This is a genomic window from Amycolatopsis sp. CA-126428 (assembly GCF_002904335.1).
In the GTDB taxonomy this organism is placed as follows: domain Bacteria; phylum Actinomycetota; class Actinomycetes; order Mycobacteriales; family Pseudonocardiaceae; genus Amycolatopsis.
The window spans coordinates 1-56,527 of record NZ_PPHF01000023.1; the positions used below are offsets into that span (position 1 = coordinate 1).

Sequence of the window (56,527 nt, forward strand, 5' to 3'; positions counted from 1 at the left end):
GTCGACCGTGCCGGCGACGTCGATGCCGGGCGTGTGCGGCAGCACCACCGGGATCGGCCCCTGCATGAACCCGCCGCGGATGTTGCCGTCGACGGAGTTGAACGACGTCGCGGCGACCCGGACCCGGACCTGCCCGGCTCCGGGGACGGGCAGCTCGACGTCCTCGTAACGCAGGACGCCGGGGGCACCGTACTCGTGGAAACGCACTGCCTTCATCAGACTTCTCGCTTTCAGGTCGTGTGCTTCGAAGTTGAAGCAACTGAGGACGACCGTACTCGTGCTTCAAATTCGAAGCAAGTGACACCGCTCACCCTGGCCCGCCGCTGCCCGATCGATCTCTTCGAATTCGAAGCAGTACACTCGGGGCATGTCTGACGCACCGCCGTCGCTCGACCCCGTGCAGCTCGGCGCCTACTTCGACCTCATCGAGGTGACCAGCCTGCTGCGGCACGCGGTCGAGCAGCAGCTGCGCGAGGCCGGCGACCTCAGCTACGTGCAGTTCCAGCTGCTGGCCCGCCTCGGCGACGCCCCGACAGGCAGCCACCGCATGACCGACCTGGCCGACGGCGTCGTCTACAGCCGCAGCGGCTTGACCTACCAGGCGGGCCTGCTCGAGAAGGCGGGCTTGGTCGTGCGCGTCCCTTCCGCGGACGACGAGCGGAGCACCACGGTGACCATCACCGACGCCGGACGCGAGCGGCTCGCGCAAGTGCTGCCCGGGCACGTCGAGGTGGTCGGCGGCCTGCTCTTCGAGCCGCTCTCCCACGACGACGTCAAGACCCTGGCCGGCCTGCTGGCACCGGTGCGCGACCACATGCGCTCGGCGCCGCCGCGCTCGGCAGCGCCGCGCCGCCGCAAGGGCGAAGCCACCCGCGATCGGCGCCACTGACATCCGAGCGCTCCGGCCAGGCTCGAGCGCGACGGCCCGAAGCAGTGGATGAGCCGGCACATCCGGAGAACGCGGCGAAACTCGTGGCCGTCGATCGTTCTGCCTACCGTCTGCGCGGCACGAGTCCGGCCTCGAAGGCGATGATCGCCAGGTGGACCCGGTCCCGAGCCTCGAGCTTGGCGAACAGGCGCGCCACATGAGTCTTCGCCGTCGCGGTGCTGATCACCAGCCGCTCGGCTATCTCGGTGTTCGACAGACCCTGGCCGACCAGTGCCAGCACCTCGCGCTCGCGGTCGGTGATCTCCGCGAGGAGACCTGAGTCCGCGGCGGGCTCGGTATCCGATCGGGGGGCCGCGGGGACTCCGGCGAAGTCCGCGATCAGCCGCCGGGTCACGCTGGGCGCGATCAACGCGTCGCCGGCCGCCACCACGCGGATCGCGTCCAGGATCGCGTTCAGGGCCATGCTTTTGAGCAGGAATCCGCTGGCTCCGGCGCGCAGTGCGCCGTAGACGTACTCGTCGTCGTCGAAGGTGGTCAGTACCAGGACCTTGGGCGGGTCCGGCTCGGCGGTCGCCTGCCGGGTGGCCTCGATCCCGTCCATGCCCGGCATCCGGATGTCCATCACCACCACGTCCGGCCGCAGCTCACGCACCAGACGCATCGCCTCGCGGCCGTCGCCGGCCTCGCCGACCACCTCCAGGTCGTCGGTGTCGCCGAGCAGGATCGCGAGCCCGACCAGCATCAGCGGCTGGTCGTCGGCCAGCAGCACCCGCACGCTCACGCCGGAAGCCTCGCCGCCACCCGGAAGCCGCCCTTCGGACGCCGGCCGGCGCTGAACTGGCCGGACAGCAACGTCACCCGCTCGCGCATGCCCAGCAGGCCGAAGCCGCGCTCGCCGGGCTGGGGACGGCCCGGCGCGCCGAGGCCGTCGTCCCCGTCGTCCACCACCTCGATCGTCACGCCCTCCGGCTCGTACCCGACCGCGACCCGGCACGTCCGCGCCCCGGAATGCCGCACCACGTTCGTCAGCGACTCCTGGATGATCCGGAACGCCGACAGTTCGATCTCCGGCGGCAGGGGACGCTGCTCGCCCCGCCAGGTCACGTCGACCCGCACCCCGGCGCCGGCCGTGTGTTCGGCGAGCTGCGGGACGTCGGCCAGGCTGCCGGCCGGCGCCAGCGGAGCGGCCGGCGGCATCGCGTCGTCCGGCTCGGCGTGGCGGAGTGCTCCGAGCATGCGCTGCAGCTCGAGCAGCGTCTGGCGGCTGGTGGTCTCGATGCCGGTCAGCGCCTGGCGCGTCTGCTGGGGCTTGGTGTCCACGACCCGCGCCGCCGCGCCCGACAGCACCGTGATGACCCCGATGCTGTGGGCGACGCTGTCGTGCAGTTCGCGGGCGATCCGCAGCCGCTCGGTGATGACGGCGCGGGCCGCGGTCTGCTCGTGCAGGGCGTCGAGGTATTCACGGCGTTTGCGATACACCCCGCCGAAGACCCACGCGACCGCGAACCACAACGCGTACTGCCCGGCCCACTGGAACGTGTCGCCGAGGTTCTCCCCGGGGTAGACGTCGATGTTGTTGACGAAGACGGCCGCGACGGCCGCCACGGAGCCGACGGCGGCAGCCCTCGGCCGCCGGACGGCGAGGTGCCCGCCCAAGACGACGAGCACGACGAAGACGGCCTCGGACCGCACGCCGAAGAGGTAGCCGAGGACCGATTCGCCCAGGAGCGCCGCGAAGACCGCCGCCGGCAGCCGGCGCATCAGCAGAACCGGAAGGGCGAGCACGACGCACAGACCCATCATCGGGACGGGGCCGAGGCCGGGAAACCGGAACAGGCTGCGGTGACCCGGAACCTGCGCGATCGACCAGCAAAGCGTCACAGCGTAGAAGCAGGCGGTGGCCAGCACCACGGCCTGTGACATCAGCCAGGTCATGCGCTTCGATGTCGAGAGACGCTGGAGAAGCTCTTCCATGCGGAGATCGTATTCAGGGGCGTCGGCTCCGCGCGTCGTCCCGGGGATGTACCCGCCGTACACCCCCGGGCCGACGGCCTGGGAACGGTGCCATCCGCCGGCCGACGCGGCGGACAGCATTCTGTTCGTAGGTTCGTGACCATGACGAACGCACCCGGTGTCCGAAGCCCGCGACGTCTCGGCAGGGCCTTCGCCACCGCGGGCCTGATCATGATCCCGTGGCTGTTCTACCTGTCGATGTCCTTGCCGCAGAAGGCGATGAACAGTCACTGGGCCCTGGGCTGGGTCGGTCTGGACAGTGGCGAGGCACTGGCCTTGTGCGCCACCGGCCGATTCCTGATGCGGGCGGACAACCGCTGCACGCTGACCGCCACCGCGGCCGCCGCGCTTCTCCTGGCCGACGGCTGGTTCGACGTCACCGCGGCGGCACCCGGGGGCGAGCTGGCTCTCGCGATCGTGCTGGCCGCATGCGTGGAAATTCCCCTCGCCATCGTGTGCGCCGTCTTGGCCTTGCGACTGATCCGCCACCCGTTCCCGAAGTCCGAAACCTCCTTGATCGACCCGTTGACAGCCCAGTCGACCTGACGCTTCGCTCTCAAGAGCCGGCTTGGCCGGTGACGAGTCCTGGGAGCGAACCGCGGTGCTTCCGCAGCCGTCTTTACCATGTGGCGGTGCACCGGGGGCAGAGGGCGTTGGCCGAGATGCTGGCAGGGCTGCGGAGCGGCCGCGGTCTCTCGCAGGAGCGGCTGGCGGAGCTGAGCGGGATCAGCGTCCGCGCGATCGGGGAGATCGAGCGGGGCGCCACCCGGCGTCCGCAGCGCGAAACACTGCGTGCGCTCATCGGGGCGCTGGGCCTGACGCCGGAGGAGCAGGAGGCGTTCGCCCGGTCCGCGCGGACTGCGCCGCCGCCGGACACCCGCCGCAGGCGGACGGCGGCCCGCCCGGCCTTGCCCGCACCGGTCACCTCGATCGTCGGCCGGTCCGACGATCTCGCCGCGGTGCTCCGGCTGGTCCAGGATCCGCCGGTGCGGCTGGTCACGATCACCGGCACCGGCGGGGTCGGCAAGACCCGCCTCGCCCTCGAGGCCGGCTGGCGGGCGGCGAGCCGGTTCGAATCCGTGCACGGCCTCGACCTGAGCGCCCTGCGGGACGCCGACGACGTCCCGCAGGCGCTCGCCGAGTCCCTGCGGACGCCCGACCCGGCCACGCTGATCGGCGACGGGCGATGGTTGCTGGTGCTCGACAGCTTCGAGCACGTGGCCGCGGCGGCCACCACCGTGGCCACGCTGCTGGCCGGGTGCCCGGAGCTGACCGTCCTGGTGACCAGTCGCTCGCCGTTGCGACTGCGGGGAGAACACCTCTGGCCACTGGCCCCGCTGTCCACTCCGGACAGTGATGACCCGGCGGCCCTGGCCGGCAACGCGGCCGTCCGGCTGCTGGTCGAACGCACCACCGCGGTCCGGCCCGGGTTCGCGCTCACCGGGGACAACGCGGTCGCGGTCGCGGCGCTGTGCCGCCGGCTCGACGGCCTGCCGCTCGCCCTGGAGCTGGCCGCCGCGCGGCTGCGCACCCAGGCACCGGCCCAGGTGCTCGCCCAGGTCCGCGACCTGCACGGCGACACGGTGGACCTGGCCGACCGGCACGTGAGCCTGCGCCGCACGGTCGAATGGAGCACCCGCGGGCTCACCGATCCCGACCGGCGGTTGTTCGGCCTGCTGGGCGCGTTCTCCGGCGGCGCCGACCCGGTCGACGTCGAGGCCGTGCTGGGCGCACCGCCGCTTTCGCTGGCGACGCTGGCCGCGCACAGCCTGGTCACCGTCACCGAACGGGCCGGCTACCCCCGGATCGGCATGCTGGACACCATCCGCGAGGTCGTCGAGGACCAGCTCACCGGAGCAGGCGATCGCGCCGCGCACGCCGCGCACTTCCTGCGCCTGGTCCGCGAGGGCGATCCCCGGCTGGGCGATGAGCAGGACAACGTCCGGGCCGCGATCCAGCAAGCCGTCGACGCCGCGCCGGCCCTGTTGTGCGGGGAAACCGTGCGCGCACTGACCAAGCACTACGTGGCCCGGGGGCGGTTCGCCGAGGGACGGCGGATGCTCACGGGGGCGGCCGGCGCCGCGCCCACCGAGCAGGCCCGGGCGTGGGCGTGGCACGGCGCCGCGGTCACCGCCAACGAGAGCGGCGACCCGGAGGCGGCGCTGGCTCTGGCCGCGTCCGCCGCCGGGGCGTTCGGCGCCGACCCGGACGGCCGGGCCGCGACGCTGACCCTGATCGGCAACGCCCACAAGTTCGCCGGCCGGTACGACGACGCCGCGGCCGCGTACACCGGCGTGCTGGACCAGGCGAGGACCACGGGCGACGCGCGTCGCGAGACGATCGCGCTGAACAACCTGGGCGCGCTGGCGCACGACCGCGGCGCGTTCGCCGAAGCGATCGAGTATCACGCCGCCGCGCTGCGCCGTAAGCGCGAGCTGGGCGACCGGCGCGGCGTCGCGGTGGCTCAGCTCAACCTCGGCGCCGTGCGGAACGACACCGGCGACCACGCCGGCGCGGCCACCCTGCTGACCGAGTCCGCCGCCACGTTCGCCGCTCTCGGCGAACCGGGGTCGGAGGCCTTCGCGCTGGCCCTGCTGGCCCAATCCCAGGCCGGCCTGGCCCGCTGGGCCGACGCCACCACCACCGGCCGGCGGGCGCTGGAGCTGGCCCGGCGGGCCGAACACGCCCAGGCGACCGGGCTCGCGCTGCTCGCCCTCGGCGAGACGGCCGCCGCCGGCGGCGACCCGGACACCGCCGCCCGGCTGTTCCGCGAGGCCCTGACGTTCCCCATCGGCCTGCCGGACCAGGCCCGCGTCCGCGCGCACCCGGCGATGGCCGCGAACCGCTGATCGGCAGGAAACAGTTCTGCCGGCTTTTCCGCCGGTTCTTCCTGGAACCGGACGTGGGGTGATCCCTAGGGTTCGCGCATGCTTCAGCTACCTCGCGTGATCCGCGCCGCCGTACTCGTTCCGCTCGCGACCGCCGCACTCGTGCTGACCGGTGCCGGGCCCGCCCACGCCGACCGGACCATCTACCCGCCGGTGAGCGGCGACGTAGTGGCCTGGCAGACCAACGAAGGCAGCTGGACCGGCGGCAGCCCCAAGTGCGTGCAGGTCGACAAGGGGCGGCTCGACGACTTCGCGCCGGTCGACCAGCTTTCGTGCGCGTACGGCAACAACCAGCGCTGGCGGATGGGGCAGGCCACGGACGATCCCGCCGTGTTCTGGCTGCAGAACGTGCGCACCGGCAAGTGCCTGGACGACTACGCCTACGGAACGAACCAGGGAAATCCCATCATCCAGTACACGTGCCTCGTCGGCACGAACCAGCAGTGGCGGATGCTCTGGGACTACTACAACGGCGTCGCGGAATTCCAGAACGTCAACAGCGGCCTGTGCCTTTCGGTGGACGCCATCAACACCGACAACTACCGCCGGTTGGTGCAGAACCCCTGCTACGGCTTCATCAACGAACGGTTCCAGCCGGTCTGGTGAACCACGGGTTTCTTTTCGAACAGAGAAAGGCAATGATGAGAACTCACCGAACCGGCCGCGGCACGGCCGGACTCGCCCTGTGCGCGGCGGCCATCGCGGCGCTGGTACCGGGGGGCACTGCGGACGCCGCGACCGAGGCCGCCACCACGTTGATCAGCGTCGCCGTGGACGGCAAGCCGGGCCACGGGGTGAGCGGGGAGCCGTCGGTGTCCGCCGACGGACGGTACGTGGCCTTCCGGTCCTCGGCCCGGAACCTCGTCGGCGGCGACACGAACGGAGTCGACGACGTGTTCGTGCGGGACCGGGTGGCCGGGGTGACCACCCGCGTCAGCGTCGACCGCAACGGTGCCGAGGGGAACGGCGCCAGCTGGGCACCGTCCATTTCGGCCGACGGCCGGTACGTCGCGTTCGTGTCGGACGCGACGAACCTGGTTCCGGGCGACACCAACGTGTTCCGGGACGTGTTCGTCCACGACCGGCTGATCGGGTGGACGAGCCGGGTCAGCGGCGGGTTGCTGGGCGCCCCGGGCAACGACGACAGCCTCCACCCGGCGATCTCGGCCGACGGGCGGTTCATCGCGTACGACTCGTTCGCCGGCAACCTCGTCGCCGGCGACACGAACCGCGTCCGGGACGTCTTCGAGTACGACCAGCAGCTGGACCGGACCGTCCGCGTCAGCGTCGATTCGAGCGGCACGGAGGTCAGGGGCGCGAGCCGGCTGCCGTCGATCTCGGCCGACGGCCGCTCCGTCACGTTCGAATCCGACGCCACGACCCTGACCGGCTCCGACACGAACCAGGCGACCGACGTGTTCGTGCACGACAAGCTGACCGGGCTGACCGATCGGGTGAGCGTCAACGCCCACGGTGACCAAGGGCAAGGCGCCAGCAATTTCGCCACGATGTCGGCCGACGGGCGTTACATCGCCTACCAGTCGGCCGCGGGGAACCTGCTGCCGATTCCGGGGGACACCAACGGCAAGGTCGACAACTTCCTCCTCGACCGGCAGACGTCCGCGGTCACCCGGCTGAACGTCCTTTCCACGGGCGGCCAGGACATCGACGGCACCACCCAGGGCGTCCGCCCGTCGATCTCGGCCGACGGCCGCTACACCGCGTTCGACTCCTTCGCGTGGAGACTCGTGCCGTTCGACCGCAACAGCTCCGGCGACGTGTTCGTCCGCGACCGCGACACGGCGACCACGACCCGGGCCAGCGTCGCCGCGAACGGCTTGGAGGGCAACGGAAACTCCGCGACACCGTCGATCTCGGCCGACGGCAAGCACGTCGCGTTCCAGTCCGTCGCCACCAACTTCGCGACCGGTACCGACATGTGGACCCCCAACGTGTACCTGCGCGACCTCGGCTGACCGGGGCAGGACCGGGGTCGGCGCCTCTTCCCGTCAAGGGTCGAGGCGCCGCCCCCGGTTGAAGTCATCAGCGCTGGAGGGTCAGCACGCCCGGTCGCCAGGGCAGGTGGTTGTAGTCGGTGCCGTCGGAACTGGGGTTCCTCCCCTGGTGGAGGAGCTGCAAGTTGCACGGATCGATCGTCTTGGTCTGGTCGGGGTTGGTGCGGACCAGGTCGCCGTGGCTGATGTCGTTGGTCCAGGTCGCGCCGCTGTTGGCCTTGCCGGCGAAGGGATTGCTCTCGGTGGCGGCCTGCGGCGTCCACGAGCCGCCCAGGCTGGTGGCGGTGAACGAGCGGAAGTAACGGCCGTTCGCCCCCATGGCCTCGACGAGCATCAGGTACTGGTTCTGGTCCTTGACCTTGTACACCTCGACCGCCTCGAAGAGGTTGGCCGTCGTGTCGCTCATGATCGTCGTGTAGTCCGAGCCGAAACTGCCCGGGAAGTTCCCGATCGGCATGCTCGCCCGGTAGATCTTGCCGTTGTCCCCGGCGAAGAACAGGTACATGTTCGTGCCGTCGCCGATGAGGGTCTGGTCCAGGGGAGCGCCGCCGGGGATGGTGCCGGTGAACAGCGTTTGCGGTGCGGACCAGCCGTTGGCGTTGGCCGGGTCGCTCGAGGTGCGGTAGGAGAAGGTGGTCGGTCCCCACTGGTAGGCGAGCACCCAGATGTTCTTCGGGGCGAAGTAGATCAGCGTCGGCGCGACGGTGCCGGTGTTCATCCCGTTCTGACTCGCCGAGGCCATGTCGGACCAGTTCGTGAAGGTCCCGAAGTTCATCGAGCCGTACGACCCCGACGTGTCGGTCGTCGACCCGTAGACGAGGTGCTTGCCGTTGTAGACGACGTTGGTGAAGTCCTTGAGCGCCAGCCAGCCCGCTTTCGGGTTCGCCAGCGGGCCCGTCGAGGACCACCGGTAGGTCGACGGGAGGGGACACGAAGTGGTGTCGCCCAGCCGGACGAGCTGCCACTGCTGGTTGGCCCCCTGCCAGTCGCCGTACTGGACGACGGCCGCGCCGTCCGCGGTCGACGCGCCCGTCACCTCGACCGCTTTGCCGCTGTTGCGGTTGAGCAGCCGGACGTAGCCGCCGTCGGAGCCGGCGAGGCTGAATTGCTGGTTCGTGCCGTTGAGGTCCGTCCACTGCTGGACTTTCCCGCCGTCGGCGGTCGACCAGCCGTCGATGTCGAGGACTTTGCCGGAGTTCTTCGACTTCAGCCGGTAGTAACCGCTGCCGGAGTCGACGAACTGCCACTGCTGGTTGGCGCCGTCGTGGCGCGACCACTGGTGGACCACCGCACCGTCGGCGGTGGAGGCACCGGACACGTCCATCGCCTTGCCGCTGTTGCGGTTGATCAGCACGTAGGACGCGTTCGTGTCGACGGTCGCCGCCGACGCCGCGCCGGGACTGAGCGCGACCGCCGTGGCCGTGGCGAGGACGGTCGCGAGCAGGGTGATCAGTGCGCGCCTCCGTTGGCTCATGCTGGTTCTCCTTCATCTTCGTACCGGCGCAGGAGGTCCCGCCGTCAGCGGAACTGCCACTTCTGGTCGGCCGCGCCCGTGCAGGTCCAGAGGACGAGCTTCGTGCCGTTGGTGGTGGCGGCGCCGTTGGCGTCCAGGCACAGGCCGGACTGACCGCCGACGATGGTTCCGTCGGTGTTGACGGTCCACTGCTGGTTGGTGCCGCCGTTACAGTCCCACAGCTGCACCGCGGCGCCGTTGGTGGTGCTCTGGCCGTTGACGTCGACGCACCGGCCGGACGCGGTCGAGGTGATGCTGCCCTGCTGACCACTGCCGCCGGGCCGCTTGAACAAGCCGAATTCGGCGATCGCCGGTGCGGTTCTCGAGCCGGTGATGCGCAGCCGGACCTGGCTGGTGGTGACCGGTGAGGACAGGCGGGTCAGTTTCTTCTGGCCGATCGTGGTGTCGGCGGCGATCTGGTTCCACGCGCTGCCGTTCCAGGCGTCCACGGCGTAGGACTGGACGTGCTGGCCGGAGTTGAGGTCCTCTTGCAGGGACAGGACGTCGAACGTGCGGGCCGCGGGCAGGGTGAACACGAGCCCACCGGTCGTGGTCGTCGGCTGCCAGGAGCTGTCGAGGTTGCCGTCCAGGGCCAGGGCGGGGGTGCGCCCGGCGGCGTTGCTCGTTCCGGTGTCGTTGGTGACGGTCGCGCCGGTGGCGAGGTTGGTGCCGAACGTCCCGGTGAGCCGGGTGTTGAAGTCCGCCAGTGCGGTGATCGCGGACTGGTCGAGCTGGCCTTGCCGGTTCGGCGAGACGTTGAGGAGCATGGTGCAGTTGCGGCCGACCGAGGCGTAGTACATGTCCTCCAGCTCCGGCACACCCCGCCACACCTCGTTGGCGTGCCAGAACCAGTCGTGGCGCGCGGACAGCGTGCCGTTGCACTCGCCCGGTGACCACTTCAGGTAGTTCCACGCGCTCGTCCCGTCGGATTTGCGCTGGGAGAGCAGGCTGTCGCTGCCGAGGTCGGCGGCGCCGTTCCCGCCCGGCGGGTTGACGATGTTGTCGGCGGCGATCGCGGCATTGCCGGTGTAGGGCACGACCGACGTCTCGGACTGGCGGGCGTAGCCGTTCTCGTTGCCGATCCAGCGGATGTCCGGGCCGCCGTCGTTCTCCATCGCCGCGCCGGGCTGCAACGTGCGGACGATCTTGATCCAGTCGAGGAAGTTGTAGGGCTGGGTGCGGCCGGTGGGGTTGGCCATGTCCCACCAGACCTCGTCGATCGAGCCGTAGCGGGACATCAGCTCGTAGATGGTGTTCTCGAAGTAGGCGTTGTAGTCGTCCGAGGTGAACTGGAACGTGACGCCGTTGACGACCTCGGCGGGATCGCTGGGGATGGTCACCGGTTTCTGTGCGCTGCCGTTGGCGAACCGGCCGCCGCTCAGGTTCTCGTGCAGGTCGGCCGGGGACAGGTAGATGCCGGCTTTCAGGCCGTACTTGTGCATGGAGTCGGTGAAGTTCCGCACCACATCGCCGCCGCCGTTCTGCCAGGCGCGGTCGGAGGCGACGCCGAAGGCGGAGGCCTTCGAGGGGAACAAAAGGAAGCCGTCGTGGTGCTTGGCGGTGAGGATACCGCCCTTGAACCCGGCGTCCTTCAGCGAAGACGCCCATTGGTCGGTGTTCAAGCCGGCGGGCTGGAAGACGTCCGGGTCTTCGGTTCCGGTGCCCCACTCGCGGTCGGTGAAGGTGTTGACGCCGAAGTGGATGAACGCCATCCGCTCGAGCCGCTGCCAGGCCAGCTGCCGCGGCGACGGGACGACGTTCGCGGCGTTGGCGATGATCGTGGCGGGCGAGTCGTTCGGCGCCACGGGAACGACCTGCGCGGGGTTCGCGGCCGCGGACGCCGGGGCCGTCGCGGCCGAGAAGACGACGGCGACCAGTGCGCAGATCATCCACAAAGGACGAAGCTGGTACGCGGGGGCGTCGAAGTGAGGAGAATTGTGAGACATCGGAACCCCCATCGGTGTCGACGGTGTACCGGTCCGGGTATATGTGAACGCTAACACGACGGGTTGGCCCGTCGCCAATGTTTCGAAATCTTCAATTGTCGTGAAACTTTCATTTCTCACGCGATCAGAAGCGGCACCAGGGCGTCGGGGCGGTCCAGCGGGATGATGTGCCCGCAGTCCTCGATGAGGTGGGCGGTGAGGTCGTCGGTCACCGGGCGCAGCTGGCGGGCGAGGGTGCCGCCCACCGGGTGGGCGCCGATCGCCACGGTGGGCACGGTGAGCCGGCCCGCCGCGGTGGCGTCCGCGATCCGGGTCGCGCTTTCGGGCATGGCCCGGTAGTGGCCGAAGGCGCCGCGCAGGGCGTCGCGCCCGGTGTACGCGGCGACGAAGTGGTCCCGGATCGCCGGTGGCACGCCGCGGCCTCGGGTGCCGGCGTCGAGGAACCAGTCGATGTACTCCGCTTCGTGCCCGGCGAGCACCGTCTCGGCGAGGCCGGGGACGGCGTGGAACCCGAACCACCACGGCGGGCCGCCGGCGAGGAAGTCCTCGGCACCGGGCAGACGCCCGAGCAGGGACTCCATCAGGACGAGCCGGTTGACCCGCTCGGGCCGCCGCATCGCGAGCAGGAACGCGGGCGGCGTGCCCGCGTCGATGCCGGCGACCGTCGCCGCCGGTTCGTCCAGCGCGTCGAGGAGTGCTTCGGCGTCGGCCGCGAGGGTGCCGGCGTCGTAGCCGTCGGCGGTGCGCGTGGTCGCCCCGAGACCGCGCAGGTCCGGGGCGATGACCCGGTGGTGCCGGGCCAGCTGCGGGATGACGGCCGTCCACAGCCGCCAGGTGTGCGGGAAGCCGTGCAGCAGCAGGAAAGCCGGTCCCTGCCCGGTGACGACCACGTTGATGTCGATGCCGTTCGCCGTTACCCGCTGCTCGCGCACGCTGTCTCCCGAAGGGGGTTACCATTGGTTACCAGATGAGGCTAGGTAACCGGCACGGCCGCGCCAAGACGGCACTTTCCCGACAGGTGGTGAGCTCCAGGTGACCCCCTCGCCGAAGGGCGCGCGCGGCGATCTCTTCGACCCCGCCTGCCCGACCCGCAAGCTGCTGGACCGGATCGGCACGAAGTGGACGTCGATGGTGGTCAAGGTGCTGGCCGAGGCCGGCGCGGACGAGGTGCGGTTCGCCGAACTGCAACGCCGGATGCCCGGCGTCTCGCAGAAGATGCTGTCGGTGACCCTGCAGAGCCTCACCCGCGACGGCTTGGTCGAGCGCCGGGTGGAGCCGGCGGTTCCGCCGAAGGTCCACTACCGCCTCACCGGGCTGGGCCACTCCCTCGAAGTGCCGCTCGCCGCCCTGCGCACCTGGGCGGAGGAGAACATGCCGGCGATCGACCGGGCCAACGCCGCAGGACGGGACTGACGCCGGCGGCCCGGGCCCACCGCCGGTCACTTCACTTCGTTCAGCTTTCCGGTGGCGACGTCGAACACGAAGCCCCGCACGGAATCCTTCTTCGGGATGAACGGGCTGTTCCTGATCCGGGCGATCGACTGGCGGACGTCCTCGTCGAGATCGGTGAACGCCTCGGCGGCCCAGGCGGGTTTGACCCCGACGTCCTGCTGGATGGACTTCTTGAAGTCGTCGTCGGTGAAGGTGAGCATGCCGCAGTCGGTGTGGTGGATGAGGATGATCTCCTCGGTGCCGAGCAGCCGCTGGCTGATGGCGAGGGAGCGGATCTCGTCCTCGGTGACGACGCCGCCGGCGTTGCGGATGACGTGGGCCTCGCCCTCCTGCAGGCCGAGGACGCCGTAGACGTTGATGCGGGCGTCCATGCAGGCGAGCACGGCGACGTGCTTGGCCGGCGGCAGCGGCAGCGGCCCGGTGAAGTTCGCGGCGTATTCGGCGTTGTTGGCCAGGAGTTCGTCGGTGACCGACATGGTGGTCCCTTTCGCGTAGCGGAGTGGACCGAGTGGACCCTCCGCACGCCGGAGGCGCAACCGCGCCCACCAACTGGAAGGGCGTTCCACGAAACGGACGCCGCCGGGAACTATCGTTCCACCTGATGAGACGGTGGATCGATCACCGGCCGGACTGCTTAAGGTCCTGGGCGTCACTCGATCGGCTGAATCTTGAAGGTGCTGTGATCAACCCTCCGCCGCCACCCGCCGGTGTCCCGGCCCTCGCGGCACGTTCCCTGCCGGCCGCGGTGTGGCGTGCCGTCCGTTCCGGGTGGTGGACGTCCGTCTGCGCGCTCCTGATCGTCGTCATCGTGCTGCTCGCCGCCGGGGCCGACCTCTTCGTTCTCCTCGAAGGGCAGAGCCTGACCCCGGACATCGCCACGCTCGGCCCGACCGGGCTGCCCGCCGGGTCGCTGGGCGGGGTGAGCGGGTCCCACTGGTTCGGCGTCGAGCCGCTGACCGGTGTCGACCTCTTCGCGCTCGTCGCCCAGGGCGCGCGGACGTCCCTGCTGGTCGGCCTCGGTGCGACGGTGCTGGGCACCGCGCTCGGGGTCGTGATCGGGGTCAGCGCCGGCTACCTCGGCGGCTGGTGGGACCGCCTGGTGATCTGGACGGCCGACGTCATCCTCGGCTTCCCGTACCTGATCTTCATGATCGCGCTCGGCGCGGTCCTGCCGGTGGACTTCCCGCGGCAGGTCACGCTGATCGTCGTCCTCGGGCTCTTCGGGTGGCCGCGGGTGGCCCGGATCGTCCGCGCGCAGACGCTGACCCTGTCCCAACGCGACTTCGTCGCCGCGGCCAAGGTCGTCGGCGGCGGGCCGTGGCACGTCTTCACCAAGGAGCTGCTGCCCAACCTGTGGGCGCCGATCATCGTCGTCGCCAGCCTGGCCGTCCCGTCGATGATCGGCAGCGAAGCCGCGCTGTCGTTCCTCGGCGTCGGCGTCCTGCCCCCGACACCCAGCTGGGGCCGCACGATCAGCACCGCCATCGACTTCTTCGAGACCGACCCGATGTACCTGGTCTTCCCGGGGCTCCTGCTGTTCCTGATCACCCTCGCGTTCAACGTCGTCGGCGACGCGATCCGCGACACCCTCGACCCGCGGTCCGGCGGTGCGGCCTGATGCGCACCCTCCGCTTCGCTGCCACCCGGTTCGCCGGGATGCTGCTGGTCCTGTTCGTCGTCGCCTTCGTGACGTTCGTGGTGTTCTACGTCCTGCCCGCCGACCCGGCCCGGCTGGCCTGCGGCCGCCCGTGCTCGCCGGAAGGTCTGCGGCTCGCGCGGGAGTTCATGGGCTACGACGTCCCGTGGTACCGGCAGTTCTTCGACTTCCTCGGCGGGATCGTCGGCGGCCGCACGTTCGGCACCGGCGCCGCGGCGATCCACTGCACGGCGCCGTGTTTCGGCTGGGACTTCCAGAACAACGTCGACGTGCTCCGCGAGATCGGCGGCCGGATCGAGGTCAGCTTCTCGGTGGCGCTGGGCGCGGCCGTGCTCTGGATCGTCCTCGGCGTCGGCCTCGGCGTGCTTTCCGCGCTGCGGCGCGGAACCGCCGTCGACCGGATCACGATGGCCGCCGCGATGGCCGGCGTGTCCATGCCCGCGTACCTGGCCGGGATGGTCGGCATCACGATCTTCGCGTTCGCGCTCGACGTCGTCCCGAAGTCCGGGTACGTGCCGCTGACCGAAGATCCGGCGCAGTGGGCGTGGCACCTCGTGCTGCCGTGGTTCGTGCTGGCGTTCCTGCACGCCGCGATCTACGCGCGGCTCACCCGCGGCCAGATGCTCGAAACCCTCGGCGAGGACTACATCCGCACCGCGCGGGCCAAGGGCCTCACCGAGCGGAAGGTCGTCGGCCGGCACGCGCTGCGCAACGTCCTGCTGCCGATCATCACGGTCTTCGGCGTCGATCTCGGCGGGCTGCTGGCCGGGACGGTGATCACCGAGCGGATCTTCGGCATGGCCGGCGTCGGGCGGCTGCTCGTCGACGCGATCGCCTCGCTCAACTTGCCGGTGCTGCTGGGCGTGACGCTGTTTTCCGCCCTGCTGGTCACGGTGCTGAACTTCCTGGTCGATCTCTGCTACGGCGCGCTCGATCCGCGAGCTCGCCTCGTCTGAAGGGGTAACGATGAAACGGGGACACAAACTCGCCGCGGGGGTGCTGGCCGCCGTCACGCTGCTGACGGCGTGCGGGGCCAACGACACGCCGGCCGGCCAGGGCGGCACCGTCAAGCCGGGCGGGAACCTCGTCCTGCTCAACGACGCGCCGTCGATCACCTGGGACCCGGCGAAGAGCTCGAACCTCGTCGTCACGACGCTCGGGCTGATCCACCGGCGGCTGACGTCGTGGGACGTCGCGCCGGGCAGGGACACCACGATCGTGCCCGATCTCGCCACCGACACCGGACGGCCGGGCGACGGCGGCAAGACGTGGACGTTCACCCTGAAGGACGGCCTGAAGTACGCCGACGGGACGCCGATCAAGAGCGAGGACGTCAAGTGGGGCCTGGAACGCTCGTTCGCGCCCGCCTTCTCCGGCGGCCTGGCCTACCACAAGGACCTGCTGTCGCCGGGCCTGGCGTACAAGGGGCCGTTCGAGGGCCAGGAGCTCGACTCCATCCAGACGCCGGACGCGAAGACGATCGTCTTCCACCTCGCCCGCGCCTACGGGGACTTCAACTGGGTCGCGAGCACGCCGGCGTTCTCGCCGGTGCCGAAGGGCAAGGGCGCCGAAGCGAACTACGGTGACCACCCGGTCGCGTCGGGTCCCTACCAGCTGGCGAGCTACGAACGCGGCAAGTCGGCGAAGCTCACGCGCAACCCGAACTGGAGCCGCGACGAGGACAAGACGCGGCTGGCCAACCCGGACACCATCGAGTTCCAGCTCGGGCAGGACACCAGCGTGATCTCCAAGCGCCTGGTCGACGACACCGGTACCGACCGCAACGCCTTCGGCATGACGTTCGCCTCGCCCGCCCAGCTGGCCCAGATCCAGGGCAACGCGTCGGCGAAGTCGCGGCTCGTGACGTCGGAGTCCGGGGCGCTGGCCTACCTTTCGCTGAACACCCAGCGCGGCGATCTCACCAATCCGAAGGTGCGCCAGGCGTTCCAGTACGCCGTCGACAAGGCCGCTTACCAGGTCGCGAGCGCGGGCAGCGCCCGGCTGGCCGGTGACGTCGCCACCACCCTGATCACGCCCGGCCTGCAGGGCCGCGAGCAGTACGACCTGTACCCGGCGCCGCCGTCCGGCGACCCGGCGAAGGCCAAGCAGCTGCTGGCCGAGGCGGGCTTCCCGAACGGCCTCGACGGGCTGGTCATGGCCACCCACAACGAACGGGGCTTCCCGGAGAAGGCCGCGGCGATCCAGGCTTCGCTGGCCCGGGCGAACATCAAGGTCACCATCAAGCCGCTCGACGAGGACACCTACACGTCCGAAGTGGACACCAAGGGCCTGTCGGACTACGACCTGACGCTCACCTCGTGGCAGCCCGACATCCCGTCGGCCAACGCGAACATCCAGCCGCTGTTCCAGTCGACCGAGATCGGCAACGGCGGGTACAACGAGTCCCGCTACAGCAACCCCGAGGTCGACAAGCTCATCGGCGAGGCACAGGCCACTGTGGACCCGGCCGAGGCCGGCAGGAAGTGGGCGGCGCTGGACAAGAAGATCCTCGCCGACTCGCCCGTGGTGCCGCTGATCTACACCCGCAACTCGTTCCTGCACGGGTCGCAGGTCGGTGCCGTGCAGATCGGGCGCTTCCCGGCCTACGTCGACTACCGCAAGTTCGGGATCGTCCAGTGAGCGGAGCCGGGCTCCTGCGGCTGCACGACGTCGCGGTCTCGTTCGGGGACGTCGAAGCCGTCCGCGGAGTCGGCTACGAGGTCGGCGTCGGCGAGGTCGTCGCGGTGGTCGGGGAGTCCGGCTCCGGCAAGACGGTCACCGCGATGTCCCTGCTCGGCCTGCTCCCGCCCACGGCCCGCGTGACGGGCCGCGCGGAGCTGGCCGGGCGGGACCTCTACGCGATGACCCCGGCCGAGCTGCGGGCGGTCCGCGGCGGCGAGGTCGGCATGGTGTTCCAGGAGCCGATGAGCGCGCTGAACCCGGTGTTCACCATCGGGGACCAGCTCGTCGAGGCCATCCGGACGCACCAGCCGCTCCCGGCCGCTGAAGCCCGCGAACGGGCGATCGAGCTGCTCACCCTGGTCGGGCTGCCGGACCCGCGTGAGCGGTTCCGGTCCTACCCGCACGAGCTGTCCGGCGGGCAGCTGCAGCGGGTCGTCATCGCGATGGCGGTCGCGAACGAGCCGAAGCTGCTGATCGCCGACGAGCCGACCACGGCGCTGGACGTCACCGTGCAGGCGGAGATCCTCGAGCTGCTGCGGGACCTCCGCGCACGCCTGGGGACGGCGATCCTGCTGATCACGCACGACATCGGCGTGGTCGCCGACCTCGCCGACCGGGTCGTGGTGATGCACGACGGCCGGGTCGTCGAGCAGGGTGCCGCCGGGCGGATCTTCACCGCCCCGGCCGAGGAGTACACGCGGCAGCTGCTCGGCTCGGTGGTCTCGCTCAGCAGCGCGGCGACGTCCGGCCTCGAACGCGTGGTCGCTTCCGGCGTTTCGGTGGGGCCGGGCCACGTGGCCGCGGCGGAGCACCCTGCGGCGGCGTCGGTTCCGGACGTTCCCGCCCAGGCGCCGTTGCTGCGCGTGGAGAACCTGGCGGTGACCTACCGCGGCCGGTTCCGCGCGGTGAGCGTGCGGGCTGCGGACGGGGTGAACCTGCACGTGGAGCCGGGCGAGGTGCTCGGCCTGGTGGGGGAGTCGGGATCGGGGAAGAGCACGGTCGCGCGTGCGGTCACCGGGCTGCTCGCGCCGACCGCGGGCGCGGTCCGCATCGGGGACGCGGACATCACCCGGGTGCGCGGCCGGGCGGCGAAGGCGCTGCGGCGCCGGATCGGCGTGGTGTTCCAGGACCCGCTGTCCTCCTTGAACCCGCGCACCACGGCCGGGGAGAGCGTCGCGACACCGCTGCGGCTGCACCGCGCGGCTCACGGGTCCGAAGTGGACGGCCGGGTCGCGGAACTGCTCGACGCCGTCCAGCTGTCGCCGTCGCTGGCTTCGCGGTACCCGCACGAGCTGTCGGGTGGCCAGCGCCAGCGCGTGTGCATCGCGCGGGCGCTGGCGCTGCGGCCGGACCTGCTGGTGGCCGACGAGCCGACCAGCGCGCTCGACGTCACCATCCAGGCCCGGATCCTGGACCTGCTGCGCGAGCTGCGGCACGAGTTCGGGTTCGCGTGCCTGTTCATCAGCCACGACCTCGCGGTGATCGAGCAGCTGGCCGACCGGGTGGCGGTGATGCACCGCGGCCACGTCGTCGAGCAGGGACCGGCGAAGGAGGTGCTCACCGCACCCGCACACCCCTACACGCGGCGGCTGCTGTCGGCGGCGCCGGTCGCCGACCCGGAGGCCCAGCGCCGGCGCCGCGAAGCCTGGCGGCAGCTGCGCTGAGCCGGGTTCTCCTGTCGTGGATGCCGTGCCGCCGCGACGGATTCCGTGGCCCACCCTGCCGATCGTGACCTGTCAGCACGAATCCACCGGGTCCTGAGCTGAGTTCCGGGCCGGGGTACACCGGCGGGCGCCGCGCCGCTTGATGAGCACGGGCCGTCAGGTCGAGGCAGAATTGCTGCATGTTCGAGACATCTGATTCGGGCACCGAGGAACCGCTGGGAGATGACGGAGGCGCAACGGACGGGGTGAGACTCGAAACGCTGGGCGACGCGCTCGTCCTGCGGATAACCGGAGCTCTCGACCTCTCCCTGGCGCCGAAGGTCCGCCAAGGGGTCGACCGCGCGCGGCGGCTGGCCGCCCCGGTGCTGGTCATCGACTTGACCGAGGTCGACTTCCTGGCGTCGGCGGGGATGGCGGAACTGGTGCGGGCCCATCGCCTCACCGCGTCGATGGCCGTACGGGTCGTGGCCGCCGGGCGGGTCACCTTGCGCCCGCTCGAGCTCACGCGACTGGCCGACGAGCTGGTGATCGTTCCCACGCTCGCGGCCGCGCTGGACCGCGTGTGACCGCCCAGAGCGGATTCGATGACCTGATCGACGCGCTACGCGGCGTCTTCGTCAGCAGCGAAGGCGACCCGGTCGAGGTCAAGACCCACCAGTTGGACGACGCTCAGCTGCGCCGCTTGACGGACGGTGATCCGGACCACGGTCTGGCCGTGGTCGTTCCCGGTGATGCCCTGCTGGACGAGTTGCTGCCGGGGTTGCCGGTGTCCGCGGCCGTCGGCGTGGTCAGCCGTGGACGCGGTGTGCTGATGTTCGCCACCGACCCGGTCGGTGATCGCCATCGGGCCCTGGTGGAGGGCGCCCGACTGGTGACCGGCCCGGTCGCCGGGCTGGTGCGGGAGCTGCAGGCCGAAGCGTCGGTCTTGGACGTGCTGCACTCGGTGGGCCGGGATCTGACCGCTCAGCTCGACCTCGACCTGGGCCGGATGGTGCAGGACGCGACCGACGCGGTCAGGAAGGCGACGGGTGCCGAGTTCGGCGCGTTCGCTCCCACGTTCGACGGCGTCGGTACTTTTCGCAGCGCCGATCTCACCCAGGACGCCCGGTCCGGCCGGAACCCGCCCTCCTCCGGGATGCCGGAAGGCCACCTTCCGGTGTGCAGCTACCTCGCCGTCCCGGTGATCAGCCCGGCGACCGAAGCGGTGCTGGGCGGCTTCTTCTTCGGCCACTCGCAGCCGGATCGGTTCACCGCGCGGCACGAGTTCCTCGCCGAGGGCATCGCCCGCTACGCGGCCATCGCCCTGGACAACGCGCGGCTGTACGAGCGCGAACGCACCCTGGTCACCGAGCTGTCACGCAGCATGCTGCCGGTCGTCCCCGACGTCGCCGGGGCGCACGTGGTGACGCGGTACCTGCCGGCGGCGATGGGGAGCAAGATCGGGGGTGACTGGTTCGACGTCATCCCGCTCGCCTCCGGCGCCACCGCGTTCGTCATCGGTGACGTCGTCGGCCACGGTGTCACCGCCGCGACCATCATGGGGCAGGTCCGCACCGCCATCCGGTCCTACGCGCTGCTCGAGCTGCCGCCGTCCGAGGTCCTGCGCAACGTCTCCCAGCTGACCGCCGGACTGGCCGAAGCCAGCTTCGTCACGTGCTTCTACGCCGTGCACGATCCCGGGCGGCGCACCCTCACCTACGCCAACGCCGGCCACCTTCCCGCCGTCCTCATCAAGCGGCCGGGCGAAACGCACCAGATCGGGGAAGCACTGGCCCAGCCGCTGGGCGTCGGCGCCGAGTTCCCCGAACGGACGACGCCGTTCCCGCCCGGGGTCGACTTGGTGCTCTACACCGACGGCCTGGTCGAAAGCCGCACCCGGGACCTCACCCTCGGCATCGAATGGCTGCTGGACGGCATCCCCCGGGTACTCGACGCGGCCGACCTGGAGACGGCGTGGGACGAGCTCATCGCCGAGCTCACCCTCGGCCGCCACGACGACGACATCGCGCTCATCCACGTCCACCGGCACCTCGATGCCCCGGCGGCCGAATTCCACCAGCGTGCCGCCGCCACCGTCGACCAGCTCGCGGGCCTGCGCAGCGGCTTGACCCGGTGGTCGGCGGGGCTGGGACTGAGCGCCGAGCGCCACGACGACCTGGTCCTGGCCAGCTACGAGGCCATGTCGAATTCGGTCGAACACGCCTACCGCGACCACCCGCGACCCGGCGTCGTCGAGGTGCACGGCGAACACCACCGCGGCGAGGTGACGGTGACCGTCACCGACTACGGCACCTGGAAGGCGCCGGACGCCACCAACACCCTGCGTGGGCGCGGTCATCTGCTGATCGGCGCCTTGGCCGACCACGTCTCGACCATCCAGCGGGACAACGGGACCACCGTCACCCTGACCTGGTCCCTTCCCGGCACCCCCGGAAAACCCGCAGCCGAATAGCCCAGGTGGCCCCGGTGCCGCCGTGGACGCCGATGCGGTGCCCGGGGCGGTCACACCGGGTCGTCGGAGGTGCCCGCGGGGGAGGCGATGCCGGTGTCGGCGCCGTTGTCGGCTTGGCGTTCGGTGCGACCGGTCCCGTGCCAGTCCAGGCACAGCACGGTGGCGTCGTCCTGCAGGTGACCGTGGCCGGCGTCCGTCACGGCCCTGGTCGCGGCCCGCACGAGCTCTCTGGTGTGCAGTCCGGCGGTCTGGCGGATCAGGGCGGGCAGGTCGGCGCCGGCGGCGTCGCGTTCGAACATGCCGTCGGTGAGCAGCACCAGCCGGTCACCGGGGCGCAGGTCCAGCCGGTGCACCCGGTACCGGTACGGCCGCACGCCGAAGAGCAGGTCGCTCTCCAGCTCGAGCGGCTCCACCGCACCGTCGCGCAGCAGCAGGGGAGCGGGATGGCCGGCGTTGACCAGCTCGACCGTGCCCGTCTGCAGTTTCACGCGCAGCAGCAGCCCGGTCGCCAGCGCCACCTCGCCGCCGTGGTCGAGCAGGGCCTGGTTGGCGTGCTGCGCCTGCCCGGCCAGGTCGCGACCGGCTCGGCGGGCGCCGCGCAGCGCACCCACCAGCAGGGTTGCGGTCAGTGCCGAGGCCACGTCGTGACCGGCGGCATCGGTGATCGACAGGTGCAGCGTGTCGCGATCCAGGCTGTAGTCGTAGGTGTCGCCGCCGATGTCGTCGGCGGGCACCAGCGCGCCGGCGATGGTGAACTGGGCCGCCTCGCAGCAGGAGGCCGAGGGCAGCAGCTGGTGCTGGATCTCCGCGGCCAGGCTCATCGGCGTGGTGCGCCGGCCGGTGTGGTAGCGGTCGGTGAAGCGGCGGTCGGTGACGATGACGTAGGCCAGCGCGTGGGCGGCCTGCCCCAGCTCGGCCAGCACTTCGTCGTCGCAGAAGGGCACGGTCGCTTCCAGGACACCGACGCAGTCGCCCCGGTTGGTCACCGGCAGCACCGCCCGCACCCCGGCGTCGTTCTCCTCCCGCCACGGCTGCTGGGTGCGCAGCACCCGCTCGTAGACGCTGTCCCGCAGATCGACCGGCTCCGGGGCACGCCCGTCCGGGTCCTGCGCGGTCGAAGCGAGGCGCACCAGGTGTTCCTCGATGAGGTCGACCAGCAGGAAAGACACGTCGAAGGCGCCCAGCCGCTTCGCGAGATCGCGGGCGACGACTTCGATCGAAGCCACGGGCGGCGCGGTCTCGGCGGCCGCCAGCACGTCACCCGGTCCCAACCCCACACCGTCCACGGCAACTCCGATCACCCGGAACCCGACCAATCAACCACATCATCACATCCGGCCGGGCACAAGACCGCCGGCGACTCACGATCGGGACCGCCGCGCCGCATCCGGCGCGGCCTGCCGACGACTTGCCCGCCGACTCCGAAGCCTGTTGCTGCTACGAATTCTCCAGCCGGCTGCCGCGTCGCCAGACAGCTCGGGTGTTGAGCGTGTCGCCGATGTTCTTCGTGGGGTCGCCGTCCACGAGCAGCAGGTCGGCGCGGAGTCCTTCGGCGATGCGGCCTCGGTCGCCGAGGCCGAAGCGGCGGGCTGTGGTCGCCGTCGCGGCGCGCAGTGCCTGGGCGGGCGTCAGGCCGGCGCTCACGAGGTACTGCAGTTCGTGGTGCAGGCTGGCTCCGTGGGCCAGGCCGCCGAAGAAGGTTTCGGCCATCGAGGCGTCGGTGCCGGCCAGCAGGTCCACGCCCGCCGCGGCCAAGGCCGCTACGGTCTCCAGGACGTCCTCGAGCTTGCCCTGGGGGTAGCGGTTGTAGCTCGACCGCAGGGTCGCTTCCCACTTGTCGTCGAGGCGGCGGGCGACCCGGGGATCATCGGCCAGGGTGCTGCCGGTGATGCCCATCATCGACGCGTCGAGGCTGACGCACGGGACGACGAACATCCCCGACCCGGCGATCAGGTCCACGATTTCCGTGGTGTGCGGGCGGTCCATGAACACGTGCACGACGCCGTCGATCCCGGCTTCGGCGGCCATGCGGGTGGCGTCGAGGGTCAGGGTGTGCGCGACGGTGAGGGCGCCGTACTTCTTGGCCTCGGCGACGCCCGCGGTGAGCGTGGCCTGGTCGAGCATCGGCAGCCCGGGGTGGCCTTCGACGCTGCCGTCGTCGACCATGAACTTGATGTAGTCGGAGCCGCGCGCCAGGAGCTGCGGGATGTACGCGGCCGCCTGGTCCGGGGTGGTGGAGAACGGCATCAGCGGCATCACCGGCGGCAGGTCGCCGCCCGGCCGGAACCCTTCGGGCATGAGCTCGCTGGGGTGACCGCCGGGTGGGGTGATGCCGAAGCCGGCCGACCGGACGTCGGCGACGGTGTCGTCTTCGGTGATGTGCGCGCGGTTCTCGCGGGTGTTCATGCCCTGCATCTCCAGTTCGGTGGTGACGCCGAACCGCAGGGCCAGTGCGAGGGAGCCGGGGCTCGAGTGGACGTGCGCGTCGATCAGCCCGGGCAGCAGGGTCGCGCCCCGGCCGTCGACGACTTCGGCGCCGTCGGGTACTTCGCCGCCGACCTGGCGGATCTTCCGGCCGTCGAGGACGACGGTCTGCACTCCCAGCGTCTTCTCCCCGTCGAACACCCGGGCGCCGGTGATGGCAGTGGTGGCCATGGCGGCCTCGCTTTCTCGCTCACAGTTACATACCTGATGCTATGCAGTTTGGCCCTGGTATGCAAATGCGGGGGGTACTACGATCCGGAAGATGACCGACGAGGACGCCCTGCTGGACCAGATCGGTCCGGCGCTGTCGCGGCTGCGCCGGCGTGTCCCGGCGTCGAGCCGTGACGTGTCCCGCAACCTGGTGCTGAACGTGGTCGCCGACGTTCCGGGTGAGCTGACGGTCGGCGGGCTCGCCGCGGAGATGGGCGTCGTGCAGCCGGTGGCCAGCCGCTCGGTGGCGGCCTGCATCGCCGACGGCCTGCTGCGGCGGGCGGCCTCCCAGGCCGACGGCCGCCGGACGGTGCTCGAGCTCACCGAACGCGGCGAGGCCGAGCGAACCCGGTTCGCCGCCGAGCAGCGCGCGGCCTTCGAGGGCATCACTGCCGGGTGGTCGCCGGAGGAACGCACCCAGTTCGCGCGGCTGCTCGTCCGCTACACCACCGACGCCGGCGCTTGGTCCCGCCGCCGGGCGGAAAAAGAGCAGTGAGAGGGTCGGCGGTAGCGCGAAAGACGGCGGCGGGAATCGCGAGCACTGGGTTGGCGAGCACCGCGATGGCCACGGTCATCGCCAGGGTTTTCGGGTACCCCGATTTCCATGAAGATCGCGATGTCAGGCGCGCAGGCCGTCGACGATCACGGCCACGATCCTGGGCGCCCGCTCGGCCCACTCGGCTTCGGGGATCCGAGACAGCGCCCCGAGCAGCAGGATGACGTCGGCGGCATCGACGCCACCGCGGATCTCCCCGGCCGCCTTTCCCCGGTCCAGCAGCGTTTCGAGTGCTTCGTCGAGCCGGTGGTGGTGGCCGGAGTAGAGGTCTTGCCACGCCGGGACCTCGATCGCCGCCATGACGCCGCGTTTGACGCGTGCGTACTCGACCAGCCGGTCCAGCCAGCGGGCCAGCGCGCCGAGCGGGGAGTGCTCCGCCAGCAGGGGTGCCACGGTGTCGACGAGCTGGGTCAGCTCGGCCCGGTACACCTCCGCCAGCAGGTGCTCGCGCGTCGGGAAGTGCCGGTACAGGGTGCCCTGCCCGACGCCCGCGGCCTTGGCGACCCGGTGCAGCTTCAGGTCGTCGGTCGCGCCGTTGGACTCGCTCAGTTCCGCGCGCGCGACCTCGACGATCCGGTCGCGGTTGGCGACGGCGTCCGAACGGCGCTCACGTCCGGCCACGGCACTCTCCTCGCATAAGTGGACAAGTGTCCGGTACAGTCGAGGCCAACCGGACACTTGTCAGCTTAGTGGAGGCAGCACGATGAACGGACTGGACAAGGTCGTCGCGATCACCGGCGCGAGCAGCGGGATCGGCGAAGCGACCGCGTGGGAACTCGCCGGCCGGGGCGCGGCGGTCGTGCTCGGCGCCCGGCGCACCGACCGGCTGGAAGCGCTTGCGCAAAAGATCCGGGGCGACGGCGGCCGCGCGGAAGTGCTGGACGTGGACGTGACGCGGCGCGCCGACCTCGAGCGGCTCGTGGCGCTCGCCGTCGACCGCTTCGGCCGCCTTGACGTCCTGGTCGGCAACGCCGGCGTCGCCCGGATCGCGCCGGTGGCCGACCTGGACGTCGACGCCTGGGACGCGATGATCGACGTCAACCTCCGCGGCGTCCTGCACGGCATCGCCGCCGCGCTCCCGGTGTTCCGCGCGCAGGGCCGCGGTCACTTCGTCACGACCGTCTCGACGTCGGGGCTGAAGATCGTCCCGACGCAAGCCGTCTACGCGGGGACGAAGAACGCCGTGCGCACGCTGCTGGAGGCGCTGCGCCAGGAGTCCACCGACGGTGCGCTGCGCACGACGTCGATCTCGCCGGGGTTCGTGCGCACCGAGCTGGTCGACCACGTCGAGGACCCCGCGCAGCGCGAGCAGGTCCAGCGGGCGATGGCGACGCTCGGCATCAGCCCGGACGCCGTCGCGCGGGCGATCGCGTTCGCCATCGAGCAGCCGGACGACGTCGAGATCGGCGACCTGACCATCCGGCCCACCCGGCAAGGCTGAGACCGGTCTTCCGGAGCTCGCCGAGGGCGATCACGCGAACATCTGCATGCCTCCGAACAGCAGCACCAGGAGCGCACCGATGCCGAAGCCGACCAGGAGAGCACCGCCGACGCCGGCTCGCAGCCGGACTCCCGCGTAGGCCAAGCCCAGGCACAGCATCATCCACGCGCCCACCGAGGCGATGCTCAGCATCATGGTGGAGCCCAGTTCGAAGGCGACTTTCGCGCCGCCCGCCACGAAAAGGGCGGAAACGATGACGATTCCCGCCGGCACCAATCGTTTCCGGGCAGGATGACCGATCGGCGCCTGTGCTGGATGAGTACTGGTCATGGCGACCTCCTCGTCGGGTCGCCTCATCGTCGCATCGTTTGCGCCCGGAGATCCTTACCGCGCGGTTACCGGCATCCGGGTCGGGCTCAGGCCTTGTGCTGCATGCTCGACCGGGCCGGGTTGCCCTGGTCGGCGGCCTTCGGGTCCTTCTCGTCCTGCTTGGCCCGGACGCCGGACTCGATCCGGTCGCCGAGGTCCTTGTCGACGTTGCGCCAGTATTCGAACGCGCGCGCCAGCACCGGCTCGGACACGCCGTTGAGCAGGTGCCCGACGATGTTGTCGACCAGCCGGCCGCGCTGGTCGTCGTCGAGGACCTCGCGGACCATCGTCCCGGCCTGGCCCCAGTCGTCGTCGTCCTTGCGCAGGGTGTACGCCGTGCGGACCATGTCGCCGTCGGTGTGCCAGCCCGTCGGCTGCCCGTAGCGGGCGGGGTCGGCGTGCGGGCCGCCCTTCGAGTTCGGGGCGTACACCGGGTCGGAGACCTTGGTGTAGCGCATCGCCCCGTCCTTGCTGTAGCTGTGCACGGGCGCGACGGGGGCGTTCACCGGCAGCTGCTTGTAGTTCGCGCCGATCCGGTAGCGGTGGGCGTCCGGGTAGGAGAACAGCCGGCCGAGCAGCATCTTGTCCGGGCTCGCGCCGATCCCCGGCACGAGGTTGCTCGGCTCGAACGCGGCCTGCTCGATCTCGGTGTGGTGGTCGGTCGGGTTGCGGTCGAGCGTCATCCGGCCGACGTCGAGCAGCGGGTAGTCGCCGTGCGGCCACACCTTCGTCAGGTCGAACGGGTTGAAGCGGTAGGTCTTGGCGTCGTCGAACGGCATGACCTGCACCTTCAGCGTCCAGCTCGGGTGGTCGCCGCGCTCGATCGACTCGTACAGGTCGCGCGTGTGGTAGTCGGTGTCGGCCGAGGCCATCTGGTCGGCTTCGTCCTGGGTGAAGCACTCGACGCCCTGGTCGGTCTTGAAGTGGTACTTGACCCAGAAGCGTTCACCCGCGTTGTTGACCCACATGTAGGTGTGCGAGCTGTAGCCGTTCATGTGCCGCCAGGTGCGCGGGATCCCGCGGTCGCCCATCAGCCACGTCACCTGGTGCGCCGACTCCGGCGACAGCGTCCAGAAGTCCCACTGCATGTCGTGGTCGCGCAGGTTGTTGTCGGCCCGGCGCTTCTGCGAGCGGATGAAGTGCTGGAACTTCATCGGATCCCGGATGAAGAAGACCGGCGTGTTGTTGCCGACCATGTCGTAATTGCCTTCGCTGGTGTAGAACTTCACCGCGAAGCCGCGCGGATCGCGCCAGGTGTCGGGGCTGCCGCGCTCGCCGGCGACGGTCGAGAACCGGATCAGCAGGTCGGTCTTCGTGCCCGGCTGGAACACGGCTGCCTTGGTGTACGCGCTGACGTCACCGGTCGTCTCGAACCGCCCGAACGCGCCGCTGCCCTTCGCGTGCGGCTGCCGCTCGGGGACGCGTTCGCGGTTGAACTGCGCCATCTGTTCGATCAGGTAGTTGTCGTGCAGGAGGATCGGCCCGTCGGGACCGACGGTGAGGGAGTGCTCGTCGCTTTCGACCGGGATGCCCGCATCGGTGGTGGTCGGTTCGGGACGGATCTGCGTCACTGTTCTCCTCCATCACGGCGGCCGTGGCACACCCGGCCGCGCTCACCTGCCCAATCTCGGTCGCTTACCCGATCTCGCCCGGTTCTAATCTTCGCGAGAAGCCGTGACCTCGGCGACGAAGTTCGCGGCGACGTCGCGCAGCTTCATGTTCTGCTCCTGCGACGCCTTGACGAGCAGGTCGAACGCGTCGTGGGACTGGATGCTGTGCAGGGCCATGAGGATGCCCTTGGCCTGGTCGATCACCGCACGAGAAGTCAACGCGGTGCGCAGCTGCCCCATGGTTTCGCGGGCGGCCTGGTGCCGGCGGGTGCTGCGCAGCGCGGATTCGGCGGCGGCGGTGTAGAGGTCCAGCAGGGCTGCGTCGAGCGCGCCGAAGCTGTTGCCGCCGGTGTCGTACAGGTTGAGCGAACCGTGGTACTGGTGGTCGACGAACAGCGGGGCGGACAGGTAGGCGACGACCGAGCGTTCGTCCGCGGCGGCGGCGAACTCGGGCCACTGTTGTGCGGCCTCGGTCACCCTTACGCGCTGGAGTTCGCCGGTCCGGGCGGCTTCCAGGCACGGCCCCCGGCCGGCGTCGTACTGGGCCTGATCGATGTGGTGCGCGCTGTCACCGGTCGCTGTCGCTGTGTAGGGGGCTCCGTCGCGCAGCAGCGTGATGCTGGCGATCTCCGCGTCCGGTACCGCGTGCATGACCTGCCGGCACACTCGCTGCAGCACCACCAGCAGTTCCTCTTCTTCCGCGAAGGTGCCGGCCAGGCGATCGAGTGCGTCGGTGACATCGTCCACTCTCCGTGCGGCGTCCCGCTCGTACAGCAGGTTGTCTTCCATGTGGTGCTCCATCGGGGTGGGGACGGGAATCCGGGACAACAGTAGATGTTGCCGGGCGGCTCGGCATGAGCAGAGAGCCAGGTCGGCGATCCGGGCGGTGGGCGTGATCGGCCATCACAACATCCCGCCGGACCCGGGAATCTATGAATACTCCGTGGGATCCACTTGTCTGTCCGGATGGACCTCATGGGGATGAATTTCGTGCGAGGATACTTCGCCGGCTCCGATTCGAGCGGCTCCGAACTGACCGGTGCCGACTTCACCGGTGCCTCCTTCTTGAGTACCAAGCTCGGTCGCGTGAGTGCCATTCAAGCGAACTTCACCTGCGCGGTCCTGGCCAACGCCGACTTCGGCGAGGCGTTGCCGGCCGCGACCAGGTTCGTCGGGCGCGATCTGAAGTACGCGAACTTCGCCGGGGCCGCGCTCGCCGGAACCCTTTTGCTTGACCGAGGGGCAGTATCCGGGGATAACGAGGGGATAATGACGATGGATCGGGGTAAATCCACCTGAATCTTTCGTCGGCGAATAGACACCCGATCCTTTCCGGGCTGTTCTTCGGGATCTGAACCGGTCGGAGCCGCGGGGTCGGGGGCGAGGGTGTGGGCCGACCTCCTGGCCTCTCCCGGCACTGGTGCGCAGGCGCTGATCGATCGCGAGCTGAGCCGTGGATCGCCGATCCCGATCACCGGGGCTGCTGCAGACGGCGGTCAAGGACCTGCTGCGGTGGCCGGAGGCGCACGACGCTGCACTACTCCTTTTCGGTGAACAACCCGAACTCGTTCCGTGATATCCCGGCGATCCTCGCCGAAATCCCCGTCTGCGCAACAAATTCGCACGTCCGAGCGGCGTCGGCGGCCTTCCGGTCAAGAATTCACAAAGCCGGTTTCGCGGGTTACCATCGGCCCCTTGGGGTGGTTGTCCGATCACGCGGTGATCTCACTCGAGATTTTCGGCAGGACACCGGAATGGGGGGATTCGTCATGGGTTTTCACGTCTTGGGCCCGCTCGAAGTCACCGGATCGCGCTCGCCGGTGGACCTGAGCGCGGGCCGTCAGCAGGTCGTGCTCGCCGTCCTCCTGCTGGAGGCCAACCGCCTGGTGCCGGTGCACCGGCTGGTCGACGCCGTGTGGTCGGACGCGCCGCCGACCACCGCCCGCGGGCAGATCCACACCTGCGTTTCCGCGCTGCGCCGCCGCTTCGAGGCGGCGGGGCTCGGCGGCCGCATCGGCACCCGGCGGCCGGGTTACGTGCTGCGCGTTGCGGACGGCGAACTCGACCTGCACCGGTTCGACAGCCTCGTCGCCGACGGACGCGCGGCGGCCGCCGCCGGCCGGCCCGCCGAGGCGGTGAACCGGTTCCGGACCGCGCTCGGGCTCTGGCGGGGCGAGGTCCCGTTGAGCGGTATTGAAAGCGATTTCTTGCGCGCGGCGGTGGCGGGCCTGACCGAGCGACGGCTGAGCGTCCTGGAGGACTGCCACGCCGTCGAACTCGCGCAGGGCCGCCACCACGAGCTGGTCGATCAGCTGCTGCCCCTGGTCGAGCGCCACCCCCTGCGCGAACAACTGCACCACCAGCTGATGCTGACGCTCCACCGCTGCAGACGGCCGGGTGACGCGCTCGCCGCCTACCGGGCCGCCCGCCGGACGTTCGTCACCGAACTGGGCATCGAGCCGAGCGGAGCGGAGCGCTGCGCGAACTGCACGACTCGATCCTGCGCAACGACACCACATTGGACGCGCCCGCGCCCCGGATCGCGGCCGTGCCCGCGCCGGCGCCGGCGGTGACCCCGCGCATGCTGCCGGCCGCGAACCCGTACCTGGCCGGCCGCGACGACGTCGTCACCACGGTCAGCGGCCAGCTGCGCGGCGGCGGGACGGACGGGGTGACCACGGCGGTCCTCGCCGGGCGCGCCGGGGTCGGGAAGACCGCGCTGGCCGTCTCCATCGCGCACCGGATCGCCCCCCGGTTCCCCGACGGTCAGCTCTACGCCCGCTTGGACGACGAGCACGGCGATCCGGTGCGGGCCGAGGCGGTGCTCGAACGGCTGCTGCGGGCGCTCGGCGTGCCCGCGGCGGCCGGGAGCCGGGACGAACTGGCCGCGCGGTTGCGCAGCACATTGGCGGGACGACGGGTCCTCATGGTGCTCGACGGCGCGGTCGACGAGGCACAGGTGCTGTCCCTGCTGCCCGGCTCGGCCACCTGCGGGGTGCTCGTCACCAGCCGGCACCGGCTCACCGGCCTGTCCGGCGCCAAGGTCGTCGAGCTGGCGGAGCTCACCATCCAGCACGCCACCGAACTGCTCATCCGCCTGCTGGGGATCGCGCGCGTCTCCGCGGAGCCCGCCGCCACCTACGACCTGATCGACCTGTGCGGCGGCCTGCCGCTCGCGCTGCGCATCGCCGGGGAGCGGCTGGCCGCCCGGCCGCACTGGAGCATCGCGGAGCTGACCGAGCGCCTCGGCGACGAGCAGCGCCACCTCGACGAGCTGAGCCACGGCCCGCTCGACGTCCGCCCGGGCATCGCCACCGCCTGCGACCGGGTGGGCCCGTCCGCGCAGCGGCTGTTCCGGCTGCTCACCCTGCTCGACGGGCCGGACTTCCCGACGTGGGTCGCCGGGCCGCTGCTCGGCGACCCCGGCCACGGCGCCGTCGACGAGCTGGAGACCCTGGTCGACGCCCAGCTCGTCGACGTCGGGCGCCGGTCCGGCCCCGGTGCCCACTACCGGATTCCGAAGCTGCTGCGCAGTTACGCCCAGGAACTGCTCGCCCGCGAGGAAACGCCGGCCACCCGGGCGGCCGCGGTGAACCGGCTGCTCGGGGCGTGGCTGCACCTGGCCGAACAAGCGCACAGCCGCGCCGTGGGTCAGTCGGTGCCCGTCGTGCACGGCGACGCCGAGCGGTGGCCGCTGCCCGCACCGCTCACCGACCAGCTGCTCCGCCGCCCGCTGGAATGGTTCGAGGCGGAGCGCGCCGGTGTGGTCCGCGCGGTCGGGCAGGCCGCCGAACTGGGTTCCGCCGAGCTGTGCTGGGACCTCGCCGGCACGCTGGCCGGGCTGATGCAGGCCCGTGACCACCTGGAAGACTGGCGCGAAACGCACACCACCGCGCTCGCCGCCTGCCGGCGGACCGGCGACCGCCGCGGCGAGGCCGTCATCCTGCACTCCCTGGGCACCCTCGACATGGTCGAGCAGCGCTACAACGAGGCGTCCGGCCGGCTCGCCCTCGCGCTGCCCGCCTTCGAAGAAATCGGCGAGGACAAGGGCCGCACCCTGTGCCTGCGCAGCATCGCGTTCCTCAGCCGGGTCGGGGCGGGCTCGCCCCTCGGCGGCCGTGCCATGCGCTGACCAGCAGCCCGCCCGCACACAGCAGTTCCGCGACGACCAGGCAGGCCCGGCTCCCGATCGCCGCGACGGTCGCCGCGGGCACCGGCAGCACCGGTCCCAGTGCGGCGATGATCACCAGCTCCCGGACGCCCGCACCGTCGGGAAGGACCAGCACCAGCGCCCCGGCCGCCGACGCGAAGGCGTACCCCCCGACCCCGGCCGCCAGCGCCGGCCCGGGAGGCGCGCCCAGCGCGTACGCCAGGAGCCACAGGTGCAGGCCGCCCGCGAGCCACGCCGCGGTCTGCACCAGCAGCGCCTGCCGCAGGCCTCGCGGGTCCGGCCGGTCGGCCGGCGGGGCGCGCCGGAGCAGCCGGGCCGCCCGATCGGTCAGCCGCAGCACGGTTTCCGGCCGCCACACGACGTACGCGCCGAGCAGCAGCGGCACGGCCAGCCACGGCCAGGACGCGCCCAGCACCAGCGGCGCGGCCAGCAGGCCGACGGCCGTCGCCGAGAGCAGGTTGACCACGGCGACCAGCAGGTAGGCGGCGACGACCCGGCCGGCCGGGACGCCGGTCCGCCTGCCGGTGTGCGCCGCGGCCAGCGCCTGCCACCACGGCCCGGGCAGGTACGTGCCCGCGATCGCCGCGAAACAGATCCGCGCCCCGGCGGCGAACCCCAGCCGGCTCCCGAGCGAAGCCAGCACGCCCCGCCAGGTCTGCACGCCCAGCAGCAGCCACGCCGCGAGCGCGACCAGCGCCGGCACCAGGTACCACCGGGCCGCGGGCCGGGCGAGCAGCTCCGCGATCTCCGCGCGGTGCCCGCCGACGACGACGGCGGCACCCACCGCGACGGCCACGAGAAAAGCGCCCACGAGGACCTTCCGCAGCACCGCGCGAACCGGGCCGGTCATCGCGCGGACCCGCAGGGCAGGGACACGGTCAGGTCCTGGGCCTGGTGGTCGGACAGCCGCGGGCTCGACCGGAACGCGTACCGCGCCAGGTCCACCTCGCCCCGGGTGAACACCCAGTCGAGCCGCCACAGCCGGGGCATCCCCCATCCCGTGCCCGCCACCGGGAACGACGCCGGCAGCGGCGCTCCCTCGGTGAGGTCCCGGGCTTCGACGCCGTCGCCGAGCGGGATCAGGCTGCCCATCCACGGGGAGTTGAAGTCGCCCGCGACGAGCAGGGGATTGCGGTTGCCCGCCAGATCCGCGCGCAGCGCGGCCAGCTCGGTCTCGACCCGGTCGTACTGCCCGTGGGCGAACGAGTAGAACCGCCCGCTGAACGCGCTGAGCCGCGTGTCCACCGGCTGCGGCAGATGGACGTTGTACAGCGAGAACACGCATCCGCCGGCCCGGACGTCGGTGCGCTGCGCCTTGTTGCCGTGCCAGTACCAGTCGTCGGGCGCCGGCCCTTCCCGCCGCGGATGGGTCCCCACGACCGGCAGGCGCGACAACGTGACCAGCTCGCCTTCGACGTTCACCTGGTAGCCCGGGAACCGGGCGCGCAGCGTGGGTTCGTCGTCGAGCCGGACCGGCCCGTCGTGCCAGTGCAGGTGCTCACCGAGCAGGTAGACGTCGGCGTTCTGCTGTTTCAGGTACGCGTAGAGCGCTTCGGTGCTGTCGTCCCCGCGGAAGTCCTGGTACCCGGTCCCGGAGTCCCAATAGCCGGTGTTCCAGCTGAAGATCCGGAGCACCGGCGCGCCCGGCTTCGGCGCGGCGGCCGAGCCGAAGCCGCCGAACCCCGCGAGCAGCGTGCCGGCCACCAGTACCGCGGCGAGCACCAGCGCCGTCCACCGCGGCCGCGGCCGCACGAAGGCGGCGAGCACCAGGAGCAGCAGCGGCACGGCGACCAGCAGCAGTGGCGGGAGCGGCTCGACGAACATCCACAGCCACCAGCGCCCGGTGAGCAGCACGTGTGCGGCGAAGAACACCACCCACAGCGCGGTGACGACGCGGAGCGTCCGGCTCCACCGCCGCCGCGACGGTGCGGGTGCTTCCGCGTCCACAGAGGACTGAACCTCGGTCATGTCGGTACCTCACGGGAGTCGTTACGGGGAAAGGAGACCGGCGGTGGCCAGCGCGACCACGACCACCGCGCCGGTGCCGAGCAGGACCCGGTCGCGCAGCAGCCCGCGAGCCGGATCCGCGCCACCGGCCTGCACGAGCACGACGTGCAGGTAGCGCAGCAGCCCGAACAGCACCGGCGGCAGGGCCGCCGCCAGGACCAGATCGGCACGCGGACCCCAGCGTTCGAGGGCGAAGAACAGGAACGGCACGACGGTCAGCCCGGCCGTGAGGACGAGCAGCTGGTCGAGGAACGCGGCGGGGTAGCCGCGCAGCACCGGGCGGCGCAGCGGCTCGGGCAGGTCCAGCTCACGCCGCCGCTTGCCCAGCACGGGCAGGAAGCACAGCAGGAACACGCACAGCAGCAGCCAGCCCGAGGGCCGCACGCCCGTGGCCAGGTACCCGGCCAGCACGCGCAGCGCGAACCCGGTGGCGACGGCGAACACCTCGGCCACCGGCACGTGCTTGAGCCGGCGGCTGTAGGCGACGTTCAGCGCGATGTACGCGCCGAGCGGCGCGAACAGCACCGGCCGCGTGACCGCGGTGGCCACCACGAGGGCCGCGAGCAGCGCGGCCCCGAGCGCCACCGCCGCCCCCACCGGCACCCGCCCGGAGGCGATCGGCCGGTGCCGTTTCGCCGGATGCCCCCGGTCGTACCGGGCGTCGGCGAGGTCGTTGCCGATGTAGACGACCGAGGAGGCGAGGACGAACAGCACCACCGCCTCCGCCAGAGCGGCCGGCCGCGGCCAGGTCCAGGCCGCCGGGTGCAGCAGGACCAGCGGTACGACGAGCACGCTCTTCGGCCACTGGCCCGGCCGGACCAGCGCGAGCAGATCCCGCGGGGCGGTTCGCGAACGAACCGCCACCGCGTGCGGGTGAAGCGAGAACATCCGGCGCCTCCCGTCAGAAGAAGACCTTGGCGAGCTTCAGCGCGCCTTGGCGCCAGGGCTCACGGCTGGTCACGCCTTGCTTCGCCGGGGCGTGGACGCGGCCGGACCGCCACCACGTGAAGGCTTCGAGCAGGGCTTCGGAATTCGACAGCCGCGGCACGAACCCGAGGCGGCGCGCGGCCTTACCGGTGCTGACGAACGAGTCGTCGAGCAGCTTGTGCAGCAGCCGTCCGTAGACCGGCGACAGCTTCCAGCGTTCGAGCAGCCCGAGCACCGCGACCGCGGGCCTCGCCGGGATGGGCACGACGTGCTTGCCGTGCCCGGCCGCGTCGAGCACGGCCTGGAAGTCCTCCCGGATCGTGCCGAACCGCTCCGCCGCGATGTTGTAGGTGTCGTCGGCGACCTCACGGGGAGCCACCAGCGCGGTGACCACGGCCGTGACGAGGTCATCGAGGCCCAGCATCTGGATGCGGACGTCCCCGCGGCCGAGCACGGGGAAGTGCCGCCCTTCCGACGCCCACTCGAACAGCATCGCGAACAGGCCCATCCGGCCCGTGCCGACGAACGTCTTGGGCCGCAGGATCGTCAGGCACAGCCCCTGGGCACGCAGCCGCTCGGCGTACTCCTCGGCCTCGGCCTTCGCCGCGCCGTAGGTGTCGACCGGCTCACGGGGGTGGCTCTCGGGCGTCGGCACCGTCTTGGGCAGCCCGTAGACCGACGTCGACGAGATGTGCACGGCCCGCGCGAGACCCGCCGCGGCGGCCGTCCCCAGCACGTTTTCCGCGCCGCCGACGATGATCGAGCGGATCTCGTCGGCCGGGTAGCTCGGCAGCGCCGCGGCGCAGTGCACGACGGCGTCGGCGCCGGCCATCGCATCGGCGACGACCCGGGGATCCCGGACGTCGCCGATGTGGTGGCGCAGGCCGGGCGCGGCCGGGATGTCGCGCAGGTCGACGCTGTGCACCCGGCAGCCCTCGTCGAGCAGCCGCTGGACCAGGCGGGCACCCAGCACGCCGGCGGCGCCGGTGACGACGACGGTCCCGGGCAGTTTCGAGTTCACCACAGCCGGCTCACCTTCTCTTGGACGAAACGGGTCAGCAACCGGGACATGCCCTGCTCCAGCACGGCGTCCAGGGCTTCGAGGAAGCGCTCCACGTCGGCGTCCTCCACCACCAGCGGCGGGCTCACCACGAGCGGGCTCCGGCCGTTGAGCGTGTAGTAGGTGTAGATGTCGTGGTCGCGGTAGAGCGCGTCGACCACCGCGCAGGTGATCAGCTTGGTCCGCAGCAACGGGTCTTTCGCCAGCGAAACGGGAACCAGCTTGCCGACCAGGTCGAGCAGCTTCGGCCCGCCGGAGAGGAACACGCCGTGCAGCGCGCCGGTGCCGCGGACGTCGGCGACTTCGTCGGGATGGGCTTTCCGGATCCGTTCGAGCCCGGGCACGAGCAGTTCTTCGAGGTGGCGCGCGCGGGCCGGGAAGTCGTCGGTCACCGCGATCTCCACGGCTTCCAGCGCGGTCGCCGCCTCTTCGCCGAAGCCGTAGTAGGTCGTGCTCGTGCTCTGCAGCAGGGCGTCCTGCATGCTGTCGTAGGCCTTGCGGAACACCGGTTCGCGCGCCACGAACGCCGAAATCGAGGACTTGCCGCCGCCGAAGGACTTCGACGTCGTCACCACGTCCGGCACGAGCCCGGGGTGGCGCATGAAGTAGAACATCGTGCCGGTCTTGCCCCAGCCGGTGTAGATCTCGTCGAAGATCAGGACGATGTTCTCTTCCGTGCACAGTTCCCGGACCCCGCGCAGGAACTCCTCGGAGCAGTGGTTCATCGTCGAAGCGCTGAACGGCTCGATGAGCAGCGCGTAGACGTCGCAGCCGCCACCGGGCCGCCGCGCCGCGGCGATCGCGTCCCGGACCGAGCCGAGGTCGCCGTAGCGGAACGTGCCGATGCCCGGGATGGTCGGGAAGGCGAACTGGCCCGGCGCACCGCCGGTGAGCCCGCCCGAACCGAGCAGCTTGCCGTGGAAGGCGATGTCCGCCCGCAGCAGGCGGCCGCGCTTGCCGCGGTGGTACTTGTAGGCGAGTTTCACCGCCCCCTCCACCGCTTCGGCGCCGGAGTTGGGGAAGAACGACATGTTCAGGTCGGCCGGCATGACCTGGGCGAGGTTGTGGCCGAGCGCCGCCAGGTACGGCGAGAAGTAGGTTTTGTGCACCTCCATCCGGGACCGCTCCTGGAAGCGTTTCCTGGCGGCCACGATCCGCGGGTGGTTGTGCCCGTGGTTGAGCACGCCCACCCCGCCGGTGAAGTCGAGGACGGTGCGCCCGTCGCGGGTGTGGAGGTGCGCGCCTTCGGCCCGGTCGACCAGCTCCCGGCCGAAACCGAACGACGTCATCAGCTTGACCTGCGATTTGTTGACGTACTGGCGATAGAGCTCGTGGACCTCGTCGACGTCGAGCCGCTCGGCCTGCTCGAGGGTGATCAGTCGTGGCATCGATCTCGTCTCCCGTCGGTTTGTGTCGGCGTTTCCGAGCCTGGGAGGGCGATCTCCTCGACGGCTTTCGCGGACCTCTCACCGGTGGGCGAGGGGAGGGGGATCGCGGTGAGAGGGTTGTGGCAGACGGCCGGGCTGCACTCGGGGAGTCAGTTCTTCACCGAGCAGCTGGAGGTCTGCCATGGGGCAGCTGGTCTCGATCGTCGTGCCCAACCACAACGGGGCCGGGACGCTGCCGCAGTGCCTGTCGGCGCTGTCGGCCCAGACCTACCCGGACCTCGAGGTGATCGTCTCCGACGACGGCAGCACCGACGACTCGGTCGCGGTGGCCCGTGCCCACGGCGCGCACGTCGTCGCGACCGGCGTGAACGGCGGCTGCGGCGTCGCCCGCAACGCCGGCCGGGCCCGCGCACGCGGCGACGTCATCTTCTACGTCGACTCCGACGTGGCGCTCGCCCCCGACGCGGTCGCCACCGCCGTCCGCATCCTCGAAGCGGAGCCGGACACGGGCGCGGTGTGCGGCATCCAGGATCCGGAACCGCTCGTCGAACCCACCCTGATCGCGCGGTACCGCGGGCTGCAGTACTACTACTGGTCGGTGAGCTCCCAGGGCGCGGTGTCGTTCTTGTTCCCGTCGCTGTGCGCGATCCCGGCCAAGGTGCACGACGAGATCGGCGAATTCAACCCCCGGCTCAAGCAGACCGAAGAGGTCGACTTCGGGCACCGGTTGTCGCGGCGCTACCGGCTGCGGCTCACCCCCGAAGTGCACGGGAAGCACGCCCACGACCCGCACCTGCGGATCCTGCTGCGCAAGCTGTTCCACCGTGCCCGCCTGCGCATCCCGCTGTACGCCCGCCGGCGGCGGTTCGCCACCGGCTTCGAGACACCGGAGCGGGCATGGGCGAGCCTGGCCGCCGCGGCCTCGGTCCCGGCGCTCGCGACGGCGTTCGTCGGCCCGTGGGGGCTGCTTCTGCCCGGCGTTCTCATCGCCGCGTCCATCGCGGGGGACAGCGGGATGTACCGCTTCGTCCGCCACCAGCGCGGCGCGGCGTTCGTCGTGTACTTCGCCGCCGTGCACTACCTGGTCAACCTGACGATCGTCACCGGCGCGGTGGCCGGAGCACTGCAGTGGACGGCATCGCGGGCGTTCCGCGGGCTTTACGACCACGCCACGCCCGCGAACGCCTGACCGTTTACCGCCGGTCGTTCCGGGGTACTACTGCTCTCGTAATGCAACCAGTTTCGAGGTGAGAGCGGTGAAGGAAGCGCGGTCGCGGTGTCCGATCAACCTGTCGCTGGAGATCTTCGGCGACCGGTGGACGCTGCTCGTCCTGCGTGACGTCGTTTTCGGCGGGGCGCGGCACTTCCGGGAGCTGCTCGGCGGTGCGGAACGGATCTCGTCGAACGTGCTGGCCGACCGGCTGGCCGCGCTCGTCGAGCACGGGCTGCTCACCCGGGCCGGGGACGCGTCGCACAAGCAGAAGGTCACCTACAGCCTGACCGACCGCGCGATCGACCTCGTCCCGGTGCTCGTGCAGCTCAGTGCGTGGGGGGTGCGGCACCTGCCCGTGGCCGACGCCTACGCCGCCCGCGCGGAAGTGCTCACCGCCGGCGGTCCGCCGCTGTGGGAAGCCTTCATGGACGAACTGCGCGAGACTCACCTCGGCACCCGCCGCGGGGAGGCGCCGGACGGCCCGACCGTCACCGAGCGCCTCCACGCCGCCTACGCGGCATCCGTGACCGACCGAACGGAGTGATGATGGAAACCCGGCTCGACGAACGGTTCAGCGATCCCGACTCCGAGGCCACCAGCTGGGCCGAAACCACGCGGGCGCTGGAAGAGGCCCAGATCAGCTGGCTCACGACCGTCCGTGCCGACGGCCGGCCGCACGTGACACCGCTGGTCGCGGTGTGGCTGGACGGGGCGGTCCACTTCACCACCGGCGAGAACGAGCAGAAGTACCTCAACCTCACGGCGAACCCGAACGTCGTGCTGACCACGGGCCGCAACGCCTGGGACGATTCCCTCGACGTGATGGTCGAGGGCGCGGCCCGCCGCGTCACGGACCGCCCGACGCTCGAAAAGCTCGCCGAGGCGTGGCGGCAGAAGTGGGACGGCAGCTGGGCTTACGAGGCGACCGGCAACGGGTTCCGCCAGGGCGACCACGACATCCCGGTCTTCGCCGTCGAACCGGCGAAGGTCCTGGTCTTCGGCCGGGAGCGGAAGAAGCCTTCGGAACCGCCGACGCATTCCACTGTGGAGTTCACCCACACCAGCCACCGCCCCTGACGGATCAAGCGCGACCGGCGACGGCGTCGGCTTGACCTTCCGGGCCTGCCGGGAGTCGATGGCCGTCGCCGGCTCGCGTTCAGGGATCCGCTGCCACCCGCTCCCGATACTTCGAGGCGTTGCCGGAGTCAGGGGGGTCCGTGGGTTCGCTCCGTCTCGACGAATGCTTCCTCGACCAAGTCCGGCGGCGGCCCGACGCCGTCGCCGTCGGTGGGGAAACCACGCTCACCTACCGGGAGCTGGGCGCCCGGGCCGTCGCCGTGGCCGCCGGGCCGCGGCGGCTCGGGTGGAACGGGAAACCCTGGTCGGCATGGCCTTTCCCCGCGGGGTGGACGCCGTCGTCGCCGCGGTCGGGATCACCCTGGCCGGGGGTGCCTACGTGCCCATCAGCCCCGCCACGCCGGGTAAGCGGATCGGGGAGCTGCTCGCGGACAACGACGTCGTGGCCGCCGAGGTCGGCCTCATCGCCGCAGCCGCGCCCGATGGGGTCGAGGTCGTCGAACTCTCCCGGGTCGAGGCGCGGGGGAGCGGGACCGACGCCGCCGCCGCGCCGCCGCCGCTGGACGAGCGGTCGCCGCTCGCGCACGTGCTCTTCACCTCGGGCTCCACCGGTAAGCCCAAGGGCGTGCTCGTCGAACACGCCGGGATCTTCCGGATCGTCCGCGAGCCGCACTTCCTCGCCTTCGCGCCCGATGACCACGTCCGGCACGCCAGCCCGCTCGAGTTCGACGCCGCCACCATGGAGACCTGGGGCGCGCTGCTCAACGGGGCCCGGTTGTGCGTCGACCCGGCGACCGTCGTCGTGCCGGTGCGGTTCGCCGCGGCGCTGCGGGAGCACGGGGTGACCTGGGCGTTCGTGACGTCGCCGATCAGCGCGCCCATGATCTCGGGGATGCTCCACAGCCAGCTGTACTGCTTGTAGGACCGGTCGTCGATGGCGGTGTCCAATGGAGGCCTCTCTTCGATGTGATGGCCAGCGTCAGGGGATGGCCCCTACCTCGATCGTGTCCCGCCCCGCTGACTCGGCACTGAAGTGCGGCGGACACCGGCCGCCACGACAAGCCTGCTGGGGCGTCAGCCGGCCTTACCGGGCCTTGGCGGTGGCGGTCCGGTCGCGGCCGTTGTCCTTGGCGCGGTAAACGGCGTCGTCGACGGCCAGCAGCAGGGTGGTGAGGTCGCCGCCGTGGTCGGGGAACACCGCGGCGCCGATCGAGGCGGTCAGGGTGATCACCGCCGGCTCGCCGGTGCGGCGGTCGATGGCGTCCACGGTGACCGCGGCGATCGTGGCGCGGGTGCGCTCGGCGACCGCGGTCAGCGCGGCGGGGTCGAGGCCGGGCAGCAGGACGACGAACTCCTCGCCGCCCCAGCGACCGACCAGGTCGCGCCCGTGGCCGCGGACGCAGCCGCGGAGCGCGTCGGCCACGGCGCGCAGGACCGTGTCACCCGCGAGGTGGCCGAACCGGTCGTTGATCTGCTTGAAGTGGTCCAGGTCCAGCAGGAGCAGCCCGACGTGGTCGCCGAGCCGGTCCGCGCGCTCGAGTTCCCGTTCGGCCACTTCGTGCCACCAGGTCGGGTCGGCGAGCTGGGTGCGCCGGTCGGTGCGGGCGGCTTGCTGGAACTGGGGGAGCAGCAGCCCGAGGTGCAGGCCGACGACGAGGACCAGGACGAACACCAGCGTCCAGGGCCGGGTGACGGCGACGAGGGCGTAGACGTAGCCCAGGCCGATCGCGGCGGCGATGATCAGCTGGTCGCTGGCCGGGCCGAGCGCGCGGTGGGCGGGCTGGTCGCGGTTGTCCATGATGATGGCGATGACGACCAGGCCGTAGTTGACCAGCCGGTAGATCGCCCCGGCCACCACGATCGCGGCCACGCCGCGCGGGCCGTCGAGCACGGTGATGTAAGGCCCGGCGGCGTCCGGGTAGAGGGCGGACAGGGCGAGTGTCGCACCGGCTACTCCGAGTAGCACGGTCGAGGCGGAGAACACCTTCCGGTGGACCGGGGCGCGGCGGGCGAAGACGCGGAACCACTCGTAGGTGAAGGTGACGGCGATGAGGACGGCCTGCAGCGGCAGGGGCAGCAGGAGCAGCCCGGCGATGTACCAGGTGGACTGCAGGTGGGTGTAGGGCGTGCCCTCGGGCAGTTCCCGGATCCGCTCCAGCCCTTGGGTGAGTTCCAGGTGCGCGATCGCGCAGGCCAGCAGCAGGCCGAGCCACGCCCAGTCGGTGCCGGTCACCGCGGTGGCGGCCGTGGTGGTGGCCACGACGGCCGCGGTCAGGCCGACGATGGCACCCACGTAGGCGATCAGGCTGCGGGGGAGGACCAGGAAGGCGCGCAGCGGGGATTCTCGATCGCGTGACGATGCCTGGCCCACGGCGTGCCGCCCCCCTCCCCGGAACAGAATGTCCACTGTAACCGGATGGCCACGCCCGGTCGTGCGTCATCCGGGTGACCACCGAACCGGGCAACCATGCCCCGCCACCAGGAGGTACATCGTGATCATCACCCGCACCCAGACCCAGCCGACCCGTCGTCCGCGTCCCGGCCGCCCCACCGAGTGGAACCGCTGATCACCCCCTTGCGTCAGCGCCGCGGCCGCGTCCCGTGAGCGACGTCTTCAGGTGAGCGGCGACATCGAGCCGCAATCGGCCCCGGCGGCGAGGAACCCCGCCTCGCCGCCGGGCCCGTGAACAGCCGATTCACGCGAGCGCCGCGACGGCCGACGGGCCGCCGGGCGTAGCGAACGCCGCCCGGTGCGGAGCCGGCTGAGCCGGGAAACCGAGGCCGAACGATCCAGCGGCACGCGGGCAGCTGACCCCGGCGAACGTTGACTTGCCGTCACGACCGTACGGCGAGCCCGGCCCGGACGGCGAGGACGACGAGCTGGGCACGGGTGCGGGCGTTGAGCTTGGCCATCGCCCGGGCCACGTGGGTGCGAACCGTCGCCGGCGAGAGGAACAGCGCGTCCGCGATCTCGTCGTTGGACCGGCCGGTGGCGACCCAGGCGGCGATCTCGCGTTCCCGGCCGGTGAGGGTGTCGAGGCCGTCGACGGTGGCCGGCGCGGACCACCGCTCGGCAAACGTGGTCACGAGCAGCCTGGTCACCGACGGTGAAAGCAGCGCGTTCCCGCCGGCGGCGGCGCGGACGGCGTGGGCCAGCTCGGCGGGCGCGGTGTCCTTGAGGATGAACCCGGCGGCGCCGGCGCCGAGCGCTTCGAAGACGTAGCGGTCGATTTCGAAAGTCGTGACGACGACGACCCGCACCGCGTGCAGCGCCGGGTCGGCCGCGATGTGGCGCAGCAGTTCGAGGCCGTCCATGCCCGGCATCCGGATGTCGAGCAGCAGGACGTCCGGCCGGTCGCGCCGCAGCCGGGCCAGGGCTTGCGTGCCGTTGTCCGCCTCGCCGACGACCCGCATGTCGTCTTCGCGGTCGATCAGGGCCCGCAGGCCCATCCGGACCAGCTGGTGGTCGTCGGCGAGCAGCACCCGGATCACGAGTCCGCCTGCGGCAGGGGAACCCGGGCCGCGACCCGGAACCCGCCGCCGTCGCGGGGACCGGTTTCCAGGTGGCCGCGCAGTTCTTCGATCCGGCGGCGCATGCCGGTCAGGCCCCGCCCGGGTGGCGCCACCGTCGACGGCGTCCCGCGGCCCCGGTCGGTCACTTCGACGAGCAGTTCGCCCCCGCGCCTGCCGACGGTCACGCGGGCGGTCGTGGGCCCGGCGTGGACCAGCACGTTGGTCAGGCTTTCCTGCACCACGCGGTAGACGGTGGCGGCCAGCGGCCCGGGAACGGGCTCCTCGACGGCGACGTCGACCGGGAGACCGCCGGTCCGGACCCGGTCGACCAACGCGGCGAGCCCGGTCAGGCCGCTTTCGCGCGGGTGGAACGCCGCCAGCATCCCGCGCAGGTCGGCGAGCGCGCCCGCACTGGTGTCGCGGACGGCTTCCAGCGAGCGGCGTGCCTGGTCCGGTTGCTCGTCGAAGGCGAGCAACGCCAGCCCGGCCTGCATGGTGATCAGGGCGAACCCGTGCCCGGCGATGTCGTGCACCTCCCCGGCCAGCCGGATCCGTTCCTCGAGCGCCGTGCGCGCGATGAGGTCGTGGCGAGCCCGCCGCCGGGCCGCGTCCCGCACGTGGACCAGCGCGCCCAGCGACCACGGCAGCACGATCCAGCTCGACCAGGCCAGCGCCAGCAGGCCGGGATCGTGCCGGTCGCTGAGCACCCGGACGAGGATGGTCACCGACGACAGCACGGCGGCCGGCGCGCAGACCGCCGCCGACCGGAGCGGCGTCCGCTGCCGGGCGGTCTCGAACACCGCGATCACCAGGCACAGCAGCACCGGCCCGTACGGATAGCCGGCCAGCAGATAGCCGTTGACCAGCACCACGGCGCCGGTCAACGCCACCGGTGGCATGCTGCGGCGCAGGCCCGTCGTCACCGCCGCGGCCGCGACCAGGAGCGTCACGCCGAGCGCGTCCAGCGGGAGGGACGGGGCGGTCGCCGACGATGGGACGGCCATCGTGCCGGCGACCACGGCGGCCGCGAACAGCCCGGCGGACACGACGTCCAGCCGGGGGATCCGCGCGCCGGAAGCCAGAGGCATGCCCGCCAGCATGGCGCCCGGCCGGCCGCCTGTCGTCGGCTTCGAAGCGACACCCGGGCTACGTCAGCTGACGTAGCCCGTCCGGCGGCAACGCCGCTTTGCGTCCGATGTGGTCACCGGCTCCAGGCCCCAGGCTGGAAGCACCGAGGCGACGCCCGCTTCGGCTACCCCGGTAGGAGGACATCCCGTGACAACGCGCACGAACCCGCCGCCGGCCCGGACCGCGATCGGGCGGGCCACCGGCCGGCACCGGACGTTCCTGATCGCCACCTGCGTGGCACTGGTCCTGGCCGCGATCGCCGACGAAGCCACCGGCTACGACGGCCCCGGACCGATCGTCTACCCCGCGTTCGTGGTGCTGGTCGCCTTGGTGCCGTGGCGGTTCACCCCGCTGCTCGTGGTTCTCATGAGCGCGGTGTTCGTCTTCGGCGGACTCGCGTCGCCGGAGTTCGTGCACCGGCTGACCACGCCGGGCCAGGTGCTGGACTTCGCCGCCGCGTGGCTGCAGATGCTCGGCTTCGTCGCGGCCGCGGGCTTCGCGGTGGCCGCGGTCGTCGTTTCCCGCCGGACCCCCGATTCCCGTTCGTGAAGGAGCACACCATGTCCCGTTTCCGACGGCTCAGCCGGAGCACCCTCGTTTCGTTCGCCGGGCTGCTCGGCGGCATCGCCGGGCTACTCGTCCAGTGGGCCGCCGACCCGGCCAGGTTCTCGGCGGCCCAGCAGTCGTTCGGGATCCCGTTCCCGCCCGGCATCCTGTTCATCGCCGGGGCCGGATTGCTGATGCTGGCCACGTCCCGCTGGTGGTGGCACCCGATCTTCGCCGTGGTCATCGCGTTCTGGATCGCCGGCGTCGGAACCCTCGCCGGCCAGCTGACCCCCAACCTGGTCTCACCGAACGCCGGCACCGTGGCCGGGACCGTCGTCATGGCCGCCGCGCTGCTCCTCGCCGCGATAGCCGGTTTCGTCGGCATGGTTTCGGGACGGCGGAGGTCCGCGGTCCCGGCACGGAACCCGGGAAATGGCGGATCTTCGGAGAGCCTCGGCTGAGGAAGCGCTTTACTGACGAGGCCTGCGGGAATTACCCTGTAGCTGCGGGCTGGCGGGCGGACGACTTCACCGGCGCGTCACCCATTTTCGGAATTCGTATCGAAACGAGGGGGAAAGATGAAATCCACGTCCGCTGCCGCACTCACGGTGACGAATCTCGCGGAATCCGGCGACCGTTCCGAGGCCAGTTGCGGCGTTCGGGTGGGTTTCGCTCCGGCGTCCGCGCTCACCGTGACGCCCCTTGCCGAGCGTGACGAACGCGGCGGCACCGGCCGCGGCGTGACCATGTACAACGAAGCCGGAAAGGCCGGCCCCGGTTCGACCGCTGCGAAACCGCACTGAACGGCGGAGCAGGCGTTTCGATGCCCCGCGGGCGGGTTCCGCGCACCTGCCTGGTGTCGATGCCGTGGCACTCGCTGCACCGCCCCTCCCTCGCACTCGGCGTCCTGCGCGCGGCGTGCGAACGGGCGGGACTTCCGGTCCCGGTTTCCTACCACGGCAGTCTCGCTTTCGCCGAGATGATGCTGCGGGCCGGTTTGACCGTGGGCGACTACGCGGAATTGGCGGACACCGGGTTCCACCATTCGCTCGGCGAATGGATCTTCGCGGGCGCGCTGAACGGATCCGATTTCGGCTATGCGGGCATGGAGGATCTGGCCGGCCGCGCCGGCCTGCCCTTCCGCATCGCCGCGGCGGCTCGTGCGCTCGCGGACGAATTCACCGATCAGGCCGCCGACGCCATTCTGGCCCACGAGCCGGAACTGGTCGGCTTCAGCGCGACCTTCAGCCAGACCATCGCGAGCCTCGCGGTGGCGCGGCGGATCAAGGACCGGCGACCCGGCGTGCAGATCCTGGTCGGCGGCTACTCGACCGACGGCCCGATGGGCGTGGCACTGCACCGGGAGTATTCGTTCGTCGACTACGTCCTGCGCGGCGAGGCGGACGTGACTTTTCCTAAACTGCTTCGGGCCCTCGCCGAATGCGATGCGACCGGAACCCGCGACGGCCTCGACGACGTGCCCCAGCTGTGCCGGCGTGACGACGACGGCGCCACCCGGGTCAGCCCGTGCCCGTCCCGGCCGGTCTCGCCGGCGTCGATCACGACACCGGACTACGACGACTGGTTCGCCGCCGTTCCCGCTTCCGTCGCCGCCCGCGTCGAACCGGAGCTGGTCGTGGAGTCCTCCCGCGGCTGCTGGTGGGGCGCGAAACACCACTGCGTCTTCTGCGGCCTCAACGGCACCGCGATGGCCTACCGGGCCAAGCCGGCCGAGTCCTTTGTGGATGAGGTGCTCGGACTCGTGCGCCGGCACCGGATCCTCGACGTCACCACGATCGACAACATCCTGCCGAACGAGTACTACCGGTCGGCGCTGCCGGAGCTGGCCGACGCGGGCCACGACCTGCGGATCCACTACGAAATCAAGGCCAACGCGCAGATCGAGGACGTGGCCGCACTGCGGAGCGCCGGGGTGTGGGACGTCCAGCCCGGCATCGAGAGCCTGGTCGACGACGTCCTGCACCGGATGCGCAAGGGCGTGCGCGGGGCCCACAACGTGCGGATGCTGCGCGACGGTGCCTCGGCCGGGCTCAACATCACCTGGAACTGGCTGTACGGGTTTCCGGGCGAACGCGTGGCGGACTACGCCGCGGTCGTGGCCCAGCTGCCCGCCCTGGTGCACCTGCAACCGCCCAGTCGCGCGGCACGGATTGCCCTGCAACGGTTTTCGCCGAACTTCGACGACCCGCGGCAGGGCTTCACCGAGCGTCGCCCGGCGGCGGGGTCGCGCCTCGTCCACGACATCGACGACCCGGAGCGGCTCGCCGAGCTCGTCTACTCCTTCGACACCCCGGACCAGGGGCTCACGGCCGAGGAGGTCAAGCCGCTGGTCGACGCGCTGGCCGCGTGGACCGCGGGCTATGCGGGGAGTGCGCTGGTCGTCCGGACCATCGGCGACGTCGTGGTGATCCGGGACCGGCGCCACGGCTGGGCGCCCGCCGACCACGTGCTCGAGCACCCGCGGGAAATCGCGGCCTGGCGAGCACTGGAAACCGGCCGCGCCCCCCTCCGGGTCCTCGCCGAACAGGACCACGAATGGGATCCGGACGACTTCGGCCGCTGGCTTCGCCGGCTCGCGGAGGCCGGTCTGGTGTTCACCGACGGCACCTTGTGGATCACCCTGGCCACCTCGCCGGCCACGGCGCGGAAAACCCGCTTGCCGTTGCCGGTGCTCACGCCGTCCGCCTGAGAAGGAGCCACATGCGCACTCTGTCCGCGCCGCACCCGGCGTGGCCCGAAACGGTCGAACTCGACCTCGGCCGCATCGACGCCGATCCCGGCGCCGCACTCGGTGTCGTGGCCGAACTGGCCGGGCGCGCGCAGCGGCTGCGGCTGCCGGAGCCGTTCGCCTTCGGCGGATCCGCGCACCGCGACGCGACGATGGTGCGCTTGCTCGCGGCCGCCGCGGCGGCGTTCGTCCCGGTGGACTGGACCTTGCGGGGGTCGTTGCCGGGCACCATTCCCGAACGCGCCTTGTACCACCTGCCACCACCACGGGACGACGGGGAACTCGCTCGCCGCTGGCGTGCGGCCCACGACGTCGGCCTCTGCACCTACCGGTACGGCCCGGGGTTCGTGCTCATCCACGACACCCGACCGGGCGGGCCGATCAACCGCGTCCACGTCGAAACCGCCTGGGTAGGCACGTTCCGGACCCTGGCCGGCACGGACCGGCCGCCGGCCGGCGGGGCCGCGGCGGATCTCCTCGACCAGCTGGCGGCGCACCAGCTCGCCCTGCGGCTGGACGACCGGTACGCCGTCGTCCTGCCCTACCACGCGGATCGACGCCCACCGCCCGGCCGGGTGGTCCCGCCGGTGAAGCCGGGCCTATGACCGACGCCTCGCCGGACGCGGCCACGTCGGCGGCCGGGCTGCGCGGGCATCGCGCGTTCCGGTTCCTGTGGAGCGCGGACGCCGCCTCGCAGCTCGGCACGGCCGCCGCGACCGCGCTGGTGCCCCTGCTCGCCGCGACCACCCTCGGCGCCACGCCGCTGCAGATGGGACTGCTCACCGCGGCGGAGACCGTGGCGTTGCTGGTCATCGGCCTGCCCGCCGGTGCCTGGATCGACCGGACCCGCCGCCGCCGCGCGGTCCTCGTCGGCGCCGACCTCGTCCGGGCCCTGCTGTTCTTCGGCCTCCCGGTCGCGGGCTGGACCGGTGTGCTGGACTTCGGGCAGCTGCTCGTCACGGTGGTGCTCGTCGGCGTCGCGACCGTGTTCTTCGACGCCGCCTACCAGGCGTACCTGCCGGTGGTGATCGGGCTGGAGAACCTGGAAACCGGCTACGCGCGCCTGCAGGTCACCCTGTCGGTCGCCGCGGCCGCCGGGCCCGGCATCGGTGGCGTGCTCACTCGCGTGATCGGTGCCGCCTCCGGGCTGGCGCTCACCGGAGCGGGCTACCTGGCTTCGGCCGCGCTCCTTTCGCGCGTCCGGGCCGAGGTGCCGCCGATACCACCGCGGCCGCGGAAGGTGCGGCTGCGCACCGAAATCGCCGAGGGGCTGCACTACATCGTCGGCCACCCCCAGCTCCGTCCGCTGGCCGTCGCGAGTTCCATCGCCGCGTTCTTCACCGCGGGCATCATGTCCATGGAAGTTCTGTTCTTCACCCACGACCTGAACCTGGACGCGGCGGGCGCGGGCGTGCTGCTGGCCCTGTCTGGCGTGGGCAGCGTCATCGGCGCCGCGACGACCGGCCGCTGGACCCGCCGCCTCGGCGCCGCTCGCGCCAACTGGCTGGTGCCGCTGCTGACCTGGCCACCCCACCTGCTGCTCCCGCTCGCCCAACCGGGCCCGATCGGCCTGGTCCTGGCGGCCACGGGAATCGTCATCCACGCCGCCGGCGGCACGACCTACAACGTGATCGTGATGACCCGCCGCCAGCACCTGACACCGGACGCCCTGCGCGGCCGCGTCCACACGACCATGCGCGTGCTCGTCTGGGGAACCATGCCACTCGGCGCACTGGCGGCGGGCGTCTTCGCCGAGTCGGTGGGGACGCGCGCGACCCTGACCATCGCCGTCGCCGGAATCCTCATCGCGATCGTGCCCGCGGCCTGGTCCGCCCGCGAACACCCGGTCCCTTGACGGCCGGCATGCACCTCCGTCCCCGGAGTTGCCGATCCATGGCGCCCGGGCCGGACCAGCTCCCGGGCGATTCCCGATATCCTCTCGGAAACGCAAGAGGGGGAGTTCCATGAGTACCGTCGAGCGCACGCTCAGACCGATCGTCGTCCTGCTGTACATCAACGTGGGGATCAGCGTCCTGCTCACGGTGCTGACCTTCGTGTTCAAGAGTTCCGTACTCGATTACCAGGTGCAGCACATGGTCGAGGCCGGGAAGGTCCTCCCGGGCCGGGAGGCGGCGACGCGTGGCGTGCTGGAAGGCACGCTCTGGATCCGGCCGCTGTCGATCCTGGTCGTTTCGGTGGTTTACGCCCGTTTTGTCGCGCGGCTGAAACTCGGCCTGCGACGCACTTATTACCGGCTTCTGGCCATCGCGATCTTCGGCGCGGGTGCGCTGGCCTATCTGATCGTCATCTCCCAGTTCCCGGTCTGGTACCGCGTCATCCAGGGCGTGCAGGGACTCGTGCTGCTGAGCTTGCTGCCGATATTGGCCACGAAGGACATCCGGGACCACTTCGCGCCGGAGCCGCAGGCGATGAAGATCTGGGACGACGCGTAGGCAGGGAAGAGGCGCGAGTTCGCGAGGAAGTTCTGCGCGGAGGTACACGGATCGCGCGTGGCAGCAGTCTTCATAGTGATGGCTGACTACGAGGACTTCGTCCGGACGCACCTGCCGCGGTTGCTGCGCTACGCGACGATGCTGACCGGGGAGCGGGAGCAGGCCGCTGACCTGGTGCAGGACGTGCTGGTCAAGGCGTACCGACGGCGGTCGCGGATCAGTGACGCCGAGCACCCCGACCGTTACGTGCTGCGGATGGTGACCAACGACTACCCTCCTGGCGCCGCAGCCGGTCGGCGCGGCTGATCGCCGTGGGCGACCCGCCGGACGAGGCGCGGCCGGATGACTTCGCGTCGGACCACGCGGCGCGCGAGGACATGTGGCAGCGCCTGGCGCGGTTGCCCCGGCGTCAGCGCGCGGTCGTGGTGCTCCGGTACTACGAGCAGCTCGCCAACGCCGACATCGCCGGCCTGCTCGGCTGCGCCCAGGCCACCGTGCGGGCCCACGCCCGCAAAGCCCTGACGACCCTGCGACACGGCCTGAGCATCGATCGGATGGCCCAGGCCAAGGAGAGCTGATGGACATCGAGAACCTGATCAAGGACACCTTCACCGCCCACGAGCCCGACGTCCCCGACAGCGACCAGGTGCTGGCGGCCACGCGTCAGCGCCTCGACCGCCGGCGCGCCGTGGTGAGCCCGCCGCTCGCGGCCGCCGCCGGGGTGGCCCTGCTCGCCCTGGCCGCGGTCGCCGTCGTCGCGCTGAACCGGCCGGCGCACGACAACGAGGTCGCCACGGGCACCGGTCCGGCCGCCCTTCAAGCGCCGGCCGAGGCGGCCATCGCGGAGCTGACCATGCCCTACTCCCTCGGCTGGCTGCCGCCGGGCAAGGCCGACTACCTCGCGCGCCGGATCAACGTCGGTGGCAGCGCGGCGCACCCCGACAAGCCGGTGTACGGCGGCGAGTACATGCTGACCGTCACGTCCGGGCCTCAGGTCCTGCTCGTGGACGTGCAGGAAATGCGGATGATGCCGGTCGACCAGGCCGCCTTCAAGTCCGGTCCGGGCAAGCCCGTCACCATCCGCGGACGGGCCGGCGTGGAGAGCTCCCACTCCGGCGGCCCCGGCGGCTACGAGCTGCACCTGACCCACCCCGAGGGCGGCTCGCTGTACGTCAACGTGGCCGCGCAGCCGGGCAGCACGGCGTCGGCGCAGCAGCTGATCGACGCGGGCCGCCGCGTCGCGGAGAACGTCACCTTCCCGGGCAAGACCACGGTCACCCCGGCGTTCGGCCTCGGCAAGCTGCCCGACGGCCTGCGGATGTGCACGTTCGACGTCGAGAAGAACGGCCCGAGCGGCGGTCCGCGCACGGGCTACTCGCTGGGCACGTGCAGCACCCTGCCGCCGATCCACGTGCACGTCGGGGAGCCGAGTCAGGTGAGCGGCACCGAGGGGCCACCGGTCCAGGGACACGCGACGCGCTACCAGGACGAGAACGGTTACCGCACACTGTGGATCCTCAAGGCCGTCCACGACGCGCCGATCGCCGTGGCGGGCCGCGGCGCGCAGGCGGAGTTGTCCGCGATCGCCGACCACCTCGTCCTGCCGCACTGAGGTTTTCGTGGGTCCTCAGCGATCGATGTCCGTGTAGAAGGAGCGGAGGGTGGCCGCGAGCTGCTCGGGGGCTTCCATCGCCACGTAGTGCCCGATCCGTTCGAGCTGAACGGCGATCACGTCGGTGGCGACCTGCCGCAGCGTGGCGGGCGTGAAGTTCGCCGAGCGGCCGCCCACCGCGAGGACGGGCAGGTCCAGCTTGCGGGCCGCGAGCGTGCGGAGTTCGTCTCCTTCGGAGAGCAGTGACCGGTACAGGCCGGCGGCGCCGGCGAAGGCGCCGGGCCGGGCGTAGGAGCGGACGAGCTCGTCGATGTCGGCGTCGGTGAACGCGTCGGGTTTCCCGGCGAGGGACGGGATCGCGTAGTCGGTGAGGAACGGCCGCTCGCGTCCGGTGAGGAGCATTTCCGGGATGCCGGGGGCGGCGAGGACGCCGATGTGCCAGGCGCCGCCGTGGGTGACGTCGGCGAGCATCTCGGCGCCGAATCCCGGGAGCCCGGTCTCGATTCCGGTGTAGCTGCGGACGAGTTCGGGGTGGGTGGCGGCGACCCGGAACGTCGTGGGGCCGCTGATGTCCTGGCCGGTGAGGTGGACGGGGCCGACGTCCAGGCCGGCGATCAGGTCGCTGAGGTCGTTCGCCGCGGTCGCGCTGTCGTGCTCGCGCGTGGCGGTGGCGGAGTCGCCGAACCCGCGGAGGTCCACAGCGAACACCCGGTGGTGCTCGCTGAGCCGGGGGATCAGCTTGTGGAACACCCACCAGGTCTCCGGAAAGCCGTGAACGAGCAGCACGGGAGACCCGGCGGTGCCGGCGGCGACGTAGTGCAGTTCGGTGCCGTTGAGGGCGACCCGGTGGTGGTGGACACCGGGGATGGTGGCGGCGTGGCGGTTCATGTGGTCCCTTCGAGCAGATGGACAAGTAACTTGTCGAACTCTAGAGGATAGACAAGTGACTTGTCTATCTGGCCGGGCCTCGTATGATCGGCCGCATGGCGCAGTCCAGCGGTGCCGAGCTCGCGCTTCTGCTGCTCGGCGGCTTCCACTCGATGGTCGACGAGGTGAACGTGGAGCTCGCGAAGCGCGGCCACCGAGGTGTCCGCCCCGTGCACGAGTTCGCGTTGCGCGCGGTCGAGGCGGGTGCGGACACGGCGTCCGAGCTCGGTCGCCGGTTGTCGGTCACCAAGCAGGCGGCGGCGCAGACCATCGCCGTGCTGGAGGACTTCGGCTACGTCGACCGCGAGCCCGACCCGAGCGACGGACGCCGCAAGCGCGTGCGGGTCACCCCGCGAGGCCACGAGCTGATGGCCATCGGCGGCGCCCTGTTCGACGACGTGCGCAGCCGCTGGGCGGCCCGGATCGGGCCCGAGCAGCTCGAGACCCTGGAAGCGCACCTGGCTCAGCTCACCGAGCGCCGCTCGTTCACCGCGGAAGACTTGCAGGACTGATCCCGAAGCCGCTCGCCGGCGCGTCCGGGGTCGACGCGATAACCGGTGGACCGGCACGTGCGGCACCCCTAGTGTTCCGTCGAACCGCGTGGACGTAAGGATTCCCCGAAGTGGATTTACCCCGTAGCTTCACCATCCGCGAGAGCAGCCACCGCATCCACAACCCGCTCACCAGCCGGAAACTGGCTGCACTGGGCGAGGCGCTGGACCCGCCGCCCGGAACTCGGGTGCTCGACCTGGCCTGTGGTTCGGGCGAGTTGTTGTGCACCTGGGCCCGCGATCACGGCGTCACCGGGACCGGCGTCGACATCAGCACGGTGTTCCTGGCCAAGGCCCGGGCGCGGGCGATCGAACTGGAGGTCGCCGAACAGGTCACGTTCATCCATGGTGACGCGTCTGGTCACGTTGCCGACGACCCGGTCGACATCGGGGCGTGTGTCGGTGCGACGTGGATCGGGGGTGGCGTCGCCGGGACTGTGGACCTGCTCCGGCGCAGCCTGCGTCCCGGCGGCGTGATGCTGATCGGCGAACCGTACTGGCGCCGGGAACCCCAGGACCAGGCCACCGTCGAAGGCTGTCACGCCACCAGCGCAGACGATTTCCGTGTCCTCCCGGAACTGCTGGAACAGTTCGGGGAACTGGGTTGCGACGTCGTGGAGATGGTTCTGGCCGATCAGGACAGCTGGGACCGGTACGTGGCGGCTCAGTGGCTCAACACCCGTCGCTGGCTGGACGCGCATCCCGGCGACGAGCTGGCCGGGCAGCTGCGTGCGGAACTCACCGCCGCTCCGGTGCGCCACGCCCGGTACCAACGCGAATACCTCGGCTGGGGCGTCTTCGCTCTGATGGATCGCTGACCCCCGCGCGGTGGTAGCTCGATGTGCGCTCCGCGCCAGCTACGTCCGCACCCTCAAACGAGGAGCTGACGCGGCCGGCCTACCGCGTCCCGAGTGGACAGGCGCGGTCCGCAGACACGTCTGCGTTCTGGGCGAAGCCGGGTGGAAGGCGGACCGAAGGCCGGCGGCCTATCGTCTGCGCATGCCCGAGCGCCGTCCACCCTGGTCGATCCGTGCCGGTGTGGCGCACGGCCTTCCGCCGGTGTCCATTGTGGCTGTTCCGCCCGGCTGCCCCCGCGTCCCGGCCACCTGAGGACCTGTCCCGTGCCAGTGCGATTCCGTCTGCTCGGAACCATCGAAGCGGAGGTCGACGGGCGGCCCGTCAACCTCGGGCACGCGCGGCAGCGGTGCGTGCTCGCCGCGCTGCTCGTCGACGTCAACCAGCCGGTGCCGGTCGGCCGGCTCGCCGACCGGGTGTGGGCGGACCGGCCGCCGGACCGGGCGCGCCGCAGCCTGGCCAGCTACGTGTCCCGGCTCCGGCGCCGGCTGGCCGGTGCCGAAGACGTCGACATCGCGTACGGCCCGGGCGGGTACGTCCTGCGCGTGGCGGTGGCGGCGATCGACCTGCACCGGTTCCGCACCCTCGTCTCCGAGGCCCGGGCGGCCCCGGCACTGGCGCGCTTCGACGAGGCGCTGCAGCTCTGGCGCGGCGACGCGCTCGCGGACCTCGACAGCCCGTGGAGCGAAGAGCTGCGGCAGACGCTGGCCGCCGAGCGGGCCGCGGCCGAGCTCGACCGCGTCGATCTCGCGCTGCGCCTCGGCCGGCACCACCTGGTGCTCGCGGAGACCGCCGCGCGGGCGGCGGCCGACCCGCTCGACGAGCGGGTCGCCGGCCAGCTGGTGCTGGCCCTCTACCGCGCGGGACGCCAGGCGGAGGCGCTGGACCACTACGAGCGGACCCGGCGGCGGCTCGCCGAGCAGTTCGGCGCCGACCCCGGCCACGCGCTGCGGGAGTTGCACCGGAAGATCCTCGCCGCGGACCCCGGGCTCGAGCCGGCGGCGGACACCGTGCCCCGCCAGCTCCCGGCCGCCCCGCGGTGGCTCGTCGGCCGGGACCGCGAAACCGCCGCGCTCACCCGGGCCGCCGCCGTCCGCTCCGGCACCGTGCGGGTGTGCGCGGTCAGCGGCCCGGCCGGGGTCGGCAAGACGGCGCTGGCGCTGCGGTGGGCGCACGACCACCTCGAGTCCTTTCCGGACGGTCAGCTCTACGTGGACCTGCGCGGCTTCGACCCGGCGGGCCGGCCGACGACCCCGGAAGCGGCGGTGCGCCGGCTGCTCGGCGCGCTGGGTGCCGACTCCGCCGGACTGCCCACGGACGAAGACGAGCTGGTCGCGCTCTACCGCAGCCGGACGGCGGACCGGCGGCTGCTCGTCGTGCTGGACAACGCGCGGGACGTGGCCCAGGTGGAACCCCTGCTGCCGGGGAGCGGGACGTGCACCGTCCTCGTCACCGGCCGCCACCGGCTGACGGGTCTCGGCGTGCGCGGCGCGGTGCTGCTCGACCTGGACGTGCTGCCCGACGCGGCCGCGCGCGAGCTGCTGGCCCGGTACCTCGGTCCCACCGCGGGCGGCTGCGACCCCGGCGCGGTCGCCGACCTGGTGCGCTGGTGCGCCGGCCTGCCGCTGGCGGTCGGCATCGTCGCGGCCCGGGTCGCCGCCCGGCCCGGGTTCCCGCTCGGCGCGCTGGCCGACGAGCTCCGAAACCCACCGACCCGGCTGGACGCGCTCGACGCGGGTGACCTGAAGGCGAACCTGCGCTCGGTGTTCTCGTGGTCCTGCACCGAATTGGAACCGGTGGCGGACGAGGTGTTCCGGCTGCTGGGGGCGGCACCCGGCCCGGACATCGGCCTCCTCGCCGCGGCCGCGCTCACCGGACTCGACGGCGCGCGGATCCGTCCCGTCCTGCGGGCCCTGGTGGACGCGCACCTGCTGCAGGAGCACGTCCCCGGCCGGTACCGGATGCACGACCTGCTCCGGCTGTACGCCGCCGAGCTGGCCGGCGACGAGGCCCGGGACGCGGCACTGCTGCGGCTGACGGACAGCCAGCTGCGCGCCGCGCGCGCGGCGGCCCGCCTGCTGCGCCCGGAACACCCCGTCCCCGCGCTGCCGGCCCCGGCCGGGAGCGCGGCACCCGCGTTCGAGCACCGGGCGGCGGCCACGGCCTGGTTCGACGCCGAGCACGCCGGCCTGCTGGAACTCCTCGACGCCGCCGTCGCGGGCGGCCGGCACCGCGTCGTGTGGAAGCTGGCCTGGTTCCTCAGCGCGTACCACTTCGTCCGCGGGCTGCCGTTCGAAGACCTGGCGGCTTGGCAGGCCGGTGTCGCGGCGGCGCGGAAGCTCGGTGAGCCGGAGCCGCTGGCCGTGGCCCACCTCCAGACCGGGACGGCCTACGCGCGGGTGGGCCGCTACGAGGACGCGACCAGGCACTTGCACGAAGCCCTGGCGCTGGCGCCGGGCGGTGAAGTCCACGCGGACGTCCACCGCACGCTGGGCTGGGTGTGGGAGGC

General features: G+C 71.5%; 54 protein-coding genes and 1 pseudogene (1 of these 55 cut by a window edge). 33 read left to right on the top strand and 22 right to left on the bottom strand.

Annotated elements, in window-relative coordinates; genetic code table 11:
* The coding region (locus tag C2L58_RS05940; RefSeq protein ID WP_441296290.1) for an alcohol dehydrogenase catalytic domain-containing protein at positions 1-216 on the bottom strand (216 nt) is incomplete at its 3' end.
* A 151-nt stretch (positions 217-367) separates the two neighbouring features.
* Here C2L58_RS05940 and C2L58_RS05945 point away from each other — a divergent pair.
* A complete protein-coding gene (locus C2L58_RS05945; protein ID WP_103336498.1) occupies positions 368-889 on the top strand; it encodes a MarR family winged helix-turn-helix transcriptional regulator in 522 nt (173 codons plus the stop codon).
* A gap of 103 nt (positions 890-992) precedes the next feature.
* On the opposite strand, the gene C2L58_RS05950 is transcribed toward C2L58_RS05945, so the two are convergent.
* Together C2L58_RS05950 and C2L58_RS05955 are read right to left on the bottom strand one after the other, a co-directional pair.
* Positions 993-1,670, bottom strand: coding sequence for a response regulator (locus tag C2L58_RS05950; RefSeq protein WP_103336499.1), 678 nt, complete (start codon positions 1,668-1,670; stop codon positions 993-995).
* The gene (locus C2L58_RS05955) at positions 1,667-2,863 is read right to left on the bottom strand and encodes a sensor histidine kinase (RefSeq protein ID WP_233225572.1); all 1,197 of its coding nucleotides are present in this window, start codon (positions 2,861-2,863) and stop codon (positions 1,667-1,669) included. Before C2L58_RS05955 ends, C2L58_RS05950 begins: the two co-directional genes overlap by 4 nt.
* Before the next feature lie 141 nt (positions 2,864-3,004).
* On the opposite strand from C2L58_RS05955, the gene C2L58_RS05960 reads away from it, so the two are divergent.
* The 4 genes from C2L58_RS05960 to C2L58_RS05975 all read left to right on the top strand — a co-directional run bounded on the left by C2L58_RS05960 (position 3,005) and on the right by C2L58_RS05975 (position 7,766).
* Entirely contained in the window at positions 3,005-3,448 is a 444-nt protein-coding gene (locus C2L58_RS05960; RefSeq protein WP_103336501.1) for a hypothetical protein, read from the top strand.
* Positions 3,449-3,534: 86 nt separating this feature from the next.
* Positions 3,535-5,751 carry an ATP-binding protein gene (locus C2L58_RS05965; RefSeq protein ID WP_233225573.1) on the top strand — a complete coding sequence of 739 codons (2,217 nt, stop codon included), beginning with the start codon at positions 3,535-3,537 and terminating at the stop codon, positions 5,749-5,751.
* 78 nt (positions 5,752-5,829) lie between these two features.
* Positions 5,830-6,396, top strand: a complete 567-nt coding sequence (locus tag C2L58_RS05970; protein ID WP_233225574.1) for an RICIN domain-containing protein — start codon at positions 5,830-5,832, stop codon at positions 6,394-6,396.
* Between the two features lie 35 nt (positions 6,397-6,431).
* Positions 6,432-7,766, top strand: coding sequence for a TolB family protein (locus C2L58_RS05975; RefSeq protein WP_233225575.1), 1,335 nt, complete (start codon positions 6,432-6,434; stop codon positions 7,764-7,766).
* A gap of 67 nt (positions 7,767-7,833) precedes the next feature.
* Here C2L58_RS05975 and C2L58_RS05980 read toward each other — a convergent pair whose 3' ends face one another.
* The 3 genes from C2L58_RS05980 to C2L58_RS05990 form a co-directional block, all read right to left on the bottom strand.
* Positions 7,834-9,279, bottom strand: a complete 1,446-nt coding sequence (locus C2L58_RS05980; protein WP_103336505.1) for a non-reducing end alpha-L-arabinofuranosidase family hydrolase — start codon at positions 9,277-9,279, stop codon at positions 7,834-7,836.
* 44 nt (positions 9,280-9,323) lie between these two features.
* A complete protein-coding gene (locus tag C2L58_RS05985; protein WP_158264083.1) occupies positions 9,324-11,207 on the bottom strand; it encodes an alpha-L-fucosidase in 1,884 nt (627 codons plus the stop codon).
* Between the two features lie 173 nt (positions 11,208-11,380).
* Positions 11,381-12,196 carry an alpha/beta fold hydrolase gene (locus C2L58_RS05990; RefSeq protein ID WP_103336508.1) on the bottom strand — a complete coding sequence of 272 codons (816 nt, stop codon included), beginning with the start codon at positions 12,194-12,196 and terminating at the stop codon, positions 11,381-11,383.
* Between the two features lie 100 nt (positions 12,197-12,296).
* Between C2L58_RS05990 and C2L58_RS05995 the strand changes: the two genes are divergently transcribed.
* The gene (locus C2L58_RS05995) at positions 12,297-12,677 is read left to right on the top strand and encodes a winged helix-turn-helix transcriptional regulator (RefSeq protein WP_103336510.1); all 381 of its coding nucleotides are present in this window, start codon (positions 12,297-12,299) and stop codon (positions 12,675-12,677) included.
* 26 nt (positions 12,678-12,703) lie between these two features.
* On the opposite strand, the gene C2L58_RS06000 is transcribed toward C2L58_RS05995, so the two are convergent.
* The gene (locus C2L58_RS06000) at positions 12,704-13,192 is read right to left on the bottom strand and encodes a beta-class carbonic anhydrase (RefSeq protein ID WP_103336511.1); all 489 of its coding nucleotides are present in this window, start codon (positions 13,190-13,192) and stop codon (positions 12,704-12,706) included.
* 203 nt (positions 13,193-13,395) lie between these two features.
* On the opposite strand from C2L58_RS06000, the gene C2L58_RS06005 reads away from it, so the two are divergent.
* The 6 genes from C2L58_RS06005 to C2L58_RS06030 all read left to right on the top strand — a co-directional run bounded on the left by C2L58_RS06005 (position 13,396) and on the right by C2L58_RS06030 (position 21,171).
* A complete protein-coding gene (locus C2L58_RS06005; RefSeq protein ID WP_103336513.1) occupies positions 13,396-14,334 on the top strand; it encodes an ABC transporter permease in 939 nt (312 codons plus the stop codon).
* The gene (locus C2L58_RS06010) at positions 14,334-15,329 is read left to right on the top strand and encodes an ABC transporter permease (protein ID WP_103336514.1); all 996 of its coding nucleotides are present in this window, start codon (positions 14,334-14,336) and stop codon (positions 15,327-15,329) included. The genes C2L58_RS06005 and C2L58_RS06010 overlap by 1 nt, the downstream gene beginning before the upstream one ends.
* Positions 15,330-15,339: 10 nt before the next feature.
* Entirely contained in the window at positions 15,340-17,013 is a 1,674-nt protein-coding gene (locus tag C2L58_RS06015; protein ID WP_103336516.1) for an ABC transporter substrate-binding protein, read from the top strand.
* Positions 17,010-18,719, top strand: coding sequence for a dipeptide ABC transporter ATP-binding protein (locus tag C2L58_RS06020; RefSeq protein WP_103336517.1), 1,710 nt, complete (start codon positions 17,010-17,012; stop codon positions 18,717-18,719). Before C2L58_RS06015 ends, C2L58_RS06020 begins: the two co-directional genes overlap by 4 nt.
* A 245-nt stretch (positions 18,720-18,964) precedes the next feature.
* Entirely contained in the window at positions 18,965-19,285 is a 321-nt protein-coding gene (locus tag C2L58_RS06025; protein ID WP_233225576.1) for an STAS domain-containing protein, read from the top strand.
* Positions 19,282-21,171: an ATP-binding SpoIIE family protein phosphatase gene (locus tag C2L58_RS06030; protein ID WP_103336520.1), complete on the top strand. Its 1,890-nt coding sequence runs from the start codon at positions 19,282-19,284 to the stop codon at positions 21,169-21,171. The genes C2L58_RS06025 and C2L58_RS06030 overlap by 4 nt, the downstream gene beginning before the upstream one ends.
* 50 nt (positions 21,172-21,221) lie before the next feature.
* Here the strand turns inward: C2L58_RS06030 and C2L58_RS06035 are convergent, their stop codons facing one another.
* Both C2L58_RS06035 and C2L58_RS06040 read right to left on the bottom strand, forming a co-directional pair.
* The gene (locus C2L58_RS06035) at positions 21,222-22,457 is read right to left on the bottom strand and encodes a PP2C family protein-serine/threonine phosphatase (RefSeq protein WP_103336589.1); all 1,236 of its coding nucleotides are present in this window, start codon (positions 22,455-22,457) and stop codon (positions 21,222-21,224) included.
* Positions 22,458-22,608: 151 nt separating this feature from the next.
* Positions 22,609-23,826, bottom strand: coding sequence for an amidohydrolase family protein (locus C2L58_RS06040; protein WP_103336522.1), 1,218 nt, complete (start codon positions 23,824-23,826; stop codon positions 22,609-22,611).
* A gap of 91 nt (positions 23,827-23,917) precedes the next feature.
* Here C2L58_RS06040 and C2L58_RS06045 point away from each other — a divergent pair, with 91 nt between their 5' ends.
* Positions 23,918-24,361, top strand: coding sequence for a MarR family winged helix-turn-helix transcriptional regulator (locus C2L58_RS06045; protein ID WP_103336523.1), 444 nt, complete (start codon positions 23,918-23,920; stop codon positions 24,359-24,361).
* 123 nt (positions 24,362-24,484) lie between these two features.
* Here C2L58_RS06045 and C2L58_RS06050 read toward each other — a convergent pair whose 3' ends face one another.
* Complete coding sequence (locus C2L58_RS06050; RefSeq protein ID WP_103336525.1) at positions 24,485-25,042, bottom strand: TetR/AcrR family transcriptional regulator; 558 nt, start codon at positions 25,040-25,042, stop codon at positions 24,485-24,487.
* Positions 25,043-25,124: 82 nt separating this feature from the next.
* On the opposite strand from C2L58_RS06050, the gene C2L58_RS06055 reads away from it, so the two are divergent.
* Entirely contained in the window at positions 25,125-25,862 is a 738-nt protein-coding gene (locus C2L58_RS06055; protein WP_103336527.1) for an SDR family oxidoreductase, read from the top strand.
* Positions 25,863-25,892: 30 nt separating this feature from the next.
* Here C2L58_RS06055 and C2L58_RS06060 read toward each other — a convergent pair whose 3' ends face one another.
* From C2L58_RS06060 to C2L58_RS06070, 3 genes are all read right to left on the bottom strand, one after another.
* Positions 25,893-26,192 (bottom strand): hypothetical protein, encoded by a 300-nt coding sequence (locus tag C2L58_RS06060; protein ID WP_233225577.1) that lies wholly within the window; start codon positions 26,190-26,192, stop codon positions 25,893-25,895.
* 86 nt (positions 26,193-26,278) lie between these two features.
* Positions 26,279-27,802, bottom strand: a complete 1,524-nt coding sequence (locus tag C2L58_RS06065; RefSeq protein WP_103336530.1) for a catalase — start codon at positions 27,800-27,802, stop codon at positions 26,279-26,281.
* An 84-nt stretch (positions 27,803-27,886) separates the two neighbouring features.
* Positions 27,887-28,630: a GAF and ANTAR domain-containing protein gene (locus C2L58_RS06070; protein WP_103336531.1), complete on the bottom strand. Its 744-nt coding sequence runs from the start codon at positions 28,628-28,630 to the stop codon at positions 27,887-27,889.
* A gap of 177 nt (positions 28,631-28,807) precedes the next feature.
* On the opposite strand from C2L58_RS06070, the gene C2L58_RS06075 reads away from it, so the two are divergent.
* The 3 genes from C2L58_RS06075 (at position 28,808) to C2L58_RS06085 (ending at position 31,973) form a co-directional block, all read left to right on the top strand.
* A complete protein-coding gene (locus C2L58_RS06075) occupies positions 28,808-29,140 on the top strand; it encodes a pentapeptide repeat-containing protein (RefSeq protein ID WP_103336533.1) in 333 nt (110 codons plus the stop codon).
* Positions 29,141-29,610: 470 nt separating this feature from the next.
* Positions 29,611-30,414, top strand: a complete 804-nt coding sequence (locus tag C2L58_RS06080; RefSeq protein WP_158264084.1) for an AfsR/SARP family transcriptional regulator — start codon at positions 29,611-29,613, stop codon at positions 30,412-30,414.
* The gene (locus tag C2L58_RS06085; RefSeq protein ID WP_103336536.1) at positions 30,360-31,973 is read left to right on the top strand and encodes an NB-ARC domain-containing protein; all 1,614 of its coding nucleotides are present in this window, start codon (positions 30,360-30,362) and stop codon (positions 31,971-31,973) included. The genes C2L58_RS06080 and C2L58_RS06085 overlap by 55 nt, the downstream gene beginning before the upstream one ends.
* Here C2L58_RS06085 and C2L58_RS06090 read toward each other — a convergent pair.
* The 5 genes from C2L58_RS06090 to C2L58_RS06105 are packed head-to-tail and all read right to left on the bottom strand — an operon-like array spanning position 31,924 to position 37,394.
* Positions 31,924-32,862: a lysylphosphatidylglycerol synthase domain-containing protein gene (locus C2L58_RS06090; RefSeq protein ID WP_158264085.1), complete on the bottom strand. Its 939-nt coding sequence runs from the start codon at positions 32,860-32,862 to the stop codon at positions 31,924-31,926. The genes C2L58_RS06085 and C2L58_RS06090 overlap by 50 nt on opposite strands.
* Positions 32,859-33,980 carry an endonuclease/exonuclease/phosphatase family protein gene (locus C2L58_RS48485; protein WP_146073532.1) on the bottom strand — a complete coding sequence of 374 codons (1,122 nt, stop codon included), beginning with the start codon at positions 33,978-33,980 and terminating at the stop codon, positions 32,859-32,861. Before C2L58_RS48485 ends, C2L58_RS06090 begins: the two co-directional genes overlap by 4 nt.
* Positions 33,981-34,001: 21 nt before the next feature.
* Positions 34,002-34,907 (bottom strand): UbiA prenyltransferase family protein, encoded by a 906-nt coding sequence (locus C2L58_RS06095; RefSeq protein ID WP_103336538.1) that lies wholly within the window; start codon positions 34,905-34,907, stop codon positions 34,002-34,004.
* Positions 34,908-34,920: 13 nt separating this feature from the next.
* Positions 34,921-35,970, bottom strand: a complete 1,050-nt coding sequence (locus C2L58_RS06100; protein ID WP_199191117.1) for an NAD-dependent epimerase/dehydratase family protein — start codon at positions 35,968-35,970, stop codon at positions 34,921-34,923.
* Positions 35,964-37,394, bottom strand: coding sequence for an aspartate aminotransferase family protein (locus C2L58_RS06105; RefSeq protein WP_103336540.1), 1,431 nt, complete (start codon positions 37,392-37,394; stop codon positions 35,964-35,966). The genes C2L58_RS06100 and C2L58_RS06105 overlap by 7 nt, the downstream gene beginning before the upstream one ends.
* Positions 37,395-37,575: 181 nt before the next feature.
* Between C2L58_RS06105 and C2L58_RS06110 the strand changes: the two genes are divergently transcribed.
* The 4 genes from C2L58_RS06110 to C2L58_RS06125 all read left to right on the top strand — a co-directional run bounded on the left by C2L58_RS06110 (position 37,576) and on the right by C2L58_RS06125 (position 40,606).
* Positions 37,576-38,583, top strand: a complete 1,008-nt coding sequence (locus C2L58_RS06110; protein WP_103336541.1) for a glycosyltransferase family A protein — start codon at positions 37,576-37,578, stop codon at positions 38,581-38,583.
* A 67-nt stretch (positions 38,584-38,650) separates the two neighbouring features.
* Positions 38,651-39,151, top strand: a complete 501-nt coding sequence (locus C2L58_RS06115; protein ID WP_103336543.1) for a winged helix-turn-helix transcriptional regulator — start codon at positions 38,651-38,653, stop codon at positions 39,149-39,151.
* 2 nt (positions 39,152-39,153) lie between these two features.
* Entirely contained in the window at positions 39,154-39,684 is a 531-nt protein-coding gene (locus C2L58_RS06120; protein ID WP_103336544.1) for a pyridoxamine 5'-phosphate oxidase family protein, read from the top strand.
* Positions 39,685-39,847: 163 nt separating this feature from the next.
* On the top strand, positions 39,848-40,606 hold the full coding sequence (locus tag C2L58_RS06125; RefSeq protein ID WP_255410512.1) for an AMP-binding protein: 759 nt from the start codon (positions 39,848-39,850) through the stop codon (positions 40,604-40,606).
* A gap of 162 nt (positions 40,607-40,768) precedes the next feature.
* Here C2L58_RS06125 and C2L58_RS06130 read toward each other — a convergent pair whose 3' ends face one another.
* From C2L58_RS06130 to C2L58_RS06140, 3 genes are all read right to left on the bottom strand, one after another.
* Positions 40,769-42,055, bottom strand: a complete 1,287-nt coding sequence (locus C2L58_RS06130; RefSeq protein ID WP_233225578.1) for a GGDEF domain-containing protein — start codon at positions 42,053-42,055, stop codon at positions 40,769-40,771.
* A 464-nt stretch (positions 42,056-42,519) separates the two neighbouring features.
* Positions 42,520-43,176: a response regulator gene (locus C2L58_RS06135; protein ID WP_103336547.1), complete on the bottom strand. Its 657-nt coding sequence runs from the start codon at positions 43,174-43,176 to the stop codon at positions 42,520-42,522.
* Positions 43,173-44,285 carry a sensor histidine kinase gene (locus C2L58_RS06140; RefSeq protein ID WP_199191118.1) on the bottom strand — a complete coding sequence of 371 codons (1,113 nt, stop codon included), beginning with the start codon at positions 44,283-44,285 and terminating at the stop codon, positions 43,173-43,175. The genes C2L58_RS06135 and C2L58_RS06140 overlap by 4 nt, the downstream gene beginning before the upstream one ends.
* Positions 44,286-44,472: 187 nt before the next feature.
* Here C2L58_RS06140 and C2L58_RS06145 point away from each other — a divergent pair, with 187 nt between their 5' ends.
* From C2L58_RS06145 to C2L58_RS06185, 9 genes and pseudogenes are all read left to right on the top strand, one after another.
* Entirely contained in the window at positions 44,473-44,874 is a 402-nt protein-coding gene (locus C2L58_RS06145; protein WP_199191119.1) for a hypothetical protein, read from the top strand.
* A gap of 11 nt (positions 44,875-44,885) precedes the next feature.
* Positions 44,886-45,332 carry a hypothetical protein gene (locus C2L58_RS06150; RefSeq protein WP_103336550.1) on the top strand — a complete coding sequence of 149 codons (447 nt, stop codon included), beginning with the start codon at positions 44,886-44,888 and terminating at the stop codon, positions 45,330-45,332.
* A gap of 117 nt (positions 45,333-45,449) precedes the next feature.
* Positions 45,450-45,674 carry a hypothetical protein gene (locus C2L58_RS06155; RefSeq protein WP_103336552.1) on the top strand — a complete coding sequence of 75 codons (225 nt, stop codon included), beginning with the start codon at positions 45,450-45,452 and terminating at the stop codon, positions 45,672-45,674.
* Between the two features lie 20 nt (positions 45,675-45,694).
* Positions 45,695-47,581, top strand: a complete 1,887-nt coding sequence (locus C2L58_RS06160) for a RiPP maturation radical SAM C-methyltransferase (protein WP_103336553.1) — start codon at positions 45,695-45,697, stop codon at positions 47,579-47,581.
* A gap of 11 nt (positions 47,582-47,592) precedes the next feature.
* Positions 47,593-48,225 (top strand): DUF5825 family protein, encoded by a 633-nt coding sequence (locus tag C2L58_RS06165; RefSeq protein ID WP_103336555.1) that lies wholly within the window; start codon positions 47,593-47,595, stop codon positions 48,223-48,225.
* Complete coding sequence (locus C2L58_RS06170; protein WP_103336556.1) at positions 48,222-49,475, top strand: MFS transporter; 1,254 nt, start codon at positions 48,222-48,224, stop codon at positions 49,473-49,475. Before C2L58_RS06165 ends, C2L58_RS06170 begins: the two co-directional genes overlap by 4 nt.
* 109 nt (positions 49,476-49,584) lie before the next feature.
* A complete protein-coding gene (locus C2L58_RS06175) occupies positions 49,585-50,073 on the top strand; it encodes a hypothetical protein (RefSeq protein ID WP_103336558.1) in 489 nt (162 codons plus the stop codon).
* Positions 50,074-50,151: 78 nt separating this feature from the next.
* A pseudogene (locus C2L58_RS06180) lies at positions 50,152-50,651 on the top strand (SigE family RNA polymerase sigma factor).
* Entirely contained in the window at positions 50,651-51,685 is a 1,035-nt protein-coding gene (locus C2L58_RS06185) for a hypothetical protein (protein ID WP_103336559.1), read from the top strand. Before C2L58_RS06180 ends, C2L58_RS06185 begins: the two are co-directional and overlap by 1 nt.
* Positions 51,686-51,700: 15 nt before the next feature.
* On the opposite strand, the gene C2L58_RS06190 is transcribed toward C2L58_RS06185, so the two are convergent.
* On the bottom strand, positions 51,701-52,573 hold the full coding sequence (locus C2L58_RS06190; protein ID WP_103336561.1) for an alpha/beta fold hydrolase: 873 nt from the start codon (positions 52,571-52,573) through the stop codon (positions 51,701-51,703).
* Positions 52,574-52,668: 95 nt separating this feature from the next.
* Here C2L58_RS06190 and C2L58_RS06195 point away from each other — a divergent pair, with 95 nt between their 5' ends.
* The 3 genes from C2L58_RS06195 to C2L58_RS06205 form a co-directional block, all read left to right on the top strand.
* Complete coding sequence (locus C2L58_RS06195) at positions 52,669-53,124, top strand: MarR family winged helix-turn-helix transcriptional regulator (protein ID WP_233225579.1); 456 nt, start codon at positions 52,669-52,671, stop codon at positions 53,122-53,124.
* 110 nt (positions 53,125-53,234) lie between these two features.
* Complete coding sequence (locus tag C2L58_RS06200) at positions 53,235-53,981, top strand: SAM-dependent methyltransferase (protein ID WP_103336564.1); 747 nt, start codon at positions 53,235-53,237, stop codon at positions 53,979-53,981.
* A 303-nt stretch (positions 53,982-54,284) separates the two neighbouring features.
* Positions 54,285-56,527, top strand: the 5' portion of a protein-coding gene (locus C2L58_RS06205) for an AfsR/SARP family transcriptional regulator (RefSeq protein ID WP_103336566.1). Its footprint extends 493 nt past the window's final position; only the first 2,243 of its 2,736 coding nucleotides appear in the window; the start codon lies at positions 54,285-54,287; the stop codon falls past the right edge of the window.

Coding starts and splice junctions, on each gene's coding strand:
- C2L58_RS05945 (WP_103336498.1), top strand. CDS start 368: ATGTCTGACGCACCGCCGTCGCTCGACCCCGTGCAGCTCGGCGCCTAC.
- C2L58_RS05955 (WP_233225572.1), bottom strand. CDS start 2,863: ATGGAAGAGCTTCTCCAGCGTCTCTCGACATCGAAGCGCATGACCTGG.
- C2L58_RS05960 (WP_103336501.1), top strand. CDS start 3,005: ATGACGAACGCACCCGGTGTCCGAAGCCCGCGACGTCTCGGCAGGGCC.
- C2L58_RS05970 (WP_233225574.1), top strand. CDS start 5,830: ATGCTTCAGCTACCTCGCGTGATCCGCGCCGCCGTACTCGTTCCGCTC.
- C2L58_RS05975 (WP_233225575.1), top strand. CDS start 6,432: ATGAGAACTCACCGAACCGGCCGCGGCACGGCCGGACTCGCCCTGTGC.
- C2L58_RS05980 (WP_103336505.1), bottom strand. CDS start 9,279: ATGAGCCAACGGAGGCGCGCACTGATCACCCTGCTCGCGACCGTCCTC.
- C2L58_RS05985 (WP_158264083.1), bottom strand. CDS start 11,207: ATGATCTGCGCACTGGTCGCCGTCGTCTTCTCGGCCGCGACGGCCCCG.
- C2L58_RS06000 (WP_103336511.1), bottom strand. CDS start 13,192: ATGTCGGTCACCGACGAACTCCTGGCCAACAACGCCGAATACGCCGCG.
- C2L58_RS06010 (WP_103336514.1), top strand. CDS start 14,334: ATGCGCACCCTCCGCTTCGCTGCCACCCGGTTCGCCGGGATGCTGCTG.
- C2L58_RS06015 (WP_103336516.1), top strand. CDS start 15,340: ATGAAACGGGGACACAAACTCGCCGCGGGGGTGCTGGCCGCCGTCACG.
- C2L58_RS06040 (WP_103336522.1), bottom strand. CDS start 23,826: ATGGCCACCACTGCCATCACCGGCGCCCGGGTGTTCGACGGGGAGAAG.
- C2L58_RS06045 (WP_103336523.1), top strand. CDS start 23,918: ATGACCGACGAGGACGCCCTGCTGGACCAGATCGGTCCGGCGCTGTCG.
- C2L58_RS06055 (WP_103336527.1), top strand. CDS start 25,125: ATGAACGGACTGGACAAGGTCGTCGCGATCACCGGCGCGAGCAGCGGG.
- C2L58_RS06060 (WP_233225577.1), bottom strand. CDS start 26,192: ATGACCAGTACTCATCCAGCACAGGCGCCGATCGGTCATCCTGCCCGG.
- C2L58_RS06070 (WP_103336531.1), bottom strand. CDS start 28,630: ATGGAAGACAACCTGCTGTACGAGCGGGACGCCGCACGGAGAGTGGAC.
- C2L58_RS06075 (WP_103336533.1), top strand. CDS start 28,808: ATGGACCTCATGGGGATGAATTTCGTGCGAGGATACTTCGCCGGCTCC.
- C2L58_RS06080 (WP_158264084.1), top strand. CDS start 29,611: ATGGGTTTTCACGTCTTGGGCCCGCTCGAAGTCACCGGATCGCGCTCG.
- C2L58_RS06090 (WP_158264085.1), bottom strand. CDS start 32,862: ATGACCGGCCCGGTTCGCGCGGTGCTGCGGAAGGTCCTCGTGGGCGCT.
- C2L58_RS48485 (WP_146073532.1), bottom strand. CDS start 33,980: ATGACCGAGGTTCAGTCCTCTGTGGACGCGGAAGCACCCGCACCGTCG.
- C2L58_RS06095 (WP_103336538.1), bottom strand. CDS start 34,907: ATGTTCTCGCTTCACCCGCACGCGGTGGCGGTTCGTTCGCGAACCGCC.
- C2L58_RS06105 (WP_103336540.1), bottom strand. CDS start 37,394: ATGCCACGACTGATCACCCTCGAGCAGGCCGAGCGGCTCGACGTCGAC.
- C2L58_RS06110 (WP_103336541.1), top strand. CDS start 37,576: ATGGGGCAGCTGGTCTCGATCGTCGTGCCCAACCACAACGGGGCCGGG.
- C2L58_RS06120 (WP_103336544.1), top strand. CDS start 39,154: ATGGAAACCCGGCTCGACGAACGGTTCAGCGATCCCGACTCCGAGGCC.
- C2L58_RS06125 (WP_255410512.1), top strand. CDS start 39,848: ATGCTTCCTCGACCAAGTCCGGCGGCGGCCCGACGCCGTCGCCGTCGG.
- C2L58_RS06140 (WP_199191118.1), bottom strand. CDS start 44,285: ATGCCTCTGGCTTCCGGCGCGCGGATCCCCCGGCTGGACGTCGTGTCC.
- C2L58_RS06150 (WP_103336550.1), top strand. CDS start 44,886: ATGTCCCGTTTCCGACGGCTCAGCCGGAGCACCCTCGTTTCGTTCGCC.
- C2L58_RS06155 (WP_103336552.1), top strand. CDS start 45,450: ATGAAATCCACGTCCGCTGCCGCACTCACGGTGACGAATCTCGCGGAA.
- C2L58_RS06160 (WP_103336553.1), top strand. CDS start 45,695: ATGCCCCGCGGGCGGGTTCCGCGCACCTGCCTGGTGTCGATGCCGTGG.
- C2L58_RS06165 (WP_103336555.1), top strand. CDS start 47,593: ATGCGCACTCTGTCCGCGCCGCACCCGGCGTGGCCCGAAACGGTCGAA.
- C2L58_RS06170 (WP_103336556.1), top strand. CDS start 48,222: ATGACCGACGCCTCGCCGGACGCGGCCACGTCGGCGGCCGGGCTGCGC.
- C2L58_RS06175 (WP_103336558.1), top strand. CDS start 49,585: ATGAGTACCGTCGAGCGCACGCTCAGACCGATCGTCGTCCTGCTGTAC.
- C2L58_RS06185 (WP_103336559.1), top strand. CDS start 50,651: ATGGACATCGAGAACCTGATCAAGGACACCTTCACCGCCCACGAGCCC.
- C2L58_RS06190 (WP_103336561.1), bottom strand. CDS start 52,573: ATGAACCGCCACGCCGCCACCATCCCCGGTGTCCACCACCACCGGGTC.
- C2L58_RS06195 (WP_233225579.1), top strand. CDS start 52,669: ATGGCGCAGTCCAGCGGTGCCGAGCTCGCGCTTCTGCTGCTCGGCGGC.